The organism is Streptomyces sp. 4F14 (assembly GCF_048159485.1).
In the GTDB taxonomy this organism is placed as follows: domain Bacteria; phylum Actinomycetota; class Actinomycetes; order Streptomycetales; family Streptomycetaceae; genus Streptomyces.
Genome location: NZ_JBLRVY010000043.1, coordinates 1 through 56,498 on the forward strand (window position 1 = coordinate 1; position 56,498 = coordinate 56,498).

The window sequence follows — 56,498 nt, forward strand, 5'->3', positions numbered from 1 at the left end:
TCGCGTTTCCCTTCCGGCGTTTCCGACTCTATCAGATCCTTTCGGCGTCTGATTCCCAGTCAGCGGGGTTTGTCTTCCCGGCCGTTGGGCCGTTCCGACGAGTGAGACTTTAGCGGATTCCCGCCCCCCGAAGCGAATCGGGGGCCGCCGTCCTTTCGAACGTGGATTCCTCATTTCGCAAATACGCACGCCAAAGGAACGACACCAGGTCGAGTGTTGGTGGGTACTTGCGGAATGGCTGTCCGGGGACCGACCGGAGTCGGCGCTCACGCTGGACAACTCGGAGAACACTACGTACCGGCTCCAGGGGTGTCAACTTCTCCCCCAGGGGGCACCCCGGAGGCGTACTCTGGCCCGCATGACGACGCGTACGTACACCCAGCAGTGGTGGGCCGCCTGACGGCGGCCTGTACTCACGTACGCATCAACGGCCGCCGCCTCGGCGGCCGTTCTCGTTTCCTCTCCGGGATCGCGGGGCCGACCGAGTCGGTGGCCCGGACCAGGAGGAGTGGAGATGACGAGGGTCTTCAGCGGGATCAAGCCGACCGGGCACCTGACACTGGGGAACTATCTGGGGGCCATGCGGCGGTGGGCCGAGGTCGACCAGCACCGGTCCGACGCGGTGTTCTGCGTCGTGGACCTGCACGCCCTGACCGTGGACCACGATCCCGCGCGCGTGCGCAGGCTCAGCCGGCAGGCGGCGACGCTGCTGCTGGCGACGGGGCTGGATCCGCGGCTGTGCACTCTCTTCGTACAGAGCCATGTCGACGAGCACGCGCGGCTGTCGTACGTGCTGGAGTGCGTCGCGACCGACGGCGAGATGCGGCGGATGATCCAGTACAAGGAGAAGGCACGGCGGGAGGAGGGGCGGGGCGGGAGTGTGCGGCTGTCGCTGCTGACGTATCCGGTGCTGATGGCCGCGGACATCCTGGCGTACGGGACGGACGAGGTGCCGGTGGGCGACGACCAGGCGCAGCATGTGGAGCTGGCGCGGGATCTGGCGGTGCGGTTCAACCAGCGGTACGGCCATACGTTCGTCGTACCGAAGGCGACGCATCCGGCGGTGGCCGCGCGGGTCATGAATCTCCAGGATCCGCTGGCGAAGATGGGGAAGTCCGATGATTCCGGGCCGGGCATCGTCTATCTCCTCGACGAGCCCGACACGATCCGCAGGAAGGTGATGCGGGCCGTCACGGACAGCGGCCGGGAGGTCGTGTACGACCGGGAGGCGAGTCCCGGGGTCGCGAATCTGCTGGAGATCCTCGCGGCGTGCACGGGCGGGAACCCTGAGGGTCTGTCAGGCGTTCACAAGTCGTACGGAGCACTCAAAGCGGACACCGCCGAGGCTGTGATCGAGACCTTGAGGCCCGTGCAGGCCAGACACCAGGAGTTGTGCGCGGAACCAGGGCATGTGGAAGGGGTGTTGCGGGAGGGAGCGGAGAGGGCGAGGGCCATGGCGCGGCCGACGGTGGATGCCGCTTACCGGGCGATCGGGCTGCTCGAACCGGTTCGGGCGGCCGAGCCGGTCGGGGCCGGTGTTCCCGCGGAGGGCTGGTCGGAGGGCTAGTCCTTCTTGCCGGAGGCGAGCTCGCGGCTGCGGTCGCGGGCCGCTTCGAGGGCGGCGATGAGGGCGGCGCGGACGCCGTGGTTCTCCAGTTCGCGGATGGCACTGATGGTCGTACCGGCGGGGGAGGTGACGTTCTCGCGGAGCTTGACGGGGTGTTCGCCGCTGTCGCGGAGCATCACGGCGGCGCCGATGGCCGACTGGACGATGAGGTCGTGGGCCTTGTCGCGCGGGAGGCCGAGCAGGATGCCGGCGTCGGTCATGGCTTCGACCAGGTAGAAGAAGTACGCCGGTCCGGAGCCGGAGAGGGCGGTGCAGGCGTCCTGCTGTGACTCGGGGACGCGCAGCGTCTTGCCGACGGCGCCGAAGATCTCCTCGGCGTGCGCGAGGTGGTCGTCGGTGGCGTGGCTGCCGGCGGAGATGACGGACATGGCCTCGTCGACGAGGGCGGGCGTGTTCGTCATGACCCGGACGACGGGGGTGCCGGCGGTGAGGCGCTCCTCGAAGAAGGAGGTGGGAATGCCCGCGGCGCCGCTGATGACGAGGCGGTCGGCGGGGACGTGCGGGGCGAGTTCGTCGAGCAGCGTGCCCATGTCCTGCGGTTTGACGGTGAGGATCAGGGTGTCGGCGGTCTTGGCGGCTTCCGCGTTGCCGACCGGGGTGACGCCGTAGCGGGCGCGCAGTTCCTCGGCGCGCTCCGGGCGGCGGGCGGTGACCAGGAGGTCGGCCGGGGCCCAGCCGCCCCGGATCATCCCGCTGAGCAGGGCTTCGCCGATCTTGCCGGTGCCGAGGACTGCGACTTTCTGGCTCATGCGGCCATCCTCGCACCGGGCGCGGGGGCCGGGGGCGGTTGTCCGGCTGGCGGAACGGGCCGGTTCACCGGGTGCGGCGGCGCAGGGTCGCGGCGCCGAGCGCGAGGACCAGCAGGGCGCTGCCGGCGACGACGAGGACGTCCCGGACGAAGGCGGCCGTCAGGTCGGTGTGGCGCAGGATCTCGTTCATGCCGTCGACGGCGTACGACATGGGCAGGACGTCGGAGATCGCTTCGAGGGCGGGGTGCATGGCGTCCCTCGGGGTGAAGAGGCCGCAGAGGAGGAGCTGGGGGAAGATCACCGCCGGCATGAACTGGACGGCCTGGAACTCGGAGGCCGCGAAGGCCGAGACGAAGAGGCCGAGGGCGGTGCCGAGGAGGGCGTCCAGGAGGGCGACGAGCAGCAGGAGCCAGGGGCTGCCGGTGACGTCGAGGCCGAGGAGCCAGACGGCGAGGCCGGTGGCCAGGGCGGACTGGACGATGGCCAGGGCGCCGAACGCGAGGGCGTACCCGGCGATCAGGTCGGCCTTGCCGAGGGGCAGGGCGAGGAGGCGTTCGAGGGTGCCGGAGGTGCGTTCGCGCAGGGTGGCGATGGAGGTGACCAGGAACATCGTGATCAGCGGGAAGATCCCGAGGAGGGAGGCGCCGATGTTGTCGAAGGTGCGGGGGCTGCCGTCGAAGACGTAGCGCAGCAGGACCAGCATCAGGCAGGGGACGAGGAGGAGCAGGGCGATCGTGCGCGGGTCGTGGCGGAGCTGGCGCAGGACGCGGGCGGCGGTCGCGGTGGTGCGGGCGGCGTTCAGGACGCGGGTGGGCGCCGGTGCCGTACTGATCGTCGTACTCGTCATCGTGGGGTGCCTTTCGTGTGGGTCGCCTCGTCGACCAGGTGGAGGAAGGCGGCTTCGACGGTGTCGGTGGTGGTGCGGGTGCGCAGGGCGTCGGGGGTGTCGTCGGCGAGGAGGTGGCCGGCGCGCATGAGGAGGAGGCGGTGGCAGCGTTCGGCCTCGTCCATGACGTGGGAGGAGATGAGCAGGGTGGTGCCGTGAGCTGCGGCGATGTCGTGGAAGAGGGTCCACAGGTCGCGGCGCAGGACGGGGTCGAGGCCGACGGTGGGTTCGTCGAGGACGAGGAGTTCGGGGGTGCCGAGGAGGGCGACGGCGAGGGAGACGCGGCTGCGCTGGCCGCCGGAGAGGTTTCCGGCGAGGGAGTCCGCGTGGGAGGTGAGGTCGACGTCGTGGAGGACGCGGTCGACGTCCGCGCGGCGGGCCGTGTGCGGGGCGGCCGGGGTGAGGACGGCCGCGAAGTAGTCGAGGTTCTGCCGGATCGTCAGGTCGTCGTACACGGACGGGGCCTGGGTGACGTATCCGATGCGGCTGCGCAGCGCGGGGTGGCCTGCGGGGCGGCCGAGGACGTCGAGGGTGCCGGTGACCTTGGCCTGGGTGCCGACGATCGCGCGCATGAGGGTCGTCTTGCCGCAGCCGGAGGGGCCGAGGAGGCCGGTGATCTGGCCGCGCGGGACGGTGAAGCCGAGGGCGTGGAGGACTTCGCGGGTGCCTCGGGTGACGGTGAGGGAGGCGGCGTGGACGGCTGGGGTGCCGGGGGTGTCCGGGGGGTCTTCGGGGGCCCGGAGGGTTTTATTCATCATGTGCTGAATAATGCTCTCGGCAGAGTGGCCCGTCAAGCACCGGGGTGTGCCGTCAAGCACTCGCGCGCCCTTCTCGCGCCCCATCACCCCCGCACGCCACCCGGGAGCCGGTGCACGGCCAACCCCCGTTGCCGACAATGGAATTCATGCGTGGCACGGCGGGGTTCCGGGCCGCGCGTGGCGTTCGTACGAAGCTGCCGTGCCCCTCCCCCGGGCGTGGCGCCCACGCGTCTCCCGCTGCCGACCGGAGGTGCTGTCGAGATGCGCCGTGGCGTACGCAAGGCCGATCTGTCCGCTTCACTCGTCGTGTTCCTCGTCGCGCTGCCCCTGTGCGTGGGCGTCGCGCTGGCCTCCGGGGTGCCGCCCGAGCTGGGGCTCGTCACCGGGATCGTCGGCGGCCTCGTCGCGGGGGCGCTGCCCGGCAGCAGCCTCCAGGTCAGCGGGCCCGCCGCCGGGCTGACCGTGCTCGTGTACGAGGCAGTCCACGCGTACGGGCCGCATGCGCTCGGCGTCCTCGTGTTCGCCGCCGGGGTGGTGCAGCTCGGGCTCGGCGCGCTGCGGCTCGGGCGGTGGTTCAGGGCCGTGTCGGTCGCCGTCGTGCACGGGATGCTCGCCGGGATCGGGATCGTCCTGGTCGCCGGGCAGGTGTACGCGCTCGGGGACGCGAGCGCGCCGGCGGGCGGGTTCGGCAAGCTCGCGGGGCTGGTGGAGCTGCCCGGGCGGGCGGATCCCGTGGCGTTGTCAGTGGGGGGTGCCACCATGGTCGTACTGCTGCTGTGGGGGCGGTGGAGGCGAGGTTCCGGGCTCGTGCCCGCGCCGCTCGTGGCGGTCGCGCTCGCGGCGGGGGTGACCGGGGTCCTCGACCTGGACGTGCGGCGGGTCGAGGTGCGGGGGCTGTGGGAGGCGGTCCGGGTGCCCGGGCTCGCCGATGTGGGGCGGCTCGCGGAGGTCGGGGTGATCGGGACGGTCGTCGCGTTCGCGCTGATCGCCTCGGCGGAGTCGCTGTTCAGCGCGGCGGCCGTGGACCGGCTGCACGACGGGAGGAGGACCGACTACGACAAGGAGCTGATCGCGCAGGGCGCGGGGAACACGGTGTGCGGGCTGCTGGGGGCGCTGCCGATGACCGCGGTGATCGTGCGCAGTGCCGCCAACGTAAGGGCGGGGGCGCGGACCAAGGCGTCCCGGGTGCTGCACGGCGTCTGGCTGCTGCTCTTCGCCGCCGTCGTCCCGGGGGTGCTCGGGGTGATACCCGTCGCCGCGCTCGCGGCGCTGCTCGTGTACGCCGGGTGCGGGCTCGTTCCGGTGCGGGAGGTGCGGGCGCTGTGGCGGGTCGACCGGGGCGAGGTCCTCGTCCTCGTCGTGACCGCCGTCGCGATCGTCCTCGGGAACCTCTTCGAGGGCGTCGTGATCGGGCTGGCGCTCGCCGTCGCCAAGACGGCCTGGGAGATCAGCCATGTACAGGTCGAGATCGAGGGCCGGGGGGACGGGGTGCTGGTCGTGCGGGTGGTCGGGCACGCGACGTTTCTGCGGCTGCCGAAGCTGCTCGACACGTTGGAGGGGCTGCCGGCGGATCAGGAGGTGCGGCTCGAACTGGGCGGGCTGCGGCATGTGGACCACGCGTGCGCGGCGGCGCTGGAGGGGTGGGTCGAGGCGAGGCGGGAGCGGGTTCCGGGGGCGGTGGGGGTCGGCGGGTAGGGGGCGTACGGGGGCGAGGGCGGGGTTTCTCGGTCCGGGGGCCGTCGCTCCTGCGCCCGGCAGGGGGGTGGCGGGGCTGGGAGGGCGGGCGGGGACGTCGGTGCTGCCCTGAAGGCGTCCCCCTGGCCGTCAGGGCGTCGGGCGCCGGGCCAGGAGCAGGGTCACGTCGTACGTCTCCTCGACGGCGCCGTCGGGGAACTCGGCCAGGAGGTGGGCGCGTTCGGCGGTGAGGAAGGCCGTCGTACGCTCCCGCGTGTCCACCAGGAACACCGAGTGGCTGCCGATGTTCGCGAGGTGCGTGTCGAGGGGGACCCGGCGGCTCCAGCGGACGGTGCGGCGGGCGAAGGTGAGGGTGCCGGTGGGGTCGGCGAGGTCCGTGCGCGACGCTCGGTCCTTCTCCTGGGCGACGTCGACACCGAAGTGGCGCCCCAGACGCAGCGCCTGCGCCGCGAGCCACTCGACGTCGTACGGCGTCGTGTTCCACCACAGCGCCAGCGCGCCGCCCGGCCGCAGCACCCGCAGCGCCTCCGGGACCGCGCGGTGCGGGTCCGTCCAGTGCCAGGACTGGGCGTACGTGAGGAAGTCGAGGCAGGCGTCGCGGAAGGGGAGGCTGTTCCCGTCGCCCCGCACGAGGGGTACGTCCGGCAGCGCCCGCCGGAACTCCGCCGCCATGCCGTCGCCGGGCTCCACACCGACCACGTTCGCGCCCCTGTCGTGCATCAGGCGCGTCGAGATCCCCGTCCCCGCTCCGACGTCCCCCACGGTCGCCCCCGCGAACCGGCGCCCCGCCAGTTCCTCGATCTCGTCCAGCAGCTGCGCGGGGTAGGAGGGACGGTTGGCCGCGTACTGCGCTGCGGCGCTGTCGAAGGAGCGGGCTCGGGCGGGGTGGTGCGGGGAGGCGGTCATGGGGCCATGGTGGCTGGGCGGGTGGGGGTGAGGGAACGGGGTTTCGGTGTGAAGGGGGGTGTTTGTCGGTGCTGGGGTGGGGTACGGCGCTGGGCGGTGAGGGCTTCGCTGCTGTTCGCCGGGGTCTGCGGGGAGGGGCCGGCGCGTGCGCGCGGGGTGACGGGTGACGGGGATGTACTCGTTCTCGTTGCGTGCGCCCGCGCGCGGGGGTTTCGCGAGGGCGGGGACGGCGGCGCCGAACATTGCGTGCGCCCGCGCGGGATGCTTCGTACAGCGGCACGCGTCCGCGTCCGCGCCCGCGTCGGTGGAGAAGCCGTTGCCGGCACGTCGGTTCCCGCGCCCGCGCGTGCCCTGTCAGCGTCGGTGCGGCAGAGTCTCACGGCCTCCGAGGAGACGTACGACGGTCGGCGCGGCAGTTCCTCGCGCTCCCTCGCCCTGCGGCCTCTCAGGCCCCGCGCAGCGCCTCGCCGGCCTACGCCCGGGCCGCTCGGTCCGTCGCAGGGCTCTCGTCCGCCGACCGGGCCCCTGCTCCCGCATCCGGGGCTGCCCTGTGCCGGCCCTGCCTCAGCTCTTGCGGCGTTTCCTCGCCGGGTTGCCCGTGCGGCGGTTCGCCCGGCGTTCGTGGCGCTCGCGGGCGGACTCGTACTCCTCGCGGTGGAGTTGTTCGCCGGGGGCCTCGCGGAAGGAGCGGAACGTGTACGCGAGGAGGGAGCCGAGGAAGCCGATCGTCAGGAGGCCGCGCATGGAGGACTGGCGCGCGGGGTCGGGGCGTTTGCGGAAGGAGTCCCAGGTGTGGCCGAAGGCGAGCGCGCTGCACCCCGCGAACATGACCACGAGCAGGACGGTCACGAAGCGGCCGATGTCGGCGATCGCGAGGCCGTCGTAGGCGAACCGCAGGACGAGGCAGGCGGCGGCGGTGACCACCAGGGAGCCCACGGCGACGGCGATCCGGCGGGCCCGGTAGCCGTCGTCGTGGTTCACCCACGTCGTGCCGAAGAAGCGCAGGGGTTCGGGACTCGGTCCCGCGCCCCCGTCCGGGAGGTCCCTCGTGTCCGGGCTGCCGTTCTCGTCGCTCACAGGACGATTATGGCGCCGGCGGGAGGAGGCCCCCCGGGCGGGTACGGCTGCGCGGAGAGGGTCACGCGCGCGTGCGGCTCGCCGGGATCACGGCCCCGCGCGCGGGGGTGCGGGTGGTTCGGCCGTGCGGAGCCACCCACCCCGCGCGGGCCGTCGGCCCCGCCTCACCCCTGTACCCCGACTCCCCCGGGACCGCTCAGAGGCTGCACCGGGGCGCGATGTACCCGTCGCTCCCGGTCTTCACGTACGCGTCGGAGACGAACTCGCCGTTCCCGATGTTGTCCCAGATGTTGGTGGTGCCGTAGGAGCCCGACACCGTCGTCCCCGGGCACTGGCAGTTGACCGGCACGCGCACGTTGAGCGGCAGGACCTTGACGATGGAGTAGCTGGTGCCCGGGCCGCTGCGGACGTTGAGCTGGATGCCCGGTGCGACCTGGTAGTACACCTGCGCCAGACCGGCCGTCTCCTCGGACTGCGCCGCCCCCGCGGTCTCGTCGACAGACATGAAGAACTCTCCCCCCGTGAAACATCCCCGTGAACTCCCATGACGACCATGGGACCCCGTTGATACCCACGGACCGGCGTTCGAAACACGCGTACGGGATTCGTACACCTCGGCCAACGGGCCGCCTCTGTCCCGTACGTGTCATCGACTAGGCTCCAGGCGCCGAGAGAGCACGGGGGTGGTTCCATGACGCCACGGAGGGACACCGGAGCGGGCGCGGAAGCGGAACTTCCCGAGTACGCCGGCCACTACCTCCTGGAGTCACGTCTGGGTGCGGGCGGCATGGGTGTCGTGCACCTCGCGCGCAGTACGTCGGGCCTGAAGCTCGCGGTGAAGGTCGTGCACGCCGAGTTCGCGAAGGACGCCGAGTTCAGGAGCCGTTTCCGGCAGGAGGTCGGCGCCGCGCGGCGGGTCAGCGGCGCGTTCACCGCGCCGGTCGTGGACGCCGACCCGGACGCCGAACGGCCGTGGATGGCGACGCTGTTCATCCCCGGTCCGACGCTCTCTGAGGAGGTCAAGCGGAACGGCCCGATGCCCCCGGAGAAGCTGCGCAGGCTGATGGCGGGGCTGGCGGAGGCGCTGCGGGACATCCACCGCGTGGGCGTGGTGCACCGCGATCTCAAGCCGAGCAACGTGCTGCTGGCCGAGGACGGGCCGAAGGTGATCGACTTCGGGATCTCGCGCCCGAAGGACAGCGAACTGCGCACCGAGACGGGCAAGTTGATCGGTACGCCGCCCTTCATGGCGCCGGAGCAGTTCCGGCGCCCGCGCGAGGTGGGTCCGGCGGCGGACATCTTCGCGCTGGGGTCGGTGCTGGTGCACGCGGCGACGGGGCGCGGCCCGTTCGACTCGGACAGCCCGTACATCGTCGCGTACCAGGTGGTGCACGACGAGCCGGAGCTCGCGGGCGTGCCGGCGAACCTCGCGCCCCTGGTGCTGAGTTGTCTCGCGAAGGAGCCGGAGGACCGGCCGACGCCGGACGAGCTGATGCGCGAACTGCGGTCGGTGGCGGCGTCGTACGACACGCAGATGTTCGTCCCGAGCCGGCCTGTCGCGGACGACGGGCCGAAGACGCCGGGGGCGCCCGCGGTCGAGCCGGTGCCCGCCGGGCCGCTCTCCGTCGAATCGCCGAAGCCCTCGCGAAGACGGCGGCGCGGGAAGGTGTTCCTCGCCGGGGCGGCCGTGGCGCTGCTCGCGGGCGGCGGGTTCGCCGGCCTGCGGCTCACGGACGGCACGAGCACCGCCGCTCCGCGCGCAACACCCTCCAGAACGGCCACATTCGCCCCCTGGGCGACAAAACCGGCGCCGCAGGACTCCGGGGCCCTCCCTCGCTGTACGTACGTCTCAGGGCGCCTCCTGTGCGCTCAGCGCGGTCTGGTCTCGGCGCTCGACGCGGACGACGGCCGGGTGCTGTGGCGCCACGCCCTCGCCGCCGACGACAGCCCGGGCCGCGCGCCGGTCGTCGAGGCCGGCCTCGTGCAGATCGTCACCCGCTCGGGCACCCGCGCGCTCGCTCTGGACCCGGCGACCGGCGCGACGCGCTGGCAGCGGGACGTCTCGGGGTACGCGAGCGTCTCCCCCGCGGGCGGCACGCTGCTGCTGACCGCCCCGGGCGGCGAGGTGACGGCCGTGGACGGCGCGAGCGGCAAGGACCTGTGGAGCAAGCGGATCGAGGGCCAGAAGCTCCCGGTGTTCGCGTCGTTCCGGGGCGACCGGCTCGCGTACGCGGCGAGCGTCTCGTCCGACGGCACGCGCACGCGGGTCACGGCGATCGACCCGACGACCGGCGCCCTGCGCTGGGAGGCCAAGCTGCCCGGTGCGCTCACCCCGGTCGGCCGCGAGGGCGAGGACCTCGTCCTCCTCAAGGGCGGCGGCGACTACGGCGAGACCGCCGCGGTGGTCCGCTACTCCCCGCAGACCCGCGAGTCCCTCAAGGTGCCGCTGGACGTCGCCCTCTCGCAGGCGCGCGCGACGGTGGCCGGTGACAAGGTCTACCTCCTGGGCTACGACGGCTCCCTGGCCGCCGTGGACCTCGGCGCGGGCGCGCAGGTGTGGTCGCTCCAGACGTCCGTGAGCCGTGGCTCCGACCTCGCGGCGGACGGCGCGCGCGTGTACTTCAGCGCCGCCGACGGCCGTCTGCTGTCCGTCGACGCGCGTGCGGGACGCCTCCTCGGCCAGACCACCCTGCGCATCGGCAGCCGCTCCGACGAGGTCGCCGCCGCCCTGCCGCCGCCCCAGGTGGTCGACGGGCGCGTGTACGCGGGCGCACCGGACGGCACGGTGTTCGCGGTCGCCGAGGACGGCACGGCCGGGCGGTAGCGGCTCTACGACGGACTGGGGCCCCCTCTGCGAGAGGGAGCCCCAGTCCGTCGTACCGAAAAGCGGCGTCCTGCGCGGGCGCCCGAGATGTCAGCCCAGTTTGGACACGTCGCGGACGGCGCCCTTGTCGGCGCTGGTGGCCATCGCCGCGTACGCGCGCAGGGCGGCGGAGACCTTGCGCTCGCGGTTCTTGGGGGCGTGGACGCCGTTCAGGGCGGCTTCGCGGCGGGCCAGTTCGGCGTCGTCCACCAGGAGCTCCATCGAGCGGCCCGGGATGTCGATGCGGATGCGGTCGCCGTCCTCGACGAGGGCGATCGTGCCGCCGGCGGCGGCCTCCGGGGAGGCGTGGCCGATGGACAGGCCCGACGTGCCGCCGGAGAAGCGGCCGTCCGTGATCAGGGCGCACGCCTTGCCGAGGCCGCGGCCCTTGAGGTACGAGGTCGGGTAGAGCATCTCCTGCATGCCGGGGCCGCCCTTGGGGCCCTCGTAGCGGATGACGACGACGTCGCCCTCCTTGATCTCCTTGAGCAGGATCTTCTGGACGGCCTCCTCCTGCGACTCGCAGACGACCGCGGGGCCCTCGAAGGTCCAGATGGACTCGTCGACGCCCGCGGTCTTCACCACGGCCCCGTCGACGGCCAGGTTGCCCTTCAGGACGGCCAGGCCGCCGTCCTTGGAGTAGGCGTGCTCGGCGGAGCGGATGCAGCCGCCTTCTCCGTCCTCGTCGAGCGTGTCCCAGCGCTCCGACTGGGAGAACGCCTCGGCGGAGCGCACGCACCCGGGCGCGGCGTGCCACAGCTCGACGGCCTCGGGGGAGGGCGAACCGCCGCGCACGTCCCAGGTCTTCAGCCAGTCCGCCAGGGAGGGGCTGTGCACGGAGTGGACGTCCTCGTTCAGCAGGCCCGCGCGGTGCAGCTCGCCCAGGAGCGCCGGGATGCCTCCCGCGCGGTGCACGTCCTCCATGTAGTACGTGCGGTTCTTGGCGACGTTCGGGGCGACCTTCGCGAGGCACGGGACGCGCCGGGAGACCGCGTCGATCTCCTCCAGGCCGAAGGGGACCTCCGCCTCCTGGGCGGCGGCCAGCAGGTGCAGGATCGTGTTCGTCGAGCCGCCCATGGCGATGTCGAGCGCCATCGCGTTCTCGAACGCCGCGAACGTGGCGACGGAACGGGGCAGTACCGTCGCGTCGTCCTGCTCGTAGTACCTGCGGGTGATGTCCATGACCGTGCGCGCGGCGTCCACGTACAGCTGCCTGCGCGCGGTGTGCGTGGCCAGGACCGAGCCGTTGCCCGGCAGGGAGAGGCCGATCGCCTCGGTCAGGCAGTTCATCGAGTTGGCGGTGAACATGCCGGAACACGAGCCGCAGGTGGGGCAGGCGTTCTCCTCGATGCGGGCGATGTCCTCGTCGGAGATCTTGTCGTTCACCGCGTCCGAGATCGCGTCGACCAGGTCGAGCGTGCGGACCGAGCCGTCGACCAGGGTCGCGCGGCCGGACTCCATGGGGCCGCCGGAGACGAACACCGTCGGGATGTTCAGCCTCAGGGCGGCGTTCAGCATGCCCGGGGTGATCTTGTCGCAGTTCGAGATGCACACCAGCGCGTCCGCGCAGTGCGCCTCGACCATGTACTCGACGCTGTCCGCGATCAGGTCGCGCGAGGGGAGGCTGTAGAGCATCCCTCCGTGGCCCATCGCGATGCCGTCGTCCACGGCGATCGTGTTGAACTCGCGCGGGATGCCGCCGGCCTCGACGATCGCCTCGCTGACGATCCGACCGACCGGCTGCAGGTGCGTGTGTCCCGGGACGAACTCCGTGAAGCTGTTCGCCACCGCGATGATCGGCTTCCGGCCGATGTCCGCGCCGGGTACACCGGACGCCCGCATCAGCGCGCGTGCGCCCGCCATGTTGCGGCCGTGGGTGACTGTGCGGGACCTCAGCTCGGGCATCGTCGCTCGCTCCTTCAGGCAGGTAGGGCTGTCGTCGAGCGTACGCCGGTCATCCAGGGGGCGGGACAGGGTGTCCGGAATGCGGGATGTGCGTCTCGGGGGGGGCGGGGCGAGGGCGCCGGCGGAGCGGGCGGCCGAGCTTGTCAGGTGCGTCTCACGGTGCGGTCAGGTGTCCCTGCACGACGGGCGCCACGCGCGCGATGAGCTGCTCCACGTCCGCCGAGGCGAGCGGCTCGACCTTGATGACGTACCGCAGCATCGCGCAGCCGATGAGCTGGGCGGCGGCGAGTTCGGCGCGGAGTTCGGCGTCGGGGAGGTCCACGCGGGCGGCGACGCGCCGCAGGAGCTGGGAGGCGACCAGGCGGCGGAAGACGGCGGCCGCGGTGTCGTTGGTGACCGCCGACCGCAGGATCGCGAGCAGCGGCGTGCGGGTCGTCGGGTTCTCCCAGACGCCGAACACGAACCGTGCGAACCGCTCGCCGGTCTCCTCCAGCGGGCCGTCGACGAGGATGTCGGGCGCGTTCAGCGCGGGCGCGACGGCGTCCTCCACGGCCGCCGCGAACATCTGCTCCTTGGTGCCGAAGTAGTGGTGCACGAGTGCCGAGTCGACCCCGGCGGCCTTGGCGATGCCCCGTACGGAGGTCTTCTCGTAGCCCCGCTCGGAGAACTCCTCGCGTGCGACGGCGAGGATCTTCGCCCGCGTCTCACCGCTGGCGGCTTCGATGAGGCGGGGGCGGCCTCGGCGGCGGGGGGGTGCGGAGGGGGTGTGCGCTTCGGGGCCTGCGGAGGGGGCGGGTGATGCCTCGGAGGCCGCCGGGGCTTCTGGGGCACTCTGAGGGGCCCGGGAGACCGCCGGGGTGCCGGGAGATGCCGCGGGGGCTTCTGGGGCGTCTGAGGAGGGCTGAGGGGCCTTGGCAGGGTCGTTGGCCGGGGTGGTGGAGGGCGCTTGGGTGTCCTGGCCAGCGGCAGGGTTCCGGGGAGGTGCAGGGGTTTTGGCGTCGCGGCTGGTGGAGGGTGTGCCGGTGGGCTCAGGGGGCTCGGCGTCCCGGCCGGTGGAAGACATCCCGGCGGGCACAGGAGCGTCGGTGTCCTCACCGGCGGGACGGGACGCCTGAACGCCCTGACCGACGTGGGGCGTTCGGTCGGGGTGAGGGGCCTGGGTGTCCCGGTCGGCAGGCGCGGCGTCTCGATCTGCGGGAGCCGTGCGAGCGGGGCGGACCGCTCGGTCCGTCCGGTCCGGGGTCGGCTCGGCTCGCTCCGCGCGGGTGCTCCGGTCGGTCCGCGTGCCCTCCGGGTTCGAGGGCGGGGTGCGGCGCGCGGCCGGGTCGTCCGTGCTCGGGTCCGTCAGGAGGTGCGCGGGCCGGTCGTCAGGGCTCGGAGCAGGGCGGCCGACCCGGTCCTCCCCGGTGGGGCCGTCCACCTCGGCGGCCCGCTCCTCCCGTTCAGCCGGTTCCGTCGGCCCTCCCGCGGGCGTCGGGTCCGGTGTGCCGTCGGTCATCCGCGGGGGACCTTGAGGGCCGAGGCGAGGTGGAGACGGGTGAAGGCGAGGGCCTCCGCGAGGTCGGCCTCGCGTTCGGCGGCGGACATCGCGCGGCGGGTGTTGACCTCGATGACGACATGGCCGTCGAAGCCGGTGAGGGCGAGGCGCTCCAGGAGTTCGGCGCAGGGCTGCGTGCCGCGCCCCGGGACCAGGTGCTCGTCCTTGTTGGAGCCGAGGCCGTCGGCGAGGTGGACGTGCCCGAGGCGGTCGCCCATCCGGTCGACCATGTCCATCGCCTCGGTACGGGACGTCGCCGCGTGGCTGAGGTCGATCGTGAAGTGCCGGTAGTCGTCCTTGGTGACGTCCCAGTCGGGCGCGTACGCGAGCATCTCGCGGTCGCGGTAGCGCCACGGGTACATGTTCTCGACGGCGAACCGGACGTCCGTCTCGTCGGCCATCCGCCAGATCCCCTGGACGAAGTCCCGCGCGTACTGCCGCTGCCAGCGGAACGGCGGATGCACGACGACGGCGCTCGCCCCCAGCTTCTCGGCCGCCACGCGGGCGCGCTGGAGCTTGGTCCAGGGGTCGGTCGACCAGACCCGCTGCGTGATCAGCAGACAGGGCGCGTGTACGGCGAGGATCGGCATCCGGTGATAGTCACTGAGCCGCCGCAGCGCCTCGATGTCCTGGCTCACGGGGTCGTTCCACACCATCACCTCGACCCCGTCGTACCCGAGGCGCGCGGCGATCTCGAAGGCCGTCGCCGTCGACTCCGGATACACCGAGGCCGTGGACAGAGCGACCTTCGCATCCGGGATGCGCACCACTGGTTCTGCCACGAGGGACAGCGTACGGGGCCGCGCAGGGCGCCGGAGCCGGGTGCCCGGGGTGCCACGGCGAGGCCGTGTGGCCCGCTCACACGCGCGTGAAGGCCGCTCCCTGGTCCCGGACGGCGTCCGAACAGGGCCAGAGGCCCTGGACGCCCGAACCGGCACACGCGCGGGACGCGAACCCGGGGTGACCAAGCCGGACAGGGCAGGGTGGCGCACTTCACGCACCACGCGCCGGCCCTCCGCGCTCCTCACCCCCGCTGCACGCGCCTCACACCACGGCCTCGCACCGCACCACCGCTCGCGCCACGCGCACACGCGCCAGCACGCACGAAGCGCCTCGGACGACCGGGACGGCCCGCTCCACGCGTACGCGCAGGGAGCGCAGGGAGCGTCGCCGGGTCGCGACGGGCCCGCTCGCCCTCGCGCGCGGGAGGCCAACAGATGGTCTCCACGGCGACCGCACCGCCCGTCACGCTCGCCCGCGCACGCGGGAGACCAACCCGCCGTACCCGAGGCCCTCGCCCTCGCCCTCACCCGCGCACGCGGGAGTCAGCAGACCGGCCTGCCCCAGCGGCCACAACCCGCCCCGTACGCCCCCCACCGCACCGCCCCGCTCACACCGCCGGCATGTGGTCCAGCCGCCGCAGGATGACCCCCTCGCGCAGCGCCCAGGGGCAGATCTCCAGCGTCTCGACGCCGAAGAGGTCCATGACGCCCTCCGCGACGAGCGCGCCCGCGAGGAGCTGGCCGGCGCGGCCCTCGGAGACGCCGGGGAGTTCCGCGCGCTGGGCGACGGTCATGCCCGCGAGGCGGGGCACCCACGCTTCGAGGGACTCGCGCTTGAGCTCGCGCTGGACGTAGAGGCCGTCGGTGGAGCGCGCGGCACCGGCGATGCGGGCGAGCTGCTTGAACGTCTTGGACGTCGCGACGACGTGGTCGGGAGCGCCGAACCGGCTGAACTCGCCGACCGTACGGGCGATCTGCGCGCGCGCATGGCGCCGTAGGGACCTTATGTGCTCCGCGCCCGGCGGGTCGCCCGGCAGCCAGCCGGCGGTGAGGCGGCCCGCGCCGAGCGGGAGGGAGACGGCCGCGTCGGGCTCCTCGTCGATGCCGTAGGCGATCTCCAGGGAGCCGCCGCCGATGTCGAGGACGAGGAGCTTGCCGGCGGACCAGCCGAACCAGCGGCGGGCCGCGAGGAAGGTCAGGCGGGCCTCCTCCGCGCCGGTCAGCACCTGGAGTTCGACGCCGGTCTCGGCGTGCACGCGCGCGAGGACGTCGTCCGCGTTGCTGGCCTCGCGGACGGCGGACGTGGCGAACGGCAGCAGGTCCTCGACGCCCTTGTCCTCGGCGGCCTGGAGCGCGTCCTGCACGACGCCGACGAGCCTGTCGACCCCTTCGGGGCCGATCGCCCCGTCCGCGTCGAGGAGTTGGGCGAGGCGCAGCTCCGCCTTGTGCGAGTGCGCGGGCAGCGGGCGCGCGCCCGGGTGTGCGTCCACCACCAGCAGATGCACCGTGTTCGATCCCACGTCGAGGACACCGAGTCTCATGTAAAGAACGCTACTGCCAGTAGCTCTGTCCGCCGTCCCTCCGTCTGTGCCGTGAGACGGTCGCGGCGACTTACCCTGGTCCCGTGCCAAAGACGAAAAAGGCGAAGAACGAGAACCAGGAAAAGCCGGAGAAGTCACCCAAGGCCGACAAGGGGGGCGCTTCGTCCGGGAGTTCTTCGCAGGCGAAGTCATCGAAGAAGCAGGCCCTGGAGGGCGACGAGAAAGGGCTCGACTTCGCGCGCGCGTGGGTCGAGTTCCCGGATCCCGCCGACGACGAGCAGCTCTTCCGCTGCGACCTGACCTGGCTGACCTCCCGCTGGACCTGCGTCTTCGGCAGCGGCTGCCAGGGCATCCAGGCGGGCCGCGCGGACGACGGCTGCTGCACGCTGGGCGCCCACTTCTCCGACAGCGAGGACGAGAAGCGCGTCGCCGGGTATGTGGCGCGGCTCACGCCCGAGATCTGGCAGCACCACGCCGAGGGGCAGCGCGGCGGCTGGGTCTCCAAGGACGACGAGGGCTCCCGCCAGACGCGCCCCTACAACGGCTCCTGCATCTTCCAGAACCGCCCCGGCTTCTCCGGCGGCGCCGGCTGCTCGCTGCACATCCTCGCCCTCCAGGAGGGCCGTGAGCCCCTGGAGACCAAGCCGGACGTCTGCTGGCAGCTTCCGGTGCGCCGTACGTACGACTGGATCGACCGTCCCGACGACACCCGCATCCTCCAGGTCTCCATCGGCGAGTACGACCGCCGCGGCTGGGGTCCCGGCGGCCACGACCTGCACTGGTGGTGCACCTCCGCGACGTCCGCGCACGGCGCGGGAGAGCCCGTCTACATCACGTACCGCCCCGAACTCACCGAACTGATGGGCAAGGCCGGCTACGACCGTCTCGTCGAGCTCTGCGAAGCCCGCCTGGCCTCCCAGCTCCCCCTGGTGGCCCCCCACCCCGCGGACCCCACTCCCTGACCACCCGTCCACCCGTCCCCCTCTCCCCCGCGCGCGTACGGCCGAACGCCTCCCTGCGCATTCCCTCCCGGCGACAGCCCACACCCAAGGGCAACCCACATTTACGTCAAACCGGGCGCACGGGGGCGGGGAGGAGCGGACGGCGATGCGGTGGCCGAACTCGGCGCGCGCGGGGGTGCACGCGCTCGCGGAGCCGACGGCTGGCGGGACGGCTCCCCGCACGCGCGGGGGGCTGCCCCGGTGTGCAGCTTCAGCGGCGCCCACTCGGACTTCACGCACCCGCGCGGGACGCTCCCCAACCACCCACCTCACCCCCCTATCCCCAGTCCACACGCATCCGCGCGGGACGCTCCCGGACCACCCGCACTCCCAGCTATCCGGACGAGCCCCCGGCCAGCCCCTGAAAACCGACACCAGCCCACCCCAGGGGCGCGGGACTGTGTTGATGTGCGGATCCGCCGCGTGGGCGCGACCGGCCACCACGCACCCGCAGCCGCCCACCCACCGGACACACCACCCCCCTGAACGCCCCCCACGCGCCCTCACCCGCCCTACGACGCCGCCGGCGTCGGCTCCCCACCCCCCGCGGACGGCGACGGGCTCCCCGGCCCCGCGGAGGACTCGCTCGGCGACGGTTCGGGAGAGTCCGTCGGCGGAGCGCTCGGCGAGGCCGAAGGCGACGACGAGGCGCTCGGCGTCGGGGACGGCTCGGCCGACGGCGGCGGAGTCCCCGGTCCGCCGGGGACCGGCCCGTACCCGGTGATCGACACGACCGCCCCCGCCGGCGCGATCGCCACGCGCGCGTGCCAGGCCCCCGAGGGCTCGCGCAGAGCGTCGACGTAGATCTTGACGGTGATCGACTCACCGGGCCCGAGCATCCCCGAGGACGTGCTCAGGTACAGCCACGCGGAACCGGTCGTGGCGGACCAGCGGACGGGCCCGCCGTCCCGGGACGCGGTCAGCGTGACGAGGGTCGTGTCACCGCTCCCCGCGGCGGTGACGGTGAGACGCGCGGCCCCCTTCGAGCCCGCGCCGGAGACGCTGATGACCTCCACGGACACATCGGGCCGCCCCCCGTCCGCGCGGTCGGCACCGGACCGTGCCCCGGCGTTGCCCGCGTTCGCATACCCGGCGCCGGCCTCGCCCCCGAGCGCGCCGGGCCGCTGCGCCTCGCTCGCGCGCGGGACGCTCCCTTCGGCGCCCTCCCCGAGAGGTTCACCCCGGTAGGCGGCCCACAGCGCGAGCACCGGCGCGGCGACGACGGTGGCGACGACGGTCGTCGTCACCGCACGCGCGCGCAGCCGGTCGCGCCGGGCGGCCCGGTCCTTGGGGTCCATGGGGAACCCGCGCCGGTCGTACCGGGGCGCGGCGGCCCCCCGCGCGCGCGGGACGTGCGTCATCGCGACGTACAGGGCCGCGCGGGGCGCCTCCAGGACGGGCAGTTCGGCGGGCGTGACGGCCGCGCCGGGCCAGCGCCCGGGGACGGCGCGCTCGGCGGCCCGCCGGCAGCGCGGGCAGTCGTCGACGTGCCGGACGAGTTCGCGCCGCAGGGCCGCGCTGAGCACCAGGTGGTGGCCGTCGGCGAGGCGGGCGACGGCGGGGCAGCCGCCGGTCTCGACGACGGCGAGCGCCGCGCGCGTGCGCTCGACCTCGCAGGCGGCGGAGGAGAGCAGTTCGCGGGTGGCGGCGGGCTCCTTGCCGAGGACGGCGGCGACCTCGGGGGCACCGAGCCGGTGCCGTACGGCGAGTTCGAGCGCCTCGCGCTGCTCCGGGCTGGTGCCGGCGGCCTCCGGCCAGGCGAGCAGGGCGAGTTCGCGGCGCCGCTGTTCCCTGACGACGTCGTCGGCGTCGTCGGGGTCGGGCGTCTCGGGCCGGGCCCCGGAGGCATGACGTTTCTGCTTGGCCTGGGTCAGCCGCCGCAGGCACGCCCAGCGCGCGAGCGCGTACAGCCAGGCGCGCAGTTCGCCGCCCTCGTCCGGCATCCGGTGCCCGCGCCGTTCGGCGAAGGCGAGCGCGTCCCCGAGGGCGGCGACGGCCGCGTCGTGGTCGCACAGGACGGCGAGGCAGTACGTGAACAGGCCGTCGAGGTACGGCTCGTACCGCGCGGGCGGGCGCTCGGCCAGTGTGCGCGCCGCCTCACGATCACGCGCCTCCCGTCGCTCCCGGTGCGCGCCGGTCGTACGGGGCGAGGTCTCCGGACTCGTGCTCATCACCCGTGCGACCGTAGGCGCCCCGCGAGGCACCGATCCCGAACCTTGAGCCCTTTTAATCCATACGGGTGAAACGATCCCTCAATAGGGGACACCGGGCGCTCTCGGGTGGCCGATTCCCGGAGTGACGCGACCGATTGGCGCCCTCGGTTGTCCACAGGCGGACCGCGCTGTCGGTGCCGGACGTTACGGTTCCTCCCATGGCTGCCCGCACGAAGACCACGAAGGACCGTCCCTCCTACCGCTGCACGGAGTGCGGCTGGCAGACGGCCAAGTGGCTGGGCCGGTGCCCGGAGTGCCAGGCGTGGGGGACGGTCGAGGAGTACGGCGCCCCGGCGGTGCGGACGACCGCGCCGGGCCGGGTGACGTCGTCGGCGGTGCCGATCGGCCAGGTGGACGGCAGGCAGGCGACCGCGCGGACGACGGGTGTCCCGGAGCTGGACCGCGTCCTGGGCGGCGGCCTGGTGCCGGGCGCGGTGGTGCTGCTTGCCGGCGAGCCGGGCGTGGGCAAGTCGACGCTGCTGCTGGACGTCGCGGCGAAGTCGGCGAGCGACGAGCACCGCACGCTGTACGTGACGGGCGAGGAGTCGGCGAGCCAGGTGCGCCTGCGCGCGGACCGCATCGGCGCGCTGGCCGACGACCTGTACCTGGCGGCGGAGACGGACCTTTCGATGGTCCTGGGCCACCTGGACGCGGTGAAGCCGTCGCTGCTGATCCTGGACTCGGTGCAGACGGTCGCCTCCCCGGAGATCGACGGCGCCCCCGGGGGCATGGCGCAGGTGCGCGAGGTGGCCGGCGCCCTGATCCGCGCCTCGAAGGAGCGTGGCATGTCGACGCTCCTGGTGGGTCATGTCACGAAGGACGGCGCGATCGCGGGCCCGCGCCTGCTGGAGCACCTGGTGGACGTGGTCCTGCACTTCGAGGGCGACCGGCACGCGCGTCTGCGCCTGGTGCGGGGCGTCAAGAACCGCTACGGCGCGACGGACGAGGTCGGCTGCTTCGAGCTGCACGACGAGGGCATCACGGGCCTCGCGGACCCGAGCGGCCTGTTCCTGACCCGCCGCGCCGAACCCGTGCCGGGCACGTGCCTGACGGTCACTCTGGAGGGCCGGCGCCCGCTGGTCGCGGAGGTGCAGGCGCTGACCGTGGACACGCAGATCCCCACCCCGCGCCGGACGACGTCGGGCCTGGAGACGTCCCGGGTGTCGATGATGCTGGCCGTCCTGGAGCAGCGCGGCCGCATCAGCGCGCTGGGCAAGCGGGACATCTACTCGGCGACCGTGGGCGGCGTACGCCTGTCGGAGCCGGCCGCGGACCTGGCGATCGCCCTCGCGCTGGCGTCGGCGGCGAGCGACACCCCGCTGCCGAAGAACCTGGTGGCGATCGGCGAGGTGGGTCTTGCGGGCGAGGTGCGCCGGGTGACGGGCGTGCAGCGCAGGCTCGCGGAGGCGCACCGCCTGGGCTTCACGCACGCGCTGGTGCCGGGCGACCCGGGGAAGATCCCGGCCGGGATGAAGGTCCTGGAAGTCGCCGATATAGGGGACGCTCTGCGGGTGCTCCCGCGCTCGCGTCGTCGACAGGCCCCCCAGGGCGAGGAGGAGCGCCGGTAGACTTTGCCCTGGTCTCGCCCGTCCGTACGAACCGTGTGCGCAGGCGGGAGCCCCCCAGAACCTGTGACCGGAGGAGTGCAGTGGCAGCCAACGACCGGGCGGCGGCTCCCGGAAAGTCCGGTGGGAGTGCCGGCTCCGATGGCCTGATGCGCGCCTCGCTGAGCGCCGTCGCCCCCGGCACCGCCCTGCGGGACGGCCTCGAACGGATCCTGCGCGGCAACACGGGCGGTCTGATCGTGCTGGGCTCCGACAAGACGGTCGAGGCCATGTGCACCGGCGGGTTCGTCCTGGACGTGGAGTTCTCGGCGACCCGGCTGCGCGAGCTGTGCAAGCTGGACGGCGGCATCGTCGTCTCCTCGGACCTGTCGAAGATCCTGCGCGCGGGCGTGCAGCTGGTCCCGGACCCGACGATCCCCACCGAGGAGACCGGCACCCGGCACCGCACCGCCGACCGCGTCTCCAAGCAGGTCGGTTTCCCGGTCGTCTCGGTCTCCCAGTCGATGCGTCTGATCGCCCTGTACGTGGACGGCCAGCGGCGTGTCCTGGAGGACTCGGCGGCGATCCTGTCGCGCGCGAACCAGGCGCTGGCGACCCTGGAGCGCTACAAGCTGCGCCTGGACGAGGTCGCGGGGACGCTGTCGGCGCTGGAGATCGAGGACCTGGTGACGGTCCGGGACGTCTCGGCGGTCGTCCAGCGCCTGGAGATGGTCCGCCTGATCGCCACCGAGATCGCCGAGTACGTCGTCGAGCTGGGCACGGACGGCCGCCTGCTGGCCCTGCAGCTCGACGAGCTGATCGCGGGCGTCGAGCCGGAACGCGAGCTGGTGGTGCGGGACTACGTCCCGGAGCCGACGGCGAAGCGTTCCCGCACGGTCGACGAGGCGCTGTACGAGCTGGACGCGCTGACCCACGCGGAGCTGCTCGAACTGTCCACCGTCGCCCGCGCGCTGGGCTACACGGCCTCCCCGGAGGCGCTGGACTCGGCGGTCTCCCCGCGCGGTTTCCGGCTGCTGGCGAAGGTGCCCCGGCTGCCCGGCGCGATCATCGACCGGCTGGTGGAGCACTTCGGCGGCCTCCAGAAGCTGCTGGCGGCGAGTGTGGACGACCTCCAGGCCGTGGACGGCGTGGGCGAGGCCCGCGCGCGCAGTGTCCGCGAGGGGCTGTCGCGGCTGGCGGAGTCGTCGATCCTGGAGCGCTACGTCTGACGGCGCGTGGGGGGCTCCGGGAGCCCCCCCACCGGCGTTAAGGGGCGAGCGCCCCGGAAAACGGCCCCTGGACGGTCGTACGACGCGCCCTCGCGCGCGGGGGCGACGGGCCGTCAGTCCGCTTCCAGGACGAACGACGTCTGTGCCTTCGCGAATCCCGGGGCCTTCGCCTCGACGAGGTAGGTCCCGGCGCTCGCGGTGCCGGCGGGCGGGGTGGCGCACTCGGGGGCGCTCGGCTTGCGGTCCCACTTCAGGGTGTACGTGAAGGTGGCGCCGGCGGGGACGCGGTACAGGGCGCCGCCGGTGGCCTTGGGGCAGTCGTCGGAGGCCCAGTACGTGTCGTCGCTGCCGGTCTGGGTGATCGTCAGGACGGTGTTCTTCGGGCCGAGGTCGACCTTGCAGTCGCTGCCGGAGCTGTTGCGCGCGGTGAGGCGGAACGTCGGCGTCTGGTCGGGCGAGTAGGTGTTGCTGACGCTGCTGAGGGTCCAGGTGACCACGCTGGCCGTGCAGTTGGGGAGCGTGGTGCCCGCCGGGAGGGCGGTACCGGCGCTGCCGGTGCCGCTGCCGTTGGAGCCGTCGTCGCCCGAGCCGCCGGAAGCGGCGCCGCCGCCCGTGTCGCCCGAGCCGGTGTCCGATCCGGAGCCGCCGTCGCCCGAACCCCCGCCGGAGGCCGACCCGTTGGTCTCACCGGGCGTCGACTCGTCGCGTCCGCCGGGGTGTTGGCTGATCGCGGGGCCCGAGGCGGACGGCCCCGGGGTGATCGAGGAGGCGGGATTCTTGCCGTTGGACCCCTCGGCGCCGTTCTTCTTGCCGCCGCCGCCCGACAGGACGATCCAGGCGACCAGAAGCGTCAACAGGGCCAGCACGGACAGCAGTACGGCCCTCCGTCGCCAGTAGATGGTGGAGGGAAGCGGCCCGACCGGATTGCGCAGAGATCCCACGGCGCAAACTGTACGAGAGATCGCGGCGTTCGCCGTCCCCACCCGCCGCCTGAACCACAACTTTTCCGGATCATCATCCCGGTCGCGTCCGCCGCAACGCCCCCCGGCGCCCTACTCGTTCACAATCGCACCCCTTGCACCTTTGGCCATGGCACGGAGATCGACGCCCCGCGCGCGAGCGCGGACGCCCCCCTCACGGGTGACGGCACGCACGCGTGCACCCCTTCCCATGGCAGGATCGAAGAGCCATGACTGCGCCCACTGAGCCCCCGCACACCACCCCCTCCGACGCCGCTGCCGGCCTGTCCGCCAGAGCACGCGCGCGGGAGGAGCAGCCCGTCGAGGACACCGGAGTCCACCTGCACGCCCCGGTCATCGACTGGTTCGACGAGCACGCCCGTGACCTGCCCTGGCGGCGCCCCGAGGCGGGCGCGTGGGGCGTGATGGTCAGCGAGTTCATGCTCCAGCAGACACCCGTCAACCGCGTCCTGCCCGTCTACGAGCAGTGGCTGACCCGCTGGCCCCGCCCCGCCGACCTGGCCGCCGAGGCCCCCGGCGAGGCCGTACGCGCCTGGGGCCGGCTCGGCTACCCGCGCCGCGCCCTGCGCCTGCACGGGGCGGCCGTCGCCATAACGGAGCGGCACGGCGGCGACGTCCCCGCCGACCACGCCCAACTCCTCGCGCTGCCCGGCATCGGCGAGTACACGGCCGCGGCGGTCGCCTCCTTCGCGTACGGCCGCCGGCACGCCGTCCTGGACACCAACGTCCGCCGCGTCTTCGCGCGCGCGGTGAGCGGCGTGCAGTACCCGCCCAACGCGACCACCGCCGCCGAGCGCAAGCTCGCGCGCGCGTTGCTGCCCGACGACGAGCCGACGGCCGCGCGCTGGGCCGCCGCCTCCATGGAACTGGGCGCCCTGGTGTGCACCGCCCGCAACGAGACCTGCCACCGCTGTCCGATCGCCGCGAGCTGCGCCTGGCGCCTCGCGGGCAAGCCGGAGCACGAGGGCCCGCCGCGCAAGGGGCAGACGTACGCCGGGACGGACCGCCAGGTGCGCGGCAAGCTGCTCGCCGTCCTGCGCGAGGCGCACACGCCCGTGCCGCAGTCCGCGCTCGACCGGGTGTGGCACGAACCGGTGCAGCGCGCGCGGGCGCTGGACGGCCTCGTCTCCGACGGCCTGGTGGAGCCGCTCGCGGGCGGCCTGTACCGCCTGCCGCGCGGCTGAACCACTCGATCTGATTCACGGTCACCTCACAGCCGAAGGCCCCGCGTCACAGCGGATCCTTCGGCTGTGTCACATCCACCCATAGCCCAAATCACCCCATAGCCTCATCAAGCACCCCGCTTCTCGTATCCGATCCGCCGTCCGTTACACAACCGACGGACAGCCGAGCGCTCGCCGCAGGCTGCTTCGGACAGTGCCGTGACAACAGCTCCGTAGCTTTCTTCTCGTGCCCCGGCGAGACGCGGGGGCCACAGACCACAAGCGGGAAACCGGCACGGAAGTCGGCCGGAACGGGGATCGGAGGCGGTTGGACATGGCGCACGGCGAGGTGCTCGGTTTCGAGGAGTACGTCCGCACGCGGCAGGACGCGTTGCTGCGCAGCGCCCGCCGTCTGGTCCCCGACCCCGTGGACGCCCAGGACCTCCTGCAGACGGCCCTGGCGCGCACGTACGGCCGCTGGGAGGGCATCGCGGACAAGCGCCTCGCCGACGCCTACCTGCGCCGGGTCATGATCAACACCCGTACGGAGTGGTGGCGGGCCCGCAAGCTGGAGGAGGTCCCCACCGAGCAGCTCCCGGACGCCTCGGTCGAGGACGCCACCGAACAGCACGCGGACCGCGCCCTGTTGATGGACGCGATGAAGGTGCTCGCTCCGAAGCAGCGCAGTGTCGTGGTGCTGCGACACTGGGAGCAGATGTCCACCGAAGAGACGGCCGCGGCCCTCGGCATGTCGGCCGGAACGGTCAAGAGCACGCTGCACCGGGCGCTCGCCCGGCTCCGCGAGGAGCTGGAGGCGCGCGATCTGGACGCACGCGCGCTGGAGCGTGAGGAGCGGGAGCGTTGCGCGGCGGCCTGACCGAGCCGGAACCACCTGCGGCCCACGGGACCTTCCAGGCGGCGATCACGGGCGTGTCCGTGCTCGCCGTGCTCGCCCTGTGCGCCTCCGCCTGCGGCACCGGCGGCACCGGCGCCCGTGACGAGGGCCCGGCCCACGCCGAGGCGGTCGTCGGTTCGACGCCCTCGCCGGGCGACTACTCCGACCCGAAGGACATCGACGCGGTCAGCCTGGTCAAGGACGACCCCGCGGTCTCCACCGAGGTCAAGCGCGAGCTGAAGCCGTGCGTCGCCGACGACTACCCGGTCGACGTGGAGTACGGCAACCTCACCGGCGGCGCCGCGACCGACATCGTGGTCAACGTCCTGACCTGCACCGACGCGGTCGGCGTCGGCTCGTACGTCTACCACGAGAAGGACGGCCGCTACCAGAACGTCTTCAAGGCCGAGGAGCCCCCCGTCTACGCCGAGATAGACCGGGGCTCCCTCGTCGTGACGAAGCAGGTGTACGCCAAGGACGATCGGGTCTCCAGCCCGTCCGGGGAGACCGTGATCACGTACATGTGGGATGCGGGCAGGTTCACGAAGAAGTACAGCACCCACACGGAGTACGGGAACACGGGCACGGAAACCGCGCCGGCGCCGGGTGGGGGTTGAGGCGGCGGGCGGCCGGACCGGCAAGGCACCGGGCGGCCCGGTCGCCGGACCGCCGGATCTCGGGAAGGATGGCCGGTCGGCTGCCGCGCAACCGCCGACCGGCCATCCTTCCCGGCCTTTCGGCGTCTTGACGGCGCCCTTCTGACCTGCGGAAATCAAAGTCGGCGAAAAATTCTCCGGCGGCGTGAACCGATCGCGGTGTCCGGACCGATGTACGAGTGACAGCGCCGGTGAACGAGCCGGGTCCGCGGAGCGTCCCCTTGAGGGGAGGCCCCGCGCCGAGCACGGCACGACCGACAAGAGACCCCCACGAAGACTGAGAGCACCCGGATGGCAGACCAGACACACGTGCTGTTCGTCGAGGACGACGACGTCATCCGCGAGGCCACCCAGCTCGCCCTGGAGCGGGACGGCTTCGCGGTCACCGCCATGCCCGACGGCCTGTCGGGCCTGGACGCGTTCCGGGCGAACCGCCCCGACATCGCCCTGCTGGACGTGATGGTGCCCGGCCTGGACGGCGTGAGCCTGTGCCGCCGCATCCGGGACGAGTCGACCGTGCCGGTGATCATGCTCTCCGCGCGGGCCGACTCCATCGATGTCGTCCTGGGCCTGGAGGCCGGCGCGGACGACTACGTGACCAAGCCCTTCGACGGCGCCGTCCTGGTCGCCCGCATCCGCGCGGTCCTGCGCCGCTTCGGGCACGCGGGCGGGGGCGACCGCGCCGAGGCCGACGCCCCGGCCGCCGGCGGCGTACTGACCTTCGGCGACCTGGAGGTCGACACGGAGGGCATGGAGGTCAGAAAGGCGGGCACCCCGGTCGCCCTCACCCCGACGGAGATGCGCCTGCTCCTGGAGTTCTCCTCCGCGCCGGGGACGGTCCTGTCCCGCGACAAGCTCCTGGAGCGCGTCTGGGACTACGGCTGGGGCGGGGACACCCGCGTCGTGGACGTCCACGTCCAGCGGCTGCGGACCAAGATCGGCCAGGACCGCATCGAGACGGTCCGCGGCTTCGGCTACAAGCTCAAAGCCTGAGCGGGGCAGGGGTGCGGGGATGATCCGGAAGCAGGTGTCGGCGCTCTGGGAGCGCGCGGACATCCGTACGGGCCTTCGGTGGAAGCTGAGCGCGGCGATCGCCCTGGTCGGCGCGCTGATCGCGATCGTGCTGAGCCTGGTCGTGCACAACGCGGCGCGGGTGTCGATGCTGGACAACGCCCGCGACCTGGCCGACGAGCGGGTCCAGATCGCCCAGCGCAACTACGAGGTGTCGGGCCGCCCGAACTTCCCCGGCGTCAAGATCGACGACCGGGAGCTGCCGCGGGAGCTGCACGACAAGGTCGTGGAGGGGCGGCGGGCGACGTTCGTCTCCGACCGCAGGGGCGGCGGGCCGGACATCTGGGCGGCCGTCCCGGTGAAGGACGGCCGGGTGCTCTCCCTGCACACGGGCTTCACCGACCGCAGCATCGACATCCTCAACGACCTCGACCAGGCCCTGATCATCGGCTCGATAGCGGTCGTCCTCGGCGGCAGCGCACTCGGCGTGCTGATCGGCGGCCAGCTGTCCCGGCGGCTGCGCAAGGCGGCGGCCGCGGCGAACCAGGTGGCCAAGGGCGAGACGGACGTACGGGTGCGGGACGCGATCGGCGGAGTCGTCCGGGACGAGACCGACGACCTCGCGAGCGCGGTGGACGCGATGGCGGACGCCCTCCGGCAGCGGCTGGAGGCGGAGCGCCGGGTGACGGCGGACATCGCGCACGAGCTGCGGACGCCGGTGACGGGGCTGCTGACGGCGGCCGAACTCCTGCCGCCCGGCCGGCCCACGGAACTGGTCCTGGACCGCGCGAAGGCGATGCGGACCCTGGTCGAGGACGTACTGGAGGTGGCCCGCCTCGACGGCGCCTCCGAGCGCGCGGAGCTGCAGGACATCATGCTGGGCGAGTTCGTCACCCGCCGGGTGGCCGCGAAGGACCCCGCGGTGCGGGTCCAGGTGGTGCACGAGTCGGAGGTCACGACCGACCCCCGCCGCCTGGAGCGCGTCCTGTTCAACCTCCTGACGAACGCCGCGCGGCACGGCAAGGCACCCATCGAGGTCACCGTCGAGGGCCGGGTCATCCGGGTCCGCGACCACGGCCCCGGCTTCCCCGAGGCCCTCCTCGCCGAGGGCCCGAGCCGCTTCCGCACCGGCAGCACCGACCGCTCCGTACAGGGCCACGGCCTGGGCCTCACGATCGCCGCGGGCCAGTCCCGCGTCCTGGGCGCCCGCCTCACCTTCCGCAACGTCCGCCCCCCGGCCGCCCCCGACCACATCCCCTCCGAGGGCGCGGTCGCCGTCCTCTGGCTCCCGGAACACGCCCCGACGAACACGGGCAGCTACCCGATGCTGCCGTGACGACACGACACGGGGCCCCACCGGCACCCAAAAAATAGGGGCCTCCCAGCGGCGGACACCAGCTGGAAGGCCCCGTTCAGACCCGCGTCACACCGGCTCGACCACCGGCGCCGGCGCCTTCGCCGCCCCGTCCCCGTCCCCGGGCCCGTCCTCGTCCCCGGAACCCTGCGGCCCAGCCCCCCGCAGCGGGACCTCCTTCACGAAGACCGCCGCGACGAGCGCGACCACCGCGACCACCGCACCGAGCAGGAACGCGGAGTGGCTGCCCGCGGAGACGGCGTACTGGTACGCCTCCCGAGCCGCGGCCGGCAGCTTCGCCAGGCTCGCCGCGTCGAGCTGCGCGGACGCCTCGGTGACCTTGGACCCGAGCGCCCCGGCACGCTCCGCCATGACCTCCTGGACCCGGTTGTTGAACAGCGCGCCCATGATGGCGACGCCGAACGACGAGCCGAGCGTCCGGAAGAGGGTCGCCGAGGAGGACGCGACGCCCATGTCCTTCATCTCGACGCTGTTCTGCGCGACCAGCATCGTGATCTGCATGAGGCACCCCATGCCGAGCCCGACGACGGCCATGTAGACCCCGGAGGTGACCCGCGAGGTCCCGGTGTCCATGGTCGACAGCAGGTACAGCCCGGCGATCATCAGGACGCTGCCCGCGACGGGGAAGACCTTGTAGCGCCCGGTGCTGGTGGTGATCCGCCCGGCCACGATCGACGTGACCAGCATCGCGCCGAGCATCGGCAGGAGCAGCAGCCCCGAGTTGGTCGCGGACGCGCCCTGCACGGACTGCTGGTACAGCGGCAGGAACAGCGTCGCCCCGAACATCACGAACCCGGTGATGAACCCGATGACGGCCATCAGCGTGAAGTTGAGGCTGCGGAAGACGTGCAGCGGCAGGATCGGCTCGGCTGCCCTCTTCTGCCAGAACACGAACCCGACGAGCGCGGCGACCCCGATCCCGATCAGCTCCATGATCCGCGCGGACGTCCAGGCGTACTCCGTACCGCCCCAGGTCGTGACCAGCACGATGGAGGTGATGCCGACGGTCAGCAGCGTCGCGCCCAGGTAGTCGATCCGCGCCTGCGACCGCTTGCGCGGCAGGTGCAGGACGACGCTGATGAGGCCGAGCGCGACGACGCCGAGCGGCAGGTTGATGTAGAAGGCCCAGCGCCAGCCCCAGTGGTCGGTGATCGTGCCGCCGACGAGGGGGCCGCCGATCATCGCGAGCGCCATGACGCCCGCCATCATGCCCTGGTACTTGCCGCGCTCGCGGGGCGGCACGAGGTCGCCGATGATCGCCATGACGCCGACCATGAGACCGCCCGCGCCGAGACCCTGAACGGCCCGGAAGGCGATCAGCTGGCCCATGTCCTGCGCCATGCCGCTGAGCGCGGAGCCGATCAGGAAGATGACGATCGAGGTCATGAAGGTGGCCTTGCGGCCGTACATGTCACCGAGCTTGCCCCAGATCGGGGTCGAGGCCGCGGTCGCGAGGGTGTACGCGGTGACCACCCACGAGAGGTGCGCGAGGCCGCCGAGGTCGCCGACGATCGTCGGCATCGCCGTACCCACGATCATGTTGTCCAGCATCGCCAGCATCATGGTGATCATGAGCGCGAGCAGGACGACGCGTACGCTCCTGGGCTGCTTGTCCTGCGGTGCGTCCGGTGACGCGGCCCCGTGTACGGGGTCGGCTTGCTGTGTGTCCGCCATGGTTCCCACTCCCCCCGACCGGCCACTTACTTGCCGCCCGGCTAGTTCGATACACTCGGGAAAGTAGACCCGTAACTAGCCGGTCGTCAAGTAAGTTTTTCCCCAAGGCAACCACTTGGCCGGGCGACCACCCGGGCCGGGTTCCCGCTCAAGCGCGAGGAGTTGGACAATGGGCGCCACCATGGACGGCACCAAGCAGCAGCGGCGCGGCAACACGCGCCAGCGCATCCAGGACGTCGCGCTCGAACTCTTCGCCGAGCAGGGCTACGAGAAGACGTCGCTCCGCGAGATCGCCGAGCGCCTCGACGTCACCAAAGCGGCCCTGTACTACCACTTCAAGACGAAGGAAGAGATCATCGTCAGCATCTTCGACGATCTGACGAAGCCGATCCAGGAGCTGATCGACTGGGGCGCCGAGCAGCCCCACACCCTGGACACCAAGCAGGAGATCGTACGGCGCTACAGCCGCCACCTCGCCGACGCCGCCCCCCTCTTCCGCTTCATGCAGGAGAACCAGGCGACCGTCCGCGAACTCCAGATCGGCGACTCCTTCAAGGACCGCATGCGGGGCCTGCGCGACATCATCATCGACCCCGACGCCCTCCTGACCGACCAGGTCCGCTGCATCAGCGCCATCTTCACGCTGCACGCCGGGATGTTCCTGCTCCAGGACTTCGAGGGCGCCCCGGAGGAGAAGCGCGAAGCGGTGCTGGAGGTCGCGATCGACCTGGTGACCCAAGCACACGAGAACGCGAAGCACTGAGGGGGCGCGGGGCACTGAGAACGCGCCCCCTGAACCGGCTCCGCGCGCTCCGCACCGGCGCTCACCGGAGGCCGACCCCTCAGACAGTCACGCCCTTCGCCCGCAGGAACGCCACCGGGTCCACCGCGGAGCCGTAGTTCGCCGTCGTCCGGATCTCGAAGTGCAGATGCGGCCCGGTCGAGTTCCCGGTGCTGCCCGAGAGTCCGATCTTCTGACCGGTGCCGACGACCTGCCCCACCTTCACGTCGACCCGCGACAGGTGCGCGTACTGCGAGTACACCCCGCTGGAGTGCCGGATCACGATCGCGTTGCCGTACGCGGACCCGTCCCCGGCGCCGCCGGGCCCCGCCTTGACGACCGTACCGCCGTGCGCGGCGACGACGGCCGTACCGGTCGGCACCGCGAAGTCCTGCCCGCTGTGCTTGGCGGACCACAGGCTGCCGGACTGCGCGTAGCTCGCGGAGAGGGTGTACGACTTCACCGGGTCGACCCAGGTCGCGGACGCGGCGGACGCCGTCCCCGCGCTCCCCAGCACGGCCGCGGCGCCGACTGCGGTGGCGCCGACGGCCACGCGGGTGCGGAGCGAGGACGTACGGAGGGAGCGGAGGAAAGCGCGCGGGGACATCGAGTACCTCGGGAGGTCGGGGACAGAAAAGCCACCCGCCGTACGAACCCGGCCGGGTGGACCCTCCCTTGGTAACCCGCGCCCCCGCGGACCCCCAAACGGGTGACCTACGACAGAAGCTAGTACGTCACCACAAAAAACTTGGATCCGGACATACCCCCCAAGCCGCCGCCTCCACTATTCCGCCTAGTAAGTGACGCGCGCCCTATGCGGCACATCACCGACCTCCCCGCCCCAAGAAACCCTGGACCGGGGCGAGTTGTGACCCTGGTCACGATGCGCGCACGGGTCTGTGACGCGCCTCTCAGCACCATCTACCGTCCAGTAACCCGCTGGTTCCCCTCAAGCCACTCCCACCCACCAGCATGCCCACGACATGGCAGCGCAAGGACGCGAGAGGACCCCACACATGACCAGAGGCACCTGGACGCGCCGCATCGGCCTGACGGTCGTCGCGGCGACCGCGGTGACGGCCCTCGCCGTCCCGGCCGGCGCCCAGGCCGCTACGGCCACCAGCACCTCCACCGTCGCCGCGGCCGCAGCCGCGGACGTCGACTACGCGACCTGGCAGGTCGACTGCCAGACCGTGATGGACCAGGCCCTGCCCTACCTGAAGAACCGTATCGCCGCCGCCAAGCCCGGCGAGAAGCAGGCGATCGTCCTCGACATCGACAACACCACGCTGGAGACCGACTTCGGCTTCAGCTACCCGCAGCCGGCCAACAAGCCCGTCCTGAACGTCGCGAAGTACGCGCAGGAGCACGGCGTCTCCCTGTTCTTCGTGACCGCGCGCCCGGGCATCATCAAGGCCGTCACGGACTACAACCTCAAGACCGTCGGCTACCAGGTCTCCGGCCTGTACGTCCGCGGCTTCCTCGACCTCTTCAAGGACGTCGCCGCCTACAAGACCGCCCAGCGCGTCGACATCGAGAACAAGGGCTACACGATCATCGCGAACATCGGCAACAGCGCCACCGACCTCTCCGGCGGCCACGCCGAGAAGACGTACAAGCTGCCGGACTACGACGGCCAGCTCTCGTAGTCCGGCTCTCTACGACGCCGGCGCGCGAGCCGGCGTGTCCCGTAGACGCAAGAGGGCCGGTGCTGTCACAGCACCGGCCCTCTTCGTCGTACTCCCGAGGCTTACGCCTCCTTGCTCAGGTTCGGCCCGCCACCGCCGGCCGCCTGCTCGATCGGCGGGACGTCGGGCAGCGCCGACTTCTCCTCACCGCGGAAGGTGAAGGTCGCGTTCTCGCCCTCGCCCTCCGTGTCGACGACCACGATGTGACCGGGGCGCAGCTCGCCGAAGAGGATCTTCTCCGAGAGCGTGTCCTCGATCTCCCGCTGGATGGTCCGGCGCAGCGGCCGGGCGCCCAGGACGGGGTCGTAGCCCTTCTTGGACAGCAGCTCCTTCGACGACTGGGAGAGCTCGATGCCCATGTCCCGGTCCTTGAGGCGCTCGTCCACCTTGCCGATCATCAGGTCGACGATGGCGAGGATGTCCTCCTGCGTGAGCTGCGGGAAGACGACGACGTCGTCGACGCGGTTGAGGAACTCGGGGCGGAAGTGCTGCTTCAGCTCGTCCGACACCTTGTTCTTCATGCGCTCGTAGTTGGTCTTCGTGTCGCCGGAGGCGGCGAAGCCCAGGTTGAAGCCCTTGGAGATGTCCCGGGTGCCGAGGTTGGTCGTCATGATGATGACCGTGTTCTTGAAGTCCACGACCCGGCCCTGGGAGTCGGTCAGGCGACCGTCCTCCAGGATCTGCAGCAGCGAGTTGAAGATGTCCGGGTGGGCCTTCTCGACCTCGTCGAAGAGGACGACGGAGAACGGCTTGCGGCGCACCTTCTCGGTGAGCTGGCCGCCCTCCTCGTACCCGACGTAGCCGGGGGGCGAGCCGAAGAGCCGCGAGACCGTGTGCTTCTCGCTGAACTCCGACATGTCGAGGGAGATCAGCGCGTCCTCGTCGCCGAAGAGGAACTCCGCGAGCGCCTTGGACAGCTCGGTCTTACCGACACCGGACGGACCGGCGAAGATGAACGAACCACCCGGACGCTTCGGGTCCTTCAGGCCGGCGCGCGTACGGCGGATCGCCTTGGAGAGCGCCTTGACGGCGTCCTTCTGGCCGATGACCCGCTTGTGGAGCTCGTCCTCCATGCGCAGCAGGCGGGACGACTCCTCCTCGGTGAGCTTGAAGACCGGGATGCCGGTGGCGGTCGCGAGGACCTCGGCGATCAGCTCGCCGTCGACCTCGGCGACGACGTCCATGTCGCCGGCCTTCCACTCCTTCTCCCGCTTGGCCTTCGCGGCGAGGAGCTGCTTCTCCTTGTCGCGCAGGGAGGCGGCCTTCTCGAAGTCCTGCGAGTCGATCGCGGACTCCTTGTCGCGGCGCACGCCGGCGATCTTCTCGTCGAACTCGCGCAGGTCCGGCGGCGCGGTCATCCGGCGGATGCGCATCCGGGAGCCGGCCTCGTCGATCAGGTCGATCGCCTTGTCCGGCAGGAAGCGGTCCGAGATGTACCGGTCGGCCAGGGTCGCGGCCTGGACCAGCGCCTCGTCCGTGATGGAGACGCGGTGGTGGGCCTCGTACCGGTCGCGCAGACCCTTGAGGATCTCGATGGTGTGCGGCAGCGAGGGCTCGGCGACCTGGATGGGCTGGAAGCGGCGCTCCAGCGCGGCGTCCTTCTCCAGGTGCTTGCGGTACTCGTCGAGCGTGGTGGCGCCGATGGTCTGGAGCTCACCGCGGGCCAGCATCGGCTTGAGGATCGAGGCGGCGTCGATCGCGCCCTCGGCGGCACCCGCGCCGACGAGCGTGTGCAGCTCGTCGATGAACAGGATGATGTCGCCGCGGGTGCGGATCTCCTTGAGGACCTTCTTCAGGCGCTCCTCGAAGTCACCGCGGTAGCGGGAGCCGGCGACCAGGGCGCCGAGGTCCAGGGTGTAGAGGTGCTTGTCCTTGAGGGTCTCGGGCACCTCGCCCTTGACGATGGCCTGGGCGAGGCCCTCGACGACGGCGGTCTTGCCGACGCCGGGCTCACCGATGAGGACCGGGTTGTTCTTGGTCCGGCGGGACAGCACCTGCATGACCCGCTCGATCTCCTTCTCGCGCCCGATGACCGGGTCGAGCTTGGACTCACGGGCGGCCTGCGTGAGGTTGCGGCCGAACTGGTCGAGGACGAGCGAGGTCGAGGGCGTGCCCTCGGCGGGGCCGCCGGCGGTGGCGGTCTCCTTGCTCTGCTGGTAGCCGGAGAGCAACTGGATGACCTGCTGCCGGACCCGGTTGAGGTCTGCGCCCAGCTTGACGAGGACCTGGGCGGCGACGCCCTCACCCTCGCGGATCAGGCCGAGCAGGATGTGCTCCGTGCCGATGTAGTTGTGGCCCAGCTGAAGGGCCTCGCGGAGCGACAGCTCCAGGACCTTCTTGGCACGGGGGGTGAAGGGGATGTGCCCGGACGGGGCCTGCTGGCCCTGGCCGATGATCTCCTCCACCTGCTGACGGACCGCCTCAAGCGAAATGCCGAGGCTCTCCAGGGCCTTTGCGGCGACACCCTCACCCTCGTGGATCAGGCCCAGGAGGATGTGCTCGGTGCCGATGTAGTTGTGGTTGAGCATCCGGGCTTCTTCCTGAGCCAGGACGACAACCCGCCGCGCGCGGTCGGTGAACCTCTCGAACATCGTTAATCGCTCCTCAGAGCGGTCAGGCAATGAGGGGACGCTCCCCTCGCTGTCCTTCCGCAGCTTAGTCCCGCAAGCGGGGACCGCTCATTCCAACTGCCGACACCGTCCGGATCACCTCCGCGGGACCGGAGACCTGGCACGGTCTCCTGACCCCGAACGCCGACATCTGCTCCAACCTGATGGTGCGAGACGATGTTCCCGCAGGCCAGGCACTTACCCCGGTCGCCAGTACGCCGATGGCGAACGCGGGACGGCCTTTCCCGCTCGTCGCCCCCTCCCACTAGGGATGTCTTACCCGTCGGCACCGACAGTCCATGCCGTACGCACCGGTTCCCTCCGCTACGGGCGAACAACCTTGCGCCCGCCCGCATGGCCCCACACCCCCTTCTCGCGCACACTGCGCAGCCACTGGCACACCCAGCGTAACTCGCGGCCCATTCCGGCGGTTGCGCTTGTCATGGTTGGCTCGCCCCCCGCACCCGGCCCGCCCGCCGGCCGCCCGCTCACCTCCGTCACCACCGTCCCCTCCCCTCGCCGTCCGCCCGGTCCCCGCTCCGAGATCCGCGGTTGGTACGAGAACGTCCTCGGCTGGACGACAGTGCCCGGATCACCGGTACGACTTTTCACGGGCCGCCGCTTCGACGTCCTGGAGGTCACGGCGGAGGCGGGGCGGGCGGCGCTGGAGCATCTCGCGGGGGCGGGGGACGGGGGCGGGGTGTGTGGCGGCCGGGCGGGCGAGGAGGCTGCCGGGCCGACCGGCGAGCGCGGCGCCCTCGGCGGTCCGTCGGGCGAGCGGCTCGCGGCATGCGTGGGGCCCGTTCTCGCGCACGGCGGCCGGATGGGGTTCCTGGTCGCGGCGGGCGGGGCCGAGGAGGTGCCGGGGCTCCTGCGGTGGCTGGAGTGGGGGTCGCTGCCGCTGGACCTCGTGGCGGTCGGCGCGGGCGGGAGCGTCGTGGCCCCGCTGCCGCCGGGGGCGGTGCGCCGGGGAACTGTACAGGGGGCCGCCGTGTGGCTGCGGCCCCCCGTTCCGGGTCGCGAGGAGTCCTCGCTGCCGGCGATGCCGGCGCCGGGGGGCGATGAGGGCGCCCCCGGTCTCGTGCGTCTGGTGGACACGCTGGCGACTCACGCCCACCGTGTCCGCCTGCGGAGCGCGAACGCTCAGCCGTTGGCCTTCTCGTAAGCCTCGCGGATGGTCGCGGGAACACGGCCGCGGTCGTTGACGTCGTAGCCGTTCTCCTTCGCCCAGGCGCGGATCTGCGCGGTGTCCTGGTTGCCGCCGGCCGCGGCACGGGCCTTTCCGCGCCCGCCGGAAGCACGGCCACCGGTACGCCGGCCGCCCTTCACATACGCGTCGAGAAGGCCGCGCAGCTTGTCCGCATTGGCCGTCGTGAGATCGATCTCGTAGGTCTTGCCGTCCAGCGCGAACGTCACGGTCTCGTCCGCCTCGCCACCGTCGAGGTCGTCGACAAGAAGGACCTGAACCTTCTGTGCCACCGGTATTCCTTTCATCGATAACGTGAGGGCTGAGGGTCTGCGGCGTCCGCCGTTTCACCGCCCCTAGTTATATGCACTACTGCAGTACGTCGGAAAGCAAACCGCTTTTGCCGGGAAAACACAAACCCCTGGGAGAGACGGACCACTCCCCCCGACCGGAAACATGCGCGTTTCGGACATAGGCACCCTGGGCAGGGCCGATCACAGATGCAGAAGCATCCGGCTGTTGCCCAAGGTGTTCGGTTTCACTCGTTCGAGTCCGAGGAACTCGGCGACGCCCTCGTCATAGGAACGGAGCAGCTCCGCGTAGACATCGGTGTCCACCGGCGTCTCGCCGATCTCCACGAAGCCGTGCTTGCCGAAGAAGTCCACTTCGAAGGTCAGACAGAAAACGCGACGAACACCGAGCCAACGCGCCGTGTGCAGCAACTTCTCCAGCAACTGATGCCCGACACCGGAGCCCTTCAGTCCGGGCTTGACCGCGAGAGTGCGGACTTCCGCGAGGTCTTCCCACATGACGTGCAGCGCCCCGCACCCGACGACCTCGGCGTTGTCGTCCCGTTCCGCGACCCAGAACTCCTGGATGTCCTCGTAAAGCGTCACCGTCGCTTTGTCGAGCAGGATGCGCCCGCGCGCGTAGTCGTCGAGGAGTGCCCGTACGGCCGGAACGTCACCTGTACGCGCGCGCCGGACGGTGATGGCATGGGCGGAGGCCGCGGAGCCGCGGTCCGCCGGGGGGTTGTGCGCTGACATGAGCCGGACGCTATCGCCCGACGCCCTCGCCCGCCCCGCCGGGGCTCGGCGCGGACTCCTCCGGCCCCTGGACCATCCGTACGGCGTCCCGCAGGGCCGCGCGCTGTTCCTCGCTCATCATCCCGAAGAAGGCGACGAGAGCGGCGGCGGGGTTGTCGCTCTGGCTCCACGCGTCGTTCATGAGGGCGGCGGAGTACGCCGCGCGCGTGGAGACCGCCTCATAGCGATAGGCGCGGCCTTCGGACTCCCGGCGCACCCAGCCCTTCTGATGGAGATTGTCCAAAACGGTCATCACCGTGGTGTAGGCGATGGACCGTTCCTGCTGAAGGTCTTCCAGGACTTCCCGAACGGTCACCGGGCGGTTCCACTTCCACACCCGCGTCATGACCGCGTCTTCGAGTTCTCCCAATGGGCGAGGCACGCTCAGCACAATAACGGGAGATGCCCCCATCCACCCGCCGAACCCGAACTTTCCTTGATGAACAAGAACAAATAGGGCATACGGCGATGAGGTGTCCGTCAGCCCTCGGAGCGGCCGGGGCCCGCCTGCCGGGCCGCCTCCGTGCGCGCGAGCGCCGCGTCGACGGCCGCGTCCTCCTTGGCCTTGTTGGCCCCGCCCTGGGTCTTCACGATCACGCGGATCACGCCGATGAAGAGCACGGCCATGACGATGGGGGGTACGAGCGCGGAGACGTAGTCCATGGACCCAGGGTAGCCACGGAGAAAGCGGACATCCGGGCGGGGTCGGGAAGCGGGGGACACCCGGGCCGGGGCCGTCCGCGCGCGCACGCGGGCCGCCGGAGGCGTTCCGTTCGGTGGATCGGCGGATCCGGGGGTGGTATTCCAGAGCTTTTGAAAACCTCGACCCCGGCTCAACCGCCTCCGGGTATCCTCACGGCCCCGCACACCCCGGCCGGCGTTCCCGGCGATCACGCGCCCGCCGCGGCCGACCAGGGAATCCGCGCCCCCCATGCCCGGGAAATGCAGGCGGGCGGGGACCGGAACCGGTAAATCCGAGGCCGGAAAATCCCGGGCCCCGACGATTCCGAGCCACGAAGAACCGGGGCCGGGGAAACGGGCGGGCCCCGAAACGCGGCCGGATCGCGAACACCGCCCGCCGAGAGCGCTCCGGCGAGCGCCGTCCGGCCAATTCCGCGTCACCACGATCAGTGAGCGTTCGATGACAACCCCGGACCGTGCTTCTCCCCCGATTCCCCGTCCTCCGGCAAGGAGCCGCTTTACGGACGGCGGTGGGGCACCCCGCGAAACACGCGCATAGCCACTTCATAGAACGGAACACGTTCCGCAGGACGCCCCGCCCGACCTCTATAGGGACCCGTCGGCGAGCCCCTCACGCGCGGGTGCCCCAATCGCGGGCCGACGAGCCGAACGCCCGGATTTCCCGCGCAGGCGGGTGGGAATGGGCCGACGCGCGCGGGAGGGGCGGGAGATCCCCGTACGGGACACCCCCCGTCCTCGGCCCCTTACCTTTCCCGGTCGCCGAACGCCCTCGCGCGCGGGCCGGATACGGAAACCGTCGCAGGAAAAGCCCGCCCTCGCGCCGACCGTGAAGGGTTCGCGGCCGGGGCGGGGCCGGCGGTACCTGCGGTCGGGTCCGGGGGTCAGCCTGCGGCGAGGCGTTCCTCCGGGTCGGCCGGGGGCGGGGGCGGGGTCGGCTTGCGGCGGGGGAAGACCTCGCCGGGGGTCGGGATGGGGCGCCGGGCGGGGTCGGGGGCCGAGGGGCGGGCGGGGTCGTCCGCCGGGCCGGGCTGCGGGCGTTCACGAGGAGGCGTCGGCTCCTCCCCCGTCGCCTCCTCGAAGCCGCCGTCGGGCGACAGGCCGCCCGGGAGGGCCAGCAGGCGGGTACGGGAGGGCGGGACCGCGGGAGTCGGTGTGAGGGGCGCGGGGACGGCATGGCGGGTGGTCCGGCGGGCCAGCCGGCTGCGGACGTCCTGCTCGGCCAGCACCTGGCAGCGGCTCAGGAGGGTCGCCGCGAGCGGATTGCCCCGCAGGGCCCGCAGTGCGGCGAGGTCGTCCGGTTCGGGCCGGTAGCCGGTGCCGAGGACCTCCTCCAGGAGCGTCAGGTACCCGGCGGCGGTGCCGGGCAGGGCCGCCCGGTACCGGGCGAGGTCGGCCACCAGGAACGTCCGCAACCGAGCGGCCTCGCGCAGCGCCTCGTCGAGAGACGTCGCCAGCCGATGACAGTCCTGGATGTCCTCTGCCGAGGCGGGACCGGGGTGAAGGGCGAGGGCGAGAGCGCGACGGAGCACACGCAGCTCCTCCGCACCGAACGCCATGCCGCCGCGGGATCCGTATGGCGTGGGCATGCGGCGACGATACGCGCTAATCAGACAAATTCGACATATTCCCGGGGTGTGGCGCCGAGGTTTCGCCCGCGAGGACTCACGGGCGTACGCGCGTGCCCAACGGCCGGGAGCGGGCCGGGGACACGGGACGCGCACCGGACGATCCGCGCGGGGGCCGGGAACGCCGCCCCCCGGATCCGGGGACCAAGGGGCGGCCGTTCCCGGAGGGATCACATGCGGGAGACGTTGCGCTCGTACACCAGCCGCAGCCCGATCAGCGTCAGCCACGGCTCGTGCTCGTCGATCACGGACGCCTCGCCCAGCACCATCGGCGCCAGTCCCCCCGTGGCGATGACCGTGACGTCCTCGGGGTCGGCGGCCAGCTCCCGGGTCATCCGCTGGACCACCCCGTCGACCTGCCCGGCGAACCCGTAGACGATCCCGGACTGCATGGCCTCGACGGTGTTCTTGCCGATGACACTGCGCGGGCGGGCGACCTCGATCTTGCGCAGCTGGGCCCCCTTGACGCCGAGCGCCTCGACGGAGATCTCGATGCCGGGGGCGATGACACCGCCGACGTACTCCCCGCGCGCGGACACCGCGTCGAAGGTCGTCGCGGTCCCGAAGTCGACGACGACGGCGGGCCCCCCGTACAGCTCCACGGCGGCGACGGCGTTGATGATGCGGTCGGCGCCGACCTCCTTGGGGTTGTCGGTGAGGATCGGGACGCCGGTCTTGACGCCGGGTTCCACGAGGACGGCGGGGACGTCGCCGTAGTACCTGCGGGTGACCTCACGGAGTTCGTGCAGCACCGACGGGACGGTCGCGCAGATGGCGATCCCGTCGATGCCGTCGCCGAGCTCGTCCCCGAGAAGGGGGTGCATGCCCATGAGCCCCTGGAGGAGGACGGCGAGTTCGTCCGCGGTCCGGCGCGCGTCCGTGGAGATGCGCCAGTGCTCGACGATCTCCTCCCCGTCGAACAGCCCGAGGGTGGTGTGCGTGTTGCCGACGTCGATCGTCAGAAGCATCGGTTCACTCCGCCTCACGCAGATCGAGGCCGATGTCCAGGATCGGCGAGGAGTGGGTGAGCGCGCCGACGGCGAGGAAGTCGACGCCGGTGTCGGCGTAGACGCGCGCGTTGTCGAGCGTGAGCCGCCCGGACGCCTCAAGGAGCGCGCGCCCGCCGACGATCCCGACGGCCTCCGCGCACTCGCCGGGCGTGAAGTTGTCGAGGAGGATCAGGTCGGCGCCCGCGTCGACGACCTCGCGCAGCTGGTGGAGGGTGTCGACCTCGACCTCGACGGGGACGTCGGGGAACGCCTCGCGTACGGCCTTGAACGCCTGCGCGACGCCCCCGGCGGCCACCACGTGGTTGTCCTTCACCAGGGCGGCGTCGGAGAGCGACATACGGTGGTTGACGCCGCCGCCGCAGCGCACGGCGAACTTCTCCAGGGAGCGCAGCCCGGGCGTGGTCTTGCGGGTGTCCCGCACGCGCGCCTGCGTGCCCTCCAGGGCGTCCGCCCACGCGCGCGTGGCGGTCGCGATGCCGGACAGCCGGCACAGCAGGTTGAGGGCGCTGCGCTCGGCGGTGAGCAGGTCGCGCGTGCGCGAGGTGATCGACAGCAGGGTCTGCCCGGCCTCGACGCGGTCGCCGTCCTCGACGTGCCGCTCGACCTCGAATTCGTCCGTGCAGACGATCGAGACGACCGCCTCGGCGACCCTGAGGCCCGCGACGACGCCCGCCTCGCGCGCGACGAAGTCGGCGGTGGAGACGGCCTCCTCGGGGATGGTCGCGACGGTCGTCACGTCCACGCCGTGCGCCAGGTCCTCCTGGATCGCCACGTTCGCGACGTCCTCGACCTCGACGGGGTCGAGCCCCGCGTCGGCGAGCAGCTCGGCGAGCGAGGGGTCGAGGCCGCACTCCAGGTACTCGGCGGTCTCGGCGTCGCCCTCGGCACCGCAGGCGCAGCCGTCGCCGCAGCCGCCGCTCTGGACGCCGCTGTCGACGAGGGGAAGGTCGTTGCTCACTCGGTCACTGCTCCTGGGTGCGCTGGGTCGGGGGGAAGTCGGCGGTGTCCGTGGGCTGCACGGCGAGCGAGCGGTCCGGGTTCAGCCGGACGACGATGTGGCGGCGCCAGGTGTCGTCGTCGCGGTCGGCGTGGTCCTCGCGCCAGTGGCAGCCGCGGGTCTCCTCGCGCAGGAGCGCGGCGGCGACCAGGACGCGGGCGACGGACAGGAGGTTGGTGGCCTCCCAGGTGTCGACGCCGGGCTCGGCGGTCTTGCCGTTCTCGTCGAGGGCGCCGCGCGCGTGCGCGTGGAGCGCGTCGAGCCGGTCGGCGGCCTGCTGGAGGGAGGCGGCGGAGCGCAGGACGCCCGCGCCCTCGCTCATGATCCGCTGGACGGTGAACCGCTCCTCGGGGGCGAGGAGGGGGTGGTCGGGGGTCCGCGGGGTGTCGACGGGGGCGGGCACGCGCGCGGGGAGGCCGGTTTCGGTGATGCCCTCGGCGATGTCGGCGGCGATCCGCTCCGCGTAGACCAGGCCCTCCAGGAGGGAGTTGGAGGCGAGCCGGTTGGCGCCGTGGACGCCGGTGCAGGCGACCTCCCCGCACGCGTACAGGCCCGGTACGGTCGTGCGGCCCCGGGGGTCGGTGCGCACGCCCCCGGAGGCGTAGTGGGCGGCCGGGGCGACCGGGACGGGCTCGTGGACGGGGTCGATGCCGTGGGCGCGGCAGGCGGCGAGGATCGTCGGGAAGCGGTGCTCCCACATGTCGGCGCCGAAGTGCCGGGCGTCGAGGTACATGTGCTCGGTACCCTGCTCCAGCATGCGCCGCATGATGCCCTTGGCGACGATGTCCCGGGGCGCCAGCTCGCCCAGTTCGTGCTGGCCCGCCATGAAGCGCACGCCGTCCGCGTCGACCAGGTGGGCGCCCTCTCCGCGCACCGCCTCGGAGACGAGGGGCTGCTGTCCCTCCGCGTCGGCGCCGAGGAACAGCACAGTCGGGTGGAACTGCACGAACTCCAGGTCGCTGACCTCCGCGCCCGCGCGCAGGGCGAGCGCGACACCGTCGCCGGTCGACACGGACGGGTTGGTCGTCGCGGCGAACACCTGGCCCATGCCGCCGGTCGCGAGGACCACGGCGGGCGCGTGGACGGCGCCCACGCCGTCGTGCTGGCCCTCGCCCATCACGTGCAGGGTGACACCCGCCGTCCGGCCGTCGGCATCCGTCAGGAGGTCCAGGACGAGCGCGTTCTCGACGGTGCGCAGCCCCCGCGCGCGGACGGCCTCGACGAGCGCGCGGGAGATCTCCGCGCCGGTCGCGTCCCCGCCCGCGTGCGCGATGCGGCGCCGGTGGTGGCCGCCCTCGCGGGTGAGTTCAAGGTCGCCCTCGGCGGACTCGTCGAAGTGCGCGCCGGTCGCGATGAGCCGCCGTACGGCGTCGGGGCCCTCGGTGACGAGGGTCCGCACGGCCTCCTCGTCGCACAGGCCAACGCCGGCGACGAGGGTGTCGTCGAGGTGCTGCTCGGGGGTGTCGCCCTCACCGAGGGCCGCCGCTATGCCGCCCTGGGCCCAGCGGGTGGAGCCGTCGTCGAGGCGGGCCTTGGTGACGACGACCGTGTTCAGGCCGGCGGCCTCGCAGCGCAGGGCGGCGGTCAGGCCGGCGACGCCGGAGCCGACGACCACGACGTCGGCCGTGATCGCCCAGCCCGGCGCGGGTGCGTGGAGGCGGGGGCGGGGCTCGTCGGCGGCGGGCGGGCGTATGCCTGTGCTGGTCACGAGGCGGCTCCGAAGGTCAGCGGGAGGTTGTCGATCAGCCGGGTCGTCCCCACCCGGGCGGCGACGGCGAGGACGGCCTCGCCGGTGAAATCGTCCCCGATCTCCGTGAAGTCGGCGGGGTCGACGAGCGCGAGGTAGTCCAGGGCGAGCGGCGGGTCGAGGCGGGCGGCCTCGTCGAGCACCGTGCGCGCGGCCGAGCGGATGCCCGCCGCGCCCCCGGCGGACTGGGCGACGGCGTGCGTGTCGGCGGCCGCGCGGGACTCGCCGATCGCGCTGAGCGCCTGCGCGCGTGCCTGGGTGGCGGGCACCTCTCGCGCGCGGGCGCGCAGGGCCTCCTGCGCGGCGTGCCGGTCGCGGCCCGCGAACAGCGCGCGCGAGAGGGCGAGCGCGGTGCGGCGCTCCGGGGGCGAGAGGTAGCGGTTACGGCTGGAGAGGGCGAGGCCGTCGTCCTCACGGACCGTCGGGACGGCGACGATCTCCACGCCGAAGTTCAGGTCGCCCACCATGCGGCGGATCAGGGCGAGCTGCTGGGCGTCCTTCTGGCCGAACAGGGCGACGTCGGGGCGCGTCAGGTGCAGGAGCTTCGCTACGACCGTCAGCATGCCGTCGAAGTGCCCCGGGCGGACGGCCCCTTCGAGGCGCTCGCCCATGGGGCCCGCGCTGATGCGCACCTGGGGTTCGCCGCCCGGGTAGACCTCGTCGGCGAAGGGCGCGAACACGGCGTCCGCGCCGGCCTCCTCGGCGATCTTCAGGTCGGCGTCGAGGGTGCGCGGGTAGCGGTCGAGGTCCTCGCCCTTGCCGAACTGGAGAGGGTTGACGAAGACGGTGACGACGACGTCGCCGTCCGGGCCGGCGATCTCGCGCGCGGCGCGGACCAGGGTGGCGTGGCCGTCGTGGAGGGCGCCCATGGTCATGACGACGGCGCGGGTGCGGGCGGGCGGAGCGGCGTCATCCCTTTGCGAAGTGGCGTCATCCTTATCAGGGATGAGGTCAGAACGACCGGTGCCGACGGCAGAGCGGCCCGTAGGCGCGAGGGCTTCGAGTTCGGCGGCGGTGCGCAGCAGGGCGATGCTCATCGGGCGTCTCCTTCGGTGCCGGGCGTGCCGGGAGCGCCGCCTGCCAGCACCCCGAGAAGTTCCTGTGCCAGCTCCGGTTTCAGCAGGCCGTGCGCGAGCGCGCGGTCGGCGGTCGCGCGGGCCATCGCGAGGTAGCCGGCGACGGTCTGGGGCGCGTGCTTGCGCAGTTCCCCGACGTGCGCGGCGACCGTGCCCGCGTCCCCGCGCGCGACCGGCCCGGTGAGAGCGGCGTCGCCGGAGCGCAGCGCGTTGTCCAGGGCGGCGCCCAGGAGGGGGCCGAGCATCCGGTCGGGTGCCTCGACGCCCGCCGCGCGCAGCAGCTCCAGGGACTGGGCGACGAGGGTGACGAGGTGGTTGGCGCCCAGCGCGAGGGCGGCGTGGTAGAGCGGGCGGTTCTCCTCGGCGATCCACTCGGGTTCGCCGCCCATCTCGATGACGAGGGCCTCGGCGGCGAGGCGCAGTTCGTCGGGGGCGGTGACGCCGAAGGAGCAGCCGGCGAGGCGCTGTACGTCGACCGGTGAGCCGGTGAACGTCATCGCCGGGTGCAGGGCGAGCGGGAGGGCGCCCGCGCGCAGGGCGGGGTCCAGTACGCGCGTGCCGTAGCGGCCGGATGTGTGCACGAGGAGCTGACCGGGACGGATCGCGCCGGTGTCGGCGAGGCCCTGCACGAGGGCGGGCAGCGCGTCGTCCGGGACGGTCAGCAGGACCAGGTCGGCGCGGCCCAGGACGTCTTCGGGGGTCGTCAGGGGCACGTCGGGCAGCATGAGGGCCGCGCGCCTGCGGGAGGCGTCGGAGACACCGGAGACGGCCACCGGGCGGTGTCCGGCGAGCTGGAGGGACGCGGCGAGGGCGGGGCCCACCCGGCCGGCGCCGACGACGCCGACGGTGAGCCGCGCGGGGCGGTCCCTGGGGTCTGGCTGGTGGACTGTACTCACTCGACGGCGGCCTTCCCGTTCCAGTCCGCATCTGGGTACCGGACGATTTCTCGTCATGTTAACGCGATCTGTTCCCGCGCGGCCGGTTGTCCACAGGCTGTGGGTATTGCGGATGCCCGCACACCCCGGGGGGAGGCATGATCCGGGCATGACCACCACCCCGGGCCCGCAGGCCGACGAGTCCCCCGAAGAACGGCTGCGCGAGCGGCGCATGACGGCCCAGCGCGAGGCCGCGCGCATCCTCACCCGCCCGCCCTACCGCGCCTCCCTGCGCGAGCGCATGGCGCATCTCCAGGCGTCGGCCGAGGGGTACGACCTCGACGAGCGCACGGACGTGTACGGCAACGGCGTCGTGGCGGCCCTGGAGGAGCGGGTCGCCGGGCTGCTGGGCATGGCGGCCGCCGCGTTCTTCCCGACCGGCACGATGGCCCAGCAGGTCGCCCTGCGGTGCTGGGCGGGGCGTACCGGCGTGCGCGCGGTGGCGGTGCATCCGCTGGCGCACCTGGAGGTGCACGAGCGGGACGCGCTCAGCCAGGTCGCCGGGCTGCGGCCGGTGCACCTGACGGACGAACCGCGGCTGCCGACGCCGCAGGAGGTGCGCGAGGCGGAGGAGCCCTTCGGGGCGCTCGCCCTGGAGCTGCCGCTGCGGGAAGCCGGTTTCGTGCTGCCCACGTGGGAGGAGCTGACGGCGACGGTGGCCGCCGCGCGCGAGCGCGACGCGGTGGTGCACTTCGACGGCGCGCGCCTGTGGGAGTCGACCACCCATTTCGGCCGTCCGCTGGCGGAGATCGCCGGCCTCGCGGACAGCGTCTACGTGTCCCTGTACAAGTCCCTGGACGGTCTGAGCGGCGCCGTCCTCGCGGGCCCCGAGTCGCTGGTCGCGGAGGCCAGGGCGTGGCGCCACCGCTACGGCGGCACGCTCTTCCACCAGTTCCCGGCGGCCCTCACCGCGCTGGCGGGCCTGGACGAGGAGCTGCCCCGGCTGCCGGAGTACGTCGCCCACGCGCGCGTGGTGGCCGCCTCCCTCCAGGAGGGGTTCACGGAGGCGGGCGTCCCGTGGTCCCGCGTGCACCCGCGGGTGCCGCACACCCACGAGTTCCAGTTCTGGCTGCCGTACGACGCGGACACGCTCGCGGAGGCGGCGGTGCTCCAGTCCGAGGAGACCGGCACGTTCCTGTTCTGCTCCCCCTGGGAGGAGCGGGGGCCCGGGGTGTCGTACACGGAGGTGTCGGTGCGGGCGGCCGGGCTGGAGTGGGGCGTGCAGGACGTGAAGGACGCGGTCGCCCAGTTCGTGGCGCGGCTGCCGCGCGGGGCCGCCGATTGACGGCCCTCGTCAATCGGCGGGGGCGTTGTCGGTGGTGGGGTGCACCATGGGCGCATGAGCGTGAGCATCGACTTCGCCGGGGTCCGGCCCGAGCAGGTGGCCTTCGTCCCGTCGCCGCTGGCCGAGCTGGGCATGGCGCTGCACGCGCTGTCGGAGCCGGGGCACCATCCGGCGATCCAGGGGTGGACGGGGAGCGTCCTCGCGGGGCTCGATCCGCATCTGGCCGACCGGCTGTGCGAGGCGGACTTCCTGTGGCGGACGGTGTTCTCGGACCTGTTCCTGGCGTGCGCGGGCGTGCCGGGCGCGCTGCCCGGGGAGACGCTCGCCGAGGACCTGGCGCTGCTGGACAAGCTGCCGGACGACCAGTTCGTGGACGCGGCGCTGGAGTTCGCGTGCCCGGCGTGCGACTGCCCGGCGCCGGGGGTGCTCGCGGACCCCGTGCTGCGGGGGCGGGTCCTGGACCTCGCCGCCTCGCGCGGGCCCCGGCAGCTGGCGTTCGCGCGGCGGCTGCTCGACGACCCGCCGGGCGTGCGCGCGTGGCTGCGGCGCTTCCTGGAGGACTGCGACAAGGCGTTCTTCGCGGAGACCTGGGAGCGGCTGAGCCACCAGCTCGCGGCCGACGCCCGGCACAAGACGCAGATCCTGCACCGGCGCGGGCCCGCAGAGGCGTTCGCCGCGGTCTCCCCCGCCGTCCGGCTCGACGAGGCGCGCGGGCGCATCGTCGTCGACAAGCTCGTCGAGAGCCGTACGTCCGCGCGGGATGCCGGTCTGCTGCTGATCCCGACGAGCCTGGGCCGCCCGCACCTGAACGTCCTGCACCGCGAGGGCTGGCGCCCCCTGCTGCACTACCCCGCCCACTCCCCGGCGCCCGACGCGGTCCCCTCGGTGGAACTGCTCACCCTGCGGATGAACGCGCTCTCCCACCCCGTGCGCATGCAGTTGTGCCGCAACCTCGCGCGCAGCGCGTACACGACGACCGAGCTCGCCCGGATCCACACCATGTCCGCGCCGGAGATCTCCCGCCATCTCGCCGCCCTCAAGAAGGCCGGCCTGATCACGACCCGCCGCCGCGGCCGCTACGTCCTGCACCAGCTGGACGTCGCCCTGGTGGCCCGGCTGGGCAGCGACTTCCTGGAGGGCATCCTGCGGTGAGGCCGCGGCGTCAGCCGTGCCCCCCGCCCGCGCGCACGAGGCCCGTCTCGTAGGCGAGGACGACGACCTGGACGCGGTCGCGCAGGCCCAGCTTGGTCAGGATGCGCCCGACGTGCGTCTTGACGGTCGCCTCGGACAGGACCAGCCGGGCGGCGATCTCCCCGTTGGACAGGCCCTGGGCGACGAGGATCATCACCTCGCGCTCGCGCTCCGTGAGGCGTTCCAGCTCCTTGTGCTCGGGCGCCCGCCCGGAGCTGGGCAGCATCGGCGCGAACCGGTCGAGGAGGCGGCGCGTCGTGGAGGGGGCGACGACCGCGTCACCGCTGTGCACGGAGCGGATCGCGGCGAGCAGCTCGCCCGGGGGCACGTCCTTGAGCATGAACCCGGAGGCGCCCGCCTTCAGCCCGGAGAACGCGTACTCGTCGAGGTCGAACGTCGTCAGGATGAGCACCTTCGGCGCGTCGGGCTCCTCGCAGATGCGCCGGGTCGCCTCCACGCCGTCCAGCTTGGGCATCCGGACGTCCATGAGGACGACGTCGACCTCCGTGGACCGCACCACCTGGAGCGCCTCGACCCCGTCGCCCGCCTCCGCGACGACCTCCATGTCCGGCTGGGCGGCGAGCACCATCCGGAACCCGGTGCGCAGCAGCACCTGGTCGTCGACGAGCATCACGCGGATCGTCATCGGGGCCTCTTCCGTTTCCATGATTTCCGGGGTTCGTGACAGGTGTCAGCAGGCGGCGTACGGGGAAGTCAGTGCGCCGGTTTGAGCGGGAGCAGCACGCTGATGCGGAAGCCTCCCCCGGGGCGCGGACCGGCGTCCAGGGTCCCGCCGACCATACCGACGCGCTCGCGCATGCCGATCAGTCCGTGGCCCTGTCCGTCGGCGCCGCCCTCCTCGTACAGCTCGTGCGGGGCGCCCTGGCCGTCGTCCTCGACGAGCAGGCCGAGGCCGTCGTCGAAGTAGACCAGCCGCACGCTGGCGCCCGCGTTGGGGCCGCCGTGCTTGCGGGTGTTGGTCAGCGCCTCCTGGACGATGCGGTACGCGGTCAGCTCGACGCCGCTCGGCAGGGGGCGCGCGGTCCCCTCGACCTTGAAGTCGACGGGCAGCCCGGAACCGCGGCACTGCTGGACGAGGTCCTCGATCTGCTCGACGTCGGGCTGCGGGACGTACTCGCCGCCCTCGCGGTGCTCCCCGGTGCGCAGGACGCCCAGCAGGCGGCGCATCTCCGCGAGCGCCTGCCGGCCGGTCGACGAGATGGTCTCCAGGGCCTTCTTCGCCTGGTCGGGGGCGGCGTCCAGGACGTACGCGGCGCCGTCGGCCTGGACGACCATCACGGACACGTTGTGCGCCACCACGTCATGCAGCTCGCGTGCGATACGCGCGCGCTCGGCGGCGACGGCGACCTTGGCCTGTGCCTCGCGCTCGCGCTCCAGGCGGGCGGCGCGCTCCTCCAGCTGCGCGAGGTACGCGCGCCGGGTGCGCATCGAGTCGCCGAGCACCCAGGCGAGCAGGAACGGGACGGTCAGGAAGACGACGGTGACGACGTTGCCGCCCGCGCTCGAATCGTCCGGCCAGCGCAGTTGCGCCGCCGTCGCCGCGCACACGCCCATGCCGAGGGCCAGCCACGACGCCCAGCGGGAGCCGACCGCAGCGACCGTGTAGACGATCATCAGCATCGCGAAGTCCGCCGCGTTGACGCCCACGCCCAGTACGAGCTGCGCGCAGCCCGCGGCCGCCGCGAGCACCAGCATGGCTTCCGGCAGCCGCCTGCGCAGCGCCACCACCAGGGACAGCGCGGCGACCGTCGGCACCACCACCGACAGGGAGTTCGTCCGCCCGGCCTCGTGCTGAGCCGTCTCCATGGCGAAGGCGAACCCGAAGAGGACCACGGCCCAGAAGCCGTCCACCCCGGTCGGGTGCCTGCGGAGGAAGTCGTAGAGGCGCTGCACGTAACCCAGCGTAGGGATGCGTGATGCCCCTGTGGGTCAACCGGAGGACCGATCCGTATAGCGCGCGCGTACTCCGCAAGGTGGAGGGAGTGATCACCTGTGCGCCTAGTCTGGGCGGGTGGCCGGGGAGGTGAGCGCCGTGGAGACGGCCTCGTGGGACGGGTGGCGGGTGGCCGCCGAGAGGGCCCTGTACGGCCCTGAGGGCTTCTACCGGCGCCCCGAGGGCCCCGCCGGTCACTTCCGGACGTCCGTGCACGCCTCGGCGCTCTACGCCCGCTGCGTGGCCGCGCTGCTGTGCCGGGTGGACGAGGCGCTCGGCCGGCCCCGGACGCTGGACTTCGTGGACGTGGGCGCAGGCCGGGGCGAACTCGTGACGGGGGTGCTGGCGGCCCTGCCGTACGACGTCGCCTCGCGCACCCGCGCCTGGGCCGTCGAACTGGCCGGACCGCCCCCCGAAGCGGACGCGGACGGGCGGGTCACCTGGACCACCGAGACGCCGCACGGCGTGCGCGGGCTCCTGTTCGCCAACGAGTGGCTGGACAACGTGCCGCTGGACGTCGTCGAGACGGACGCCGACGGGGTCCCCCGGGGCGTCCTCGTCGCCCCCGACGGCACCGAACGCCTCGGCCCCCCGGTGTCCGGCGCGGACGCCGCGTGGCTGGCGCGCTGGTGGCCCCTGGACGCCGTAGAGGGGCTGCGGGCGGAGATCGGCCTCCCCCGGGACCGGGCCTGGGCCTCGGCGGTCTCCCGGGTCGAGCGGGGGCTCGCGGTGGCGGTCGACTACGCGCACGCGGCGGACTCCCGGCCGCCCTTCGGGACGCTCACCGGCTTCCGCGCGGGACGCGAGGTCGTCCCGGTGCCGGACGGGACCTGTGACATCACCGCGCATGTCGCGCTGGACGCGTGCGCGGGCGCGGTGTCCGCACCGGCGGCCCTGCACACCCAGCGCGCCGCCCTGCGCGCCCTGGGAGTCAGCGGCGCACGGCCGCCCCTCGCACTGGCGTCCACCGACCCGCGCGCGTACGTGCGGGCGCTCGCGGCCGGCGGGGAGGCCGCCGAACTCACCGCGCGCGGGGGCCTGGGCGACTTCGGCTGGCTGGTGCACCCGGCCGGGATCCCGGACCCGCTCGCCCTGTAGGGGCCCTACTTGTCGATGTCCCCCACCACGAAGAACATCGACCCCAGGATCGCCACCATGTCCGCGACCAGCGTCCCCGGCAGCAGTTCGGTGAGCGCCTGGATGTTGTTGTACGACGCGGAGCGCAGCTTCAGCCGGTACGGGGTCTTCTCGCCCTTGCTGACGAGGTAGTAGCCGTTGATGCCGAGGGGGTTCTCGGTCCAGGCGTAGGTGTGGCCCTCGGGGGCCTTGAGGACCTTCGGGAGGCGCTGGTTGACCGGGCCGGGCGGAAGGTCGGCGACCCGGTCGAGGCAGGCGTCCGCGAGGGCGAGGGCGTTGTGGGTCTGTTCCAGGAGGGATTCGAAGCGGGCGAGGCAGTCGCCCTCCTGCCGGGTGACGACCCTCAGGACGTCCTGGAGATCCCCGTACGCGAGGTAGGGCTCGTCGCGGCGCAGGTCGAGGTCGACGCCCGACGCGCGCGCGATGGGCCCGCTCACGCCGTACGCGTGCACCGCGTCGGCCGACAGGACGCCGACCCCGCGCGTGCGGCCCCGGAAGATCTCGTTGCCGAGGACCAGGTCGTCGAAGACGTCCATCCGGGAGCGCACGGCGGCGACGGCCGCCCGCGCGCGGGAGGTCCAGCCGGCGGGGAGGTCCTCCTTGAGGCCGCCGACCCGGTTGAACATGTAGTGCATGCGCCCGCCGGAGACCTCCTCCATGACGTTCTGGAGGACCTCGCGCTCCCGGAACGCGTAGAACACCGGTGTGATCCCGCCGAGTTCCAGCGGATACGAGCCGAGGAACATCAGGTGGTTGAGGACCCGGTTCAGCTCCGCGAGGAGCGTGCGCGTCCACACCGCGCGCGCGGGGACCTCCATGCCGAGCATGCGCTCCACCGCGAGGACGACGCCCAGCTCGTTGGAGAACGCCGACAGCCAGTCGTGCCGGTTCGCCAGCATGATGATCTGCCGGTAGTCACGGGCCTCGAAGAGCTTCTCCGCGCCCCGGTGCATGTACCCGATGACGGGCTCCGCGTGGACGATGCGCTCGCCGTCCAGCACGAGCCGCAGCCGCAGCACACCGTGCGTGGAGGGGTGCTGCGGGCCGATGTTCAGCACCATGTCGGTGCTCTCCGCCGCCCCGCCGATCCCGACCGTGGTCTCCGTCGTAGGAGTCATGGTTCCAGTCTCCCCTACGTACGCTGACCGTATGGAGACGGGGAGCGCGGGGAGCGTTGGGGCGGAGCCGGTGTGGACCGGGCTGCCGCCGGGACTGCTGCGGATGCGGCGGCTGCTGCTGGTCGTGTGGCTGGGGATCGCCACGATCGCCCTGGGGGTGTGCCTGGGGCTGTTCGTCGCCCCCGCGTGGGCGCTGTTCGCGGTCCTGCCGGTGGCGGCCGCCGTGTGGGGCTGGGGGCTGCTGGGCCGCAACTGGCGGTCCTGGCGGTACGCCGAGCGCGCGGACGACCTGCTGATCAGCCGGGGCGTGCTGTGGCGTGAGGAGACCGTCGTGCCGTACGGGCGGATGCAGCTCGTGGAGGTCACCTCGGGGCCCGTGGAGCGGTACTTCGGGCTGGCCAGCGTGCAGCTGCACACGGCCGCCGCCGCGACCGACGCGACCATCCCGGGGCTCGACCCGGCGGAGGCCGAGCGGCTGCGCGACCGGCTCACCGAGCTGGGCGAGGCCCGATCGGCGGGGCTGTGACGACGCCGGGCGCACAGGACGCCGTACGCCTGGAGAAGGCCGCCGAGCCGGGGCAGCCGGTCGTGGAGCACCGGCTGCATCCCGTGACGCCGCTGCGGCGCGCGTGGGCGCCGGTCGCCGTTCTCGCGGGGTGGGCGGTGCACGACCCGAACCAGGCACAGGAGCAGCTCACCCGGCTGACCTCGACGACCCTGCTGATCGCGATCGGCGTCGTCGTGCCGGCGTCCGCGCTGTACGGGTTCCTGAGCTGGTGGTTCACGCACTTCTCGGTCACCGACACCGAACTGCGCATCCGTACGGGGCTGGTGTTCCGGCGTACCGCGCACATCCGGCTGGAGCGGGTGCAGGCGATCGACGTCTCGCAGCCGCTCCTCGCGCGCGTGGCGGGCGTCGCGAAGCTGCGGCTCGACGTCATAGGGACCGACGACAAGGACGAGCTGGCGTTCCTCGGGGAGCGGCAGGCGCGGGAACTGCGGGCCGAGCTGCTCGCGCGGGCGGCCGGTTTCGCGCCCGAGACCGCGCACCAGGTGGGGGAGGCGCCCACGCGCGAGCTGCTGCGGGTGCCGCCGCGCAGCCTCGCGCTCGCGCGCCTGCTGTCGGGCGGTACGTGGGCCGCGCTGCTCGGGGCGGCCGTGCTGGTGCCGCTGCTGTGGACGGCCACGAACTGGTGGACCGCGCTCGTCGCCGGTCTGCCGATGCTGGGCGCGGCGGGCGCGGGGACGGTGGGACGGTTCGTCACGGAGTACGACTGGACGGTGGGCGAGTCGCCCGACGGGCTGCGGCTCGACCACGGGCTGCTCGACCGGTCCCACGAGACGGTGCCGCCGGGGCGCGTGCAGACCGTGCGCGTCGTGGAGCCGCTGCTGTGGCGCCGGCTCGGGTGGGTACGGGTGGAGCTGGACGTCGCCGGCTCGGAGAACTCGCTGCTCGTGCCGGTCGCTCCGCGGGCCGACGCGGAGGCCGTCATCGCGCGCGTGCTGCCCGGCGTGAGCGTCCCCGCCGCCCTTTCCCGGCCCCCGAAGCGGGCCGGCCGTATCGCGCCGTGGTGGTGGCGCGGCTACGGCATCGCCGTCACCGACCAGGTCTTCGCCTCCCGCCACGGCCTCCTCCGCCGCCACCTCGCCCTCGTCCCGCACGCCAAGGTCCAGAGCGTACGGCTCACGCAAGGGCCCTGGGGGCGGCTGTGGCGGCTCGCGAGCGTCCATGTGGACACGGGGGCCGACAAGACCGTCCCGGCCCGTCTGAGGGACGCTGACGAGGCCGCCGCCCTCCTCGCCGCCCAGTCGGCCCGCTCCCGCACGGGCCGCCGCGACGCGCCGCCGGACCGCTGGATGGCGTGAAGGGCGGCACGTCGCGGCGGAACGATTCGGGGGCTGTACGGCCGTGGGGTTCACGGCCGTACAGCCCCCGTCGTGCTCCGGCGGCGTCAGTACGCCGCGCTGCGCAGGCCCTGGAGGTCGAGCTGTTCGGTCTCGTCGTGGGACGTGAGGTCGATGACCTGGCCGACGCCCCGGGACGACGCGTCGGCGGGCTTGAACTCCGCCTCGGACTCGGCCTTGTGGAGGGCGAGGGCCTCCTGGCCCACGACGTCGGCGAGGTCCTCGTTCTGGACCGCTTCGAGGGCGCCGGGCTCGGTGTCCTGCTTCGTGCCGAAGAAGTCGAACCCGCCCTCGATCGCGGAGCGCCGTACGGGCTCGGCGGCCGGGACGACGGCGACGGCGGTCGGGACCGCGAAGTGTCCGGCGGCCCGCTGCACGGGGGCGGCGGGGCGGGGGACGATCGCGCCGGAGCCGGCGGTCTGCCGCAGGATGCCCGTCGCGTGCGCGGGTTCCAGGGCGTGGGCGGGTTCGAGGGAGTCGGCGGGCTGCTGCGGGGTCTCGGCGGCGACCGCGTGCGCCTGCGCGTCGGCCGCCTCGGGCTTCCCCTCGCCCTCGTCCTCCGTCGCGGGCGTGCCGCCTTCGGGGCCGTCCCCCTCGGGCGAGCCGCCGTCCGGCGAGGCGTCGCTCTTCGCCGGCTCGCGCGATGCGGACGGCACGTCGGCCGTACGGCTCTTCGGGGAGCCCTTCTCGGGGGAACCCGCCTCGACGGCAGCCTTCTTGGCGGCGCCCGCCTTGACGGCTTCCGGCTTCTCCAGGCTGCTGAGCGCCTGGGCGGCCCGCAGGAACAGCTTGGAGCCCTCGGGCGAGAACAGCCCCGGGAGCGACGCCTCGACGGGGGCCTCGGCGGACACCTCGGCCTCGGTGCCGGCCGTCTCGGTCTCGGCGGGGGATTCCGGCGTGGCGGCCGTCTCCAGCTCCAGCCGCCGACGGCCCTCCAGCGCGCTGGCCCGCTCGGTCTCCGCGGTCGCGTACCGCCGCAGCAGCGCGGCGTGTTCGTTGCGCAGCCCCGCCAGCTCGGTCCGCTTCGCGCGCAGGCGCTGTTCGAGCTTGCCGCGCAGCTCGCGGGACTCCTCCAGGTCGGTCTCCAGCTCGGCGACCCGCTCCTCGTACCGCCACTCGTCGCTCACCCGCGCGCGCGAGAGGTCGGCGACCGTCTTGCCGGCCTGCGCGTCCCAGCGGCGCAGGACGGCCGCGCCGACGATCGCGACCGCGGCGGCGAACGCGGCTATCACGCGCAGTACGCCCGTATCCGAGAACAACCAGGGCCCGAACGCGCAGACGAGGGAGACGCCTGCGATCGCCGACGGGGGCAGCAGCCTGTGCAAAGGCGGTGAATGGCGGTGACGTCCACGTGGCATGGCCAGAAACTTACCGCGCGTAGGGGAGCGTTGGCGCCCCGCCCCGTAAAAACACAGCCATCCCGAAACCTTCGCAGGGCGGGGAAAAGGAATTCCGGCCGGAGCGGTCCGAGCGACGGGCAAAAACCAAGATCATTTCTGGTCGGAGTGCGTCACCGGGGCCTCTTCGCCCCTCCCGCGTGGGCCGATGGCCCTCCCGCGCGCGGGGTTCACGCTTGCGGAAGGCGCTCACTGACCCACTGAAGGGTGGCCGGAATCTCTCGCCGCCATGTGTTGAAGTTGTGTCCGCCGCTGTCGAGGATGATCGACGAGATGCGCGTACGGTTCGTCGCCTTCACCAGATCGATGAACTTCAGAGTCGACTTGTAGTTCGTCTCGCCCTCCTTGCTGCTGGTGACGAGCAGTGAAGTGTCCGGCGCGGGACGGTGTTTGAGGAACCATCTCAGATCCGCCTCGTTCTTCAGCGTCTCGTTCCCCTGGAACAGGTCGCCCGTGGTGGGGTCGATCGGCGCCTTGTAGTACGGCGAGAGGCCCGCGCCCGCGCCGAACACCCCGGGGTGGTGCATCGCGAGCTTCAAGGCGCAGTACCCGCCCGTGGAGTCCCCGATCACGCCCCACTTCTTCGCGACCCGGTAGTGCGAGCCGATCGCGACGGGCAGGTCCTTCGCGAAGAACGACTCCGTCTGGGGCCCGCGTGGGACGTCGACGCACTCCGTGTCGCGCGGGGGCGCCACCGTGGGCCGCAGCATCACCAGGATCATCGGCTGCATCTTCCCGTCCCTGGCGAGGTCCCGCGCGGTGCGCGGGAAGTCCAGCTTGTCGACGAGCGCCTGCGCCGTACCCGGGTACCCCGTGAGGACGATCGACGCCGGGAACGCGCGCGTACGGTGCTGCGGCTGGAAGTACTCCGGCGGCAGGTACACGTACGCGGGCGACGCGATGTGCGTCGTACGGCCGACTATGGAGACCTTCTGTATCTGCCCGCGCGCCTGTGGGCTTCCCCCGGGGCCCTCCACGCGCTGTTCGTCGAGGACCTTGAGGG

Annotated in this window: 49 protein-coding genes (1 of these 49 running past the window's edge); 19 read left to right on the forward strand and 30 right to left on the reverse strand. The window is 72.6% G+C overall.

Going from position 1 to position 56,498, the window contains the following annotated elements:
• Nucleotides 1–514 precede the first annotated feature (514 nt).
• On the forward strand, nt 515–1,567 hold the full coding sequence (trpS, locus tag ACLZOT_RS45435; protein WP_416975140.1) for a tryptophan--tRNA ligase: 1,053 nt from the start codon (nt 515–517) through the stop codon (nt 1,565–1,567).
• Here trpS and proC read toward each other — a convergent pair.
• The 3 genes from proC to ACLZOT_RS45450 all read right to left on the reverse strand — a co-directional run bounded on the left by proC (nt 1,564) and on the right by ACLZOT_RS45450 (nt 4,020).
• Nucleotides 1,564–2,376: a pyrroline-5-carboxylate reductase gene (gene proC, locus ACLZOT_RS45440; RefSeq protein ID WP_416975141.1), complete on the reverse strand. Its 813-nt coding sequence runs from the start codon at nt 2,374–2,376 to the stop codon at nt 1,564–1,566. The genes trpS and proC overlap by 4 nt on opposite strands.
• Nucleotides 2,377–2,440: 64 nt before the next feature.
• A complete protein-coding gene (locus ACLZOT_RS45445; protein ID WP_416975142.1) occupies nt 2,441–3,223 on the reverse strand; it encodes an ABC transporter permease in 783 nt (260 codons plus the stop codon).
• Nucleotides 3,220–4,020, reverse strand: coding sequence for an ABC transporter ATP-binding protein (locus ACLZOT_RS45450; RefSeq protein WP_416975143.1), 801 nt, complete (start codon nt 4,018–4,020; stop codon nt 3,220–3,222). Before ACLZOT_RS45450 ends, ACLZOT_RS45445 begins: the two co-directional genes overlap by 4 nt.
• A gap of 261 nt (nt 4,021–4,281) precedes the next feature.
• Between ACLZOT_RS45450 and ACLZOT_RS45455 the strand changes: the two genes are divergently transcribed.
• A complete protein-coding gene (locus ACLZOT_RS45455; protein WP_416975144.1) occupies nt 4,282–5,715 on the forward strand; it encodes a SulP family inorganic anion transporter in 1,434 nt (477 codons plus the stop codon).
• 129 nt (nt 5,716–5,844) lie between these two features.
• On the opposite strand, the gene ACLZOT_RS45460 is transcribed toward ACLZOT_RS45455, so the two are convergent.
• From ACLZOT_RS45460 to ACLZOT_RS45470, 3 genes are all read right to left on the reverse strand, one after another.
• Nucleotides 5,845–6,621: a class I SAM-dependent methyltransferase gene (locus ACLZOT_RS45460; protein WP_416975145.1), complete on the reverse strand. Its 777-nt coding sequence runs from the start codon at nt 6,619–6,621 to the stop codon at nt 5,845–5,847.
• Between the two features lie 564 nt (nt 6,622–7,185).
• Nucleotides 7,186–7,698, reverse strand: coding sequence for an EamA/RhaT family transporter (locus ACLZOT_RS45465; protein WP_416975146.1), 513 nt, complete (start codon nt 7,696–7,698; stop codon nt 7,186–7,188).
• Nucleotides 7,699–7,894: 196 nt separating this feature from the next.
• On the reverse strand, nt 7,895–8,203 hold the full coding sequence (locus tag ACLZOT_RS45470; protein WP_416975147.1) for a peptidase: 309 nt from the start codon (nt 8,201–8,203) through the stop codon (nt 7,895–7,897).
• Nucleotides 8,204–8,389: 186 nt separating this feature from the next.
• Between ACLZOT_RS45470 and ACLZOT_RS45475 the strand changes: the two genes are divergently transcribed.
• Nucleotides 8,390–10,522 (forward strand): serine/threonine-protein kinase, encoded by a 2,133-nt coding sequence (locus ACLZOT_RS45475; RefSeq protein WP_416975148.1) that lies wholly within the window; start codon nt 8,390–8,392, stop codon nt 10,520–10,522.
• 90 nt (nt 10,523–10,612) lie between these two features.
• On the opposite strand, the gene ilvD is transcribed toward ACLZOT_RS45475, so the two are convergent.
• The 4 genes from ilvD to ACLZOT_RS45495 form a co-directional block, all read right to left on the reverse strand.
• A complete protein-coding gene (gene ilvD, locus ACLZOT_RS45480) occupies nt 10,613–12,466 on the reverse strand; it encodes a dihydroxy-acid dehydratase (protein WP_416975149.1) in 1,854 nt (617 codons plus the stop codon).
• Between the two features lie 154 nt (nt 12,467–12,620).
• The gene (locus ACLZOT_RS45485; protein ID WP_416975198.1) at nt 12,621–13,190 is read right to left on the reverse strand and encodes a TetR family transcriptional regulator; all 570 of its coding nucleotides are present in this window, start codon (nt 13,188–13,190) and stop codon (nt 12,621–12,623) included.
• 770 nt (nt 13,191–13,960) lie between these two features.
• Entirely contained in the window at nt 13,961–14,785 is an 825-nt protein-coding gene (locus tag ACLZOT_RS45490; protein WP_416975150.1) for a sugar phosphate isomerase/epimerase family protein, read from the reverse strand.
• Nucleotides 14,786–15,393: 608 nt separating this feature from the next.
• Nucleotides 15,394–16,326, reverse strand: coding sequence for a Ppx/GppA family phosphatase (locus ACLZOT_RS45495; protein WP_416975151.1), 933 nt, complete (start codon nt 16,324–16,326; stop codon nt 15,394–15,396).
• 83 nt (nt 16,327–16,409) lie between these two features.
• On the opposite strand from ACLZOT_RS45495, the gene ACLZOT_RS45500 reads away from it, so the two are divergent.
• Nucleotides 16,410–17,288, forward strand: coding sequence for a hypothetical protein (locus ACLZOT_RS45500; RefSeq protein ID WP_416975152.1), 879 nt, complete (start codon nt 16,410–16,412; stop codon nt 17,286–17,288).
• Nucleotides 17,289–17,839: 551 nt separating this feature from the next.
• On the opposite strand, the gene ACLZOT_RS45505 is transcribed toward ACLZOT_RS45500, so the two are convergent.
• Complete coding sequence (locus ACLZOT_RS45505) at nt 17,840–19,498, reverse strand: hypothetical protein (RefSeq protein ID WP_416975153.1); 1,659 nt, start codon at nt 19,496–19,498, stop codon at nt 17,840–17,842.
• A 200-nt stretch (nt 19,499–19,698) separates the two neighbouring features.
• Here ACLZOT_RS45505 and radA point away from each other — a divergent pair, with 200 nt between their 5' ends.
• A complete protein-coding gene (radA, locus tag ACLZOT_RS45510) occupies nt 19,699–21,108 on the forward strand; it encodes a DNA repair protein RadA (protein WP_416975154.1) in 1,410 nt (469 codons plus the stop codon).
• A gap of 80 nt (nt 21,109–21,188) precedes the next feature.
• Nucleotides 21,189–22,313: a DNA integrity scanning diadenylate cyclase DisA gene (gene disA, locus ACLZOT_RS45515; RefSeq protein ID WP_416975155.1), complete on the forward strand. Its 1,125-nt coding sequence runs from the start codon at nt 21,189–21,191 to the stop codon at nt 22,311–22,313.
• 113 nt (nt 22,314–22,426) lie between these two features.
• Here disA and ACLZOT_RS45520 read toward each other — a convergent pair whose 3' ends face one another.
• Nucleotides 22,427–23,254, reverse strand: a complete 828-nt coding sequence (locus tag ACLZOT_RS45520) for a hypothetical protein (protein ID WP_416975156.1) — start codon at nt 23,252–23,254, stop codon at nt 22,427–22,429.
• Between the two features lie 248 nt (nt 23,255–23,502).
• Between ACLZOT_RS45520 and ACLZOT_RS45525 the strand changes: the two genes are divergently transcribed.
• The 5 genes from ACLZOT_RS45525 (at nt 23,503) to cseC (ending at nt 28,354) form a co-directional block, all read left to right on the forward strand.
• A complete protein-coding gene (locus tag ACLZOT_RS45525; protein ID WP_416975157.1) occupies nt 23,503–24,477 on the forward strand; it encodes an A/G-specific adenine glycosylase in 975 nt (324 codons plus the stop codon).
• Between the two features lie 313 nt (nt 24,478–24,790).
• A complete protein-coding gene (locus ACLZOT_RS45530; RefSeq protein WP_055724273.1) occupies nt 24,791–25,333 on the forward strand; it encodes a SigE family RNA polymerase sigma factor in 543 nt (180 codons plus the stop codon).
• The gene (locus tag ACLZOT_RS45535) at nt 25,318–25,968 is read left to right on the forward strand and encodes a hypothetical protein (protein ID WP_416975158.1); all 651 of its coding nucleotides are present in this window, start codon (nt 25,318–25,320) and stop codon (nt 25,966–25,968) included. Before ACLZOT_RS45530 ends, ACLZOT_RS45535 begins: the two co-directional genes overlap by 16 nt.
• A 330-nt stretch (nt 25,969–26,298) precedes the next feature.
• Nucleotides 26,299–27,000, forward strand: a complete 702-nt coding sequence (gene cseB / locus ACLZOT_RS45540) for a two-component system response regulator CseB (protein ID WP_416975159.1) — start codon at nt 26,299–26,301, stop codon at nt 26,998–27,000.
• Nucleotides 27,001–27,019: 19 nt separating this feature from the next.
• Nucleotides 27,020–28,354 carry a two-component system sensor histidine kinase CseC gene (gene cseC, locus ACLZOT_RS45545; protein WP_416975160.1) on the forward strand — a complete coding sequence of 445 codons (1,335 nt, stop codon included), beginning with the start codon at nt 27,020–27,022 and terminating at the stop codon, nt 28,352–28,354.
• A gap of 87 nt (nt 28,355–28,441) precedes the next feature.
• Here the strand turns inward: cseC and ACLZOT_RS45550 are convergent, their stop codons facing one another.
• Complete coding sequence (locus ACLZOT_RS45550; RefSeq protein ID WP_416975161.1) at nt 28,442–30,067, reverse strand: MDR family MFS transporter; 1,626 nt, start codon at nt 30,065–30,067, stop codon at nt 28,442–28,444.
• Nucleotides 30,068–30,236: 169 nt separating this feature from the next.
• On the opposite strand from ACLZOT_RS45550, the gene ACLZOT_RS45555 reads away from it, so the two are divergent.
• Nucleotides 30,237–30,830, forward strand: a complete 594-nt coding sequence (locus ACLZOT_RS45555) for a TetR/AcrR family transcriptional regulator (RefSeq protein WP_416975162.1) — start codon at nt 30,237–30,239, stop codon at nt 30,828–30,830.
• Nucleotides 30,831–30,909: 79 nt separating this feature from the next.
• Here ACLZOT_RS45555 and ACLZOT_RS45560 read toward each other — a convergent pair whose 3' ends face one another.
• Entirely contained in the window at nt 30,910–31,455 is a 546-nt protein-coding gene (locus ACLZOT_RS45560; RefSeq protein ID WP_416975163.1) for a M23 family metallopeptidase, read from the reverse strand.
• 409 nt (nt 31,456–31,864) lie between these two features.
• On the opposite strand from ACLZOT_RS45560, the gene ACLZOT_RS45565 reads away from it, so the two are divergent.
• Nucleotides 31,865–32,497, forward strand: a complete 633-nt coding sequence (locus tag ACLZOT_RS45565; protein WP_416975164.1) for an HAD family acid phosphatase — start codon at nt 31,865–31,867, stop codon at nt 32,495–32,497.
• 101 nt (nt 32,498–32,598) lie between these two features.
• Here the strand turns inward: ACLZOT_RS45565 and ACLZOT_RS45570 are convergent, their stop codons facing one another.
• Nucleotides 32,599–35,127 carry an ATP-dependent Clp protease ATP-binding subunit gene (locus ACLZOT_RS45570; protein ID WP_416975165.1) on the reverse strand — a complete coding sequence of 843 codons (2,529 nt, stop codon included), beginning with the start codon at nt 35,125–35,127 and terminating at the stop codon, nt 32,599–32,601.
• Between the two features lie 460 nt (nt 35,128–35,587).
• On the opposite strand from ACLZOT_RS45570, the gene ACLZOT_RS45575 reads away from it, so the two are divergent.
• Nucleotides 35,588–36,310, forward strand: coding sequence for an SCO3374 family protein (locus ACLZOT_RS45575; RefSeq protein ID WP_416975166.1), 723 nt, complete (start codon nt 35,588–35,590; stop codon nt 36,308–36,310).
• On the opposite strand, the gene ACLZOT_RS45580 is transcribed toward ACLZOT_RS45575, so the two are convergent.
• The 10 genes from ACLZOT_RS45580 to ACLZOT_RS45625 all read right to left on the reverse strand — a co-directional run bounded on the left by ACLZOT_RS45580 (nt 36,289) and on the right by ACLZOT_RS45625 (nt 45,469).
• Complete coding sequence (locus tag ACLZOT_RS45580) at nt 36,289–36,624, reverse strand: histone-like nucleoid-structuring protein Lsr2 (RefSeq protein WP_010351472.1); 336 nt, start codon at nt 36,622–36,624, stop codon at nt 36,289–36,291. The two genes, ACLZOT_RS45575 and ACLZOT_RS45580, sit on opposite strands and share 22 nt — an antisense overlap.
• Before the next feature lie 201 nt (nt 36,625–36,825).
• The gene (locus tag ACLZOT_RS45585; RefSeq protein ID WP_416975167.1) at nt 36,826–37,377 is read right to left on the reverse strand and encodes an amino-acid N-acetyltransferase; all 552 of its coding nucleotides are present in this window, start codon (nt 37,375–37,377) and stop codon (nt 36,826–36,828) included.
• Between the two features lie 10 nt (nt 37,378–37,387).
• Nucleotides 37,388–37,798, reverse strand: coding sequence for a BlaI/MecI/CopY family transcriptional regulator (locus ACLZOT_RS45590; RefSeq protein ID WP_416975168.1), 411 nt, complete (start codon nt 37,796–37,798; stop codon nt 37,388–37,390).
• A 98-nt stretch (nt 37,799–37,896) separates the two neighbouring features.
• Complete coding sequence (locus ACLZOT_RS45595; RefSeq protein WP_416975169.1) at nt 37,897–38,079, reverse strand: hypothetical protein; 183 nt, start codon at nt 38,077–38,079, stop codon at nt 37,897–37,899.
• A gap of 920 nt (nt 38,080–38,999) precedes the next feature.
• Nucleotides 39,000–39,674, reverse strand: a complete 675-nt coding sequence (locus ACLZOT_RS45600) for a hypothetical protein (protein ID WP_416975199.1) — start codon at nt 39,672–39,674, stop codon at nt 39,000–39,002.
• Nucleotides 39,675–39,913: 239 nt separating this feature from the next.
• A complete protein-coding gene (locus ACLZOT_RS45605; protein WP_055720991.1) occupies nt 39,914–40,711 on the reverse strand; it encodes a type III pantothenate kinase in 798 nt (265 codons plus the stop codon).
• A gap of 4 nt (nt 40,712–40,715) precedes the next feature.
• Nucleotides 40,716–41,711, reverse strand: coding sequence for a carboxylating nicotinate-nucleotide diphosphorylase (gene nadC, locus ACLZOT_RS45610; protein ID WP_416975170.1), 996 nt, complete (start codon nt 41,709–41,711; stop codon nt 40,716–40,718).
• 4 nt (nt 41,712–41,715) lie between these two features.
• Nucleotides 41,716–43,458: an L-aspartate oxidase gene (locus tag ACLZOT_RS45615; RefSeq protein ID WP_416975171.1), complete on the reverse strand. Its 1,743-nt coding sequence runs from the start codon at nt 43,456–43,458 to the stop codon at nt 41,716–41,718.
• Entirely contained in the window at nt 43,455–44,534 is a 1,080-nt protein-coding gene (panC, locus tag ACLZOT_RS45620; RefSeq protein WP_416975172.1) for a pantoate--beta-alanine ligase, read from the reverse strand. Before panC ends, ACLZOT_RS45615 begins: the two co-directional genes overlap by 4 nt.
• Entirely contained in the window at nt 44,531–45,469 is a 939-nt protein-coding gene (locus tag ACLZOT_RS45625) for a Rossmann-like and DUF2520 domain-containing protein (protein WP_416975173.1), read from the reverse strand. The genes panC and ACLZOT_RS45625 overlap by 4 nt, the downstream gene beginning before the upstream one ends.
• A 148-nt stretch (nt 45,470–45,617) precedes the next feature.
• Between ACLZOT_RS45625 and ACLZOT_RS45630 the strand changes: the two genes are divergently transcribed.
• Together ACLZOT_RS45630 and ACLZOT_RS45635 are read left to right on the forward strand one after the other, a co-directional pair.
• Nucleotides 45,618–46,793, forward strand: a complete 1,176-nt coding sequence (locus ACLZOT_RS45630) for a threonine aldolase family protein (RefSeq protein WP_416975174.1) — start codon at nt 45,618–45,620, stop codon at nt 46,791–46,793.
• A gap of 54 nt (nt 46,794–46,847) precedes the next feature.
• The gene (locus ACLZOT_RS45635; protein WP_416975175.1) at nt 46,848–47,945 is read left to right on the forward strand and encodes a DUF5937 family protein; all 1,098 of its coding nucleotides are present in this window, start codon (nt 46,848–46,850) and stop codon (nt 47,943–47,945) included.
• 10 nt (nt 47,946–47,955) lie between these two features.
• On the opposite strand, the gene ACLZOT_RS45640 is transcribed toward ACLZOT_RS45635, so the two are convergent.
• Nucleotides 47,956–48,630 (reverse strand): response regulator, encoded by a 675-nt coding sequence (locus ACLZOT_RS45640; RefSeq protein WP_416975176.1) that lies wholly within the window; start codon nt 48,628–48,630, stop codon nt 47,956–47,958.
• 68 nt (nt 48,631–48,698) lie between these two features.
• A complete protein-coding gene (locus ACLZOT_RS45645; RefSeq protein WP_416975177.1) occupies nt 48,699–49,898 on the reverse strand; it encodes a sensor histidine kinase in 1,200 nt (399 codons plus the stop codon).
• 118 nt (nt 49,899–50,016) lie between these two features.
• Between ACLZOT_RS45645 and ACLZOT_RS45650 the strand changes: the two genes are divergently transcribed.
• A complete protein-coding gene (locus ACLZOT_RS45650) occupies nt 50,017–51,036 on the forward strand; it encodes an SAM-dependent methyltransferase (RefSeq protein WP_416975178.1) in 1,020 nt (339 codons plus the stop codon).
• 5 nt (nt 51,037–51,041) lie between these two features.
• Here ACLZOT_RS45650 and ACLZOT_RS45655 read toward each other — a convergent pair whose 3' ends face one another.
• Nucleotides 51,042–52,193 (reverse strand): NADH-quinone oxidoreductase subunit D, encoded by a 1,152-nt coding sequence (locus ACLZOT_RS45655; protein WP_416975179.1) that lies wholly within the window; start codon nt 52,191–52,193, stop codon nt 51,042–51,044.
• A gap of 31 nt (nt 52,194–52,224) precedes the next feature.
• On the opposite strand from ACLZOT_RS45655, the gene ACLZOT_RS45660 reads away from it, so the two are divergent.
• Both ACLZOT_RS45660 and ACLZOT_RS45665 read left to right on the forward strand, forming a co-directional pair.
• On the forward strand, nt 52,225–52,719 hold the full coding sequence (locus ACLZOT_RS45660; RefSeq protein ID WP_416975180.1) for a PH domain-containing protein: 495 nt from the start codon (nt 52,225–52,227) through the stop codon (nt 52,717–52,719).
• Complete coding sequence (locus ACLZOT_RS45665) at nt 52,716–54,059, forward strand: PH domain-containing protein (protein ID WP_416975181.1); 1,344 nt, start codon at nt 52,716–52,718, stop codon at nt 54,057–54,059. The genes ACLZOT_RS45660 and ACLZOT_RS45665 overlap by 4 nt, the downstream gene beginning before the upstream one ends.
• An 86-nt stretch (nt 54,060–54,145) precedes the next feature.
• Here ACLZOT_RS45665 and ACLZOT_RS45670 read toward each other — a convergent pair whose 3' ends face one another.
• Entirely contained in the window at nt 54,146–55,456 is a 1,311-nt protein-coding gene (locus tag ACLZOT_RS45670; protein ID WP_416975182.1) for a hypothetical protein, read from the reverse strand.
• Nucleotides 55,457–55,665: 209 nt separating this feature from the next.
• Nucleotides 55,666–56,498, reverse strand: the 3' portion of a protein-coding gene (locus ACLZOT_RS45675) for an alpha/beta hydrolase (protein WP_416975183.1). It continues 283 nt past the right edge of the window; the window shows 833 of its 1,116 coding nt (coding positions 284–1,116); its start codon lies off the right edge, out of view — the gene reads right to left on this strand; its stop codon occupies nt 55,666–55,668.

Bases quoted from the DNA above. Each gene is read 5' to 3' on its own strand.
- trpS (WP_416975140.1), top strand. From the start codon at position 515: ATGACGAGGGTCTTCAGCGGGATCAAGCCGACCGGGCACCTGACACTG.
- proC (WP_416975141.1), bottom strand. From the start codon at position 2,376: ATGAGCCAGAAAGTCGCAGTCCTCGGCACCGGCAAGATCGGCGAAGCC.
- ACLZOT_RS45445 (WP_416975142.1), bottom strand. From the start codon at position 3,223: ATGACGAGTACGACGATCAGTACGGCACCGGCGCCCACCCGCGTCCTG.
- ACLZOT_RS45450 (WP_416975143.1), bottom strand. From the start codon at position 4,020: ATGATGAATAAAACCCTCCGGGCCCCCGAAGACCCCCCGGACACCCCC.
- ACLZOT_RS45455 (WP_416975144.1), top strand. From the start codon at position 4,282: ATGCGCCGTGGCGTACGCAAGGCCGATCTGTCCGCTTCACTCGTCGTG.
- ACLZOT_RS45460 (WP_416975145.1), bottom strand. From the start codon at position 6,621: ATGACCGCCTCCCCGCACCACCCCGCCCGAGCCCGCTCCTTCGACAGC.
- ACLZOT_RS45470 (WP_416975147.1), bottom strand. From the start codon at position 8,203: ATGTCTGTCGACGAGACCGCGGGGGCGGCGCAGTCCGAGGAGACGGCC.
- ACLZOT_RS45475 (WP_416975148.1), top strand. From the start codon at position 8,390: ATGACGCCACGGAGGGACACCGGAGCGGGCGCGGAAGCGGAACTTCCC.
- ilvD (WP_416975149.1), bottom strand. From the start codon at position 12,466: ATGCCCGAGCTGAGGTCCCGCACAGTCACCCACGGCCGCAACATGGCG.
- ACLZOT_RS45495 (WP_416975151.1), bottom strand. From the start codon at position 16,326: ATGAGACTCGGTGTCCTCGACGTGGGATCGAACACGGTGCATCTGCTG.
- ACLZOT_RS45505 (WP_416975153.1), bottom strand. From the start codon at position 19,498: ATGAGCACGAGTCCGGAGACCTCGCCCCGTACGACCGGCGCGCACCGG.
- radA (WP_416975154.1), top strand. From the start codon at position 19,699: ATGGCTGCCCGCACGAAGACCACGAAGGACCGTCCCTCCTACCGCTGC.
- ACLZOT_RS45525 (WP_416975157.1), top strand. From the start codon at position 23,503: ATGACTGCGCCCACTGAGCCCCCGCACACCACCCCCTCCGACGCCGCT.
- ACLZOT_RS45530 (WP_055724273.1), top strand. From the start codon at position 24,791: ATGGCGCACGGCGAGGTGCTCGGTTTCGAGGAGTACGTCCGCACGCGG.
- cseB (WP_416975159.1), top strand. From the start codon at position 26,299: ATGGCAGACCAGACACACGTGCTGTTCGTCGAGGACGACGACGTCATC.
- cseC (WP_416975160.1), top strand. From the start codon at position 27,020: ATGATCCGGAAGCAGGTGTCGGCGCTCTGGGAGCGCGCGGACATCCGT.
- ACLZOT_RS45550 (WP_416975161.1), bottom strand. From the start codon at position 30,067: ATGGCGGACACACAGCAAGCCGACCCCGTACACGGGGCCGCGTCACCG.
- ACLZOT_RS45555 (WP_416975162.1), top strand. From the start codon at position 30,237: ATGGGCGCCACCATGGACGGCACCAAGCAGCAGCGGCGCGGCAACACG.
- ACLZOT_RS45560 (WP_416975163.1), bottom strand. From the start codon at position 31,455: ATGTCCCCGCGCGCTTTCCTCCGCTCCCTCCGTACGTCCTCGCTCCGC.
- ACLZOT_RS45565 (WP_416975164.1), top strand. From the start codon at position 31,865: ATGACCAGAGGCACCTGGACGCGCCGCATCGGCCTGACGGTCGTCGCG.
- ACLZOT_RS45570 (WP_416975165.1), bottom strand. From the start codon at position 35,127: ATGTTCGAGAGGTTCACCGACCGCGCGCGGCGGGTTGTCGTCCTGGCT.
- ACLZOT_RS45575 (WP_416975166.1), top strand. From the start codon at position 35,588: ATGGTTGGCTCGCCCCCCGCACCCGGCCCGCCCGCCGGCCGCCCGCTC.
- ACLZOT_RS45585 (WP_416975167.1), bottom strand. From the start codon at position 37,377: ATGTCAGCGCACAACCCCCCGGCGGACCGCGGCTCCGCGGCCTCCGCC.
- ACLZOT_RS45595 (WP_416975169.1), bottom strand. From the start codon at position 38,079: ATGGACTACGTCTCCGCGCTCGTACCCCCCATCGTCATGGCCGTGCTC.
- ACLZOT_RS45600 (WP_416975199.1), bottom strand. From the start codon at position 39,674: ATGGCGTTCGGTGCGGAGGAGCTGCGTGTGCTCCGTCGCGCTCTCGCC.
- ACLZOT_RS45605 (WP_055720991.1), bottom strand. From the start codon at position 40,711: ATGCTTCTGACGATCGACGTCGGCAACACGCACACCACCCTCGGGCTG.
- panC (WP_416975172.1), bottom strand. From the start codon at position 44,534: ATGAGCATCGCCCTGCTGCGCACCGCCGCCGAACTCGAAGCCCTCGCG.
- ACLZOT_RS45630 (WP_416975174.1), top strand. From the start codon at position 45,618: ATGACCACCACCCCGGGCCCGCAGGCCGACGAGTCCCCCGAAGAACGG.
- ACLZOT_RS45635 (WP_416975175.1), top strand. From the start codon at position 46,848: ATGAGCGTGAGCATCGACTTCGCCGGGGTCCGGCCCGAGCAGGTGGCC.
- ACLZOT_RS45640 (WP_416975176.1), bottom strand. From the start codon at position 48,630: ATGACGATCCGCGTGATGCTCGTCGACGACCAGGTGCTGCTGCGCACC.
- ACLZOT_RS45655 (WP_416975179.1), bottom strand. From the start codon at position 52,193: ATGACTCCTACGACGGAGACCACGGTCGGGATCGGCGGGGCGGCGGAG.
- ACLZOT_RS45660 (WP_416975180.1), top strand. From the start codon at position 52,225: ATGGAGACGGGGAGCGCGGGGAGCGTTGGGGCGGAGCCGGTGTGGACC.
- ACLZOT_RS45670 (WP_416975182.1), bottom strand. From the start codon at position 55,456: ATGCCACGTGGACGTCACCGCCATTCACCGCCTTTGCACAGGCTGCTG.